Here is a 56,454-nt window from a genome sequence, read left to right on the forward strand (position 1 = left end):
AGCACGGGCGGAAGGGTGGCCAATGAGCTATAATCTGAGCTTCGAAATTGCGCCGGAGCTTTACCGCCGCGCTGTGACAACGCCGATAGAGGGTGTGCCTTCGAAAAACAGAGTGGCGCTGCGCAATCTGGCAGCGGCGGTACTGTTTCCGACGTCGATTTTCATGTTTAACCGCGCGCTGTTTGACCCCGAGAGCCTTGTGCCGATGCTGTTTGCGGCGGCTCTTGGAGGCGGGCTTGTGCTTGCCGTTTGGTGGCGGCAGCACCGCAAACTTGTGGGTGTGCACGGGCGCTACAACGAGACGGGTGGCGCGCAGGCAATGAAGCTTGCGCCCGAGGGGATTGTGGCGGCACGGCCCAATATAGAGAGTCATGTGGGCTGGGCTTTTGTGCGCGAGATACGGCGGATTGAGGGCGCGACGTTGATCGAGTTGCCGACCGCGCGGCTGATTGTGCCTGATGCGGCTCTGCCTGAGGGGGTAACGCCTGAGGCATTTGCGGCGGATCTGGAAGAGTGGAGAGTGACATGAAGCAGCCGGCTGGAGTGATAGTGGCGGGCGGGTTGGCCACGCGGATGGGGGGCGGAGACAAGTGCCTTTTGCCGCTCGGTGGCGCGCCGATGCTGGAGCGTGTGATTGCGCGGCTGGAACCGCAGGTGGCAGAGCTTGCGCTGAATGCCAACGGCGATTCCGCGCGGTTTGCAGGCTTTGGTTTGCCTGTTGTGAGCGACAGTGTCGCGGGCTTTGCGGGGCCTTTGGCAGGGGTCTTGGCTGGGTTGGATTGGGCCGCTTCGCAGGGACATGAGAGTATTGTGACAGCGGCGGGGGACACGCCGTTTTTCCCTTGCGATCTTGTCCCGCGTTTGTTGTTGGCGGCAGAAGGCATGGCGCATCCGCTCGCGCTTGCCTGCACGCCTGACGGGCGGCAGCCAACCTTCGGGCTTTGGCCTGTCGCTTTGCGCGATGATTTGCGTGCCGCTCTTGAGGGGGGCTTGCGGAAGGTTGTGATGTGGACGGATAAGCACGGCGGGCAGATGGCCGAGTTCGACGGAGCGGGCGAGCCGTTTTTCAACATCAATACGCCAGAAGACCTGGTGAAGGCAGAGGCGATGATATGAGAGTTTACGGAGTTGTCGGCTGGAAGAACGCGGGCAAGACTGGGCTCATGGAGCGGCTTGTGGCCGAGATTACGGCGCGGGGGATTTCTGTTTCAACGGTGAAGCACGCGCATCATGCGTTTGATGTAGACCATGAGGGTAAAGACAGCTACCGCCACCGCGCGGCGGGGGCGAGCGAGGTGTTGCTTGCCTCGCGCAAGCGTGTGGCGATTATGCAGGAGATGCGCGGGGCAGAGGAACCTGATTTGGCGGCATTGCTGGCGCGGCTGAGCCCCGTCGATCTGGTGTTGATCGAGGGGTATAAGCGCGATGCGCACCCCAAGGTGGAGGCGTTTCGGGCCGAGACGGGAAATGCGCTGATTGCGAGTGATGACCTGACAGTGCGCGCTGTTGCTTCTGACACGCCGATGGAGCTTGACCGGCCGGTATTTGATTTGAACGACACGCGTGCGATTGCGGATTTTATCTTGATCGAGGTCGGGCTTTGACCCCTGTGGGGAGGCGCGGGTTGGTCTGGCAGGATGTGTGGCGGGCTTGTCTGACGCGGCTTTGAGGGCCATGTTGGATGTAAGGGAGCCGCGCGTCGCCGAGGAAGGCTGGATTTTGGGGCTTGGTCAGGAGGCGGAATTGACTGAAGAGAATGACACAGGATTGAAGCCACCTCCTTTACGCGATGATTGTTTTGCGCTGCCTGCCGGGGTGGATTGGACGCCTGTAGATGAAGCCCTGAAGGGCTTGCGAGGGCGATTGCGCGGAGTGGTGGCACGCGAGGAGTTGCCTTTGAGTGCGGTTTTGGGGCGGGTGCTGTCTGAGGATGTCGTGGCGAAGCGCTCGAACCCGCCTTTGCCGAACTCCGCTGTGGACGGTTACGGCTTTGCCTTTGAAGCGCTGGGGGCGGGCGATCAGACCTTGCCTCTCATTGAGGGGCGCTCGGCGGCGGGTGTGCCGCTTGGCCATGCGGTTCCGTATGGTTCTGCTGTGCGTATTCTGACGGGTGCGGCATTGCCGGAGGGCGTGGATACGGTGATTCTGGAAGAGGACGTAAACGCCGGCGCGCGCGAGATTGCCTTTCGGGCGGGTGTGAAGCCAAAGGCGAATACGCGAAAGGCCGGTGAGGATGTCATCGCTGGCGATGTGATCTTGCGGCAGGGTCTGCGGCTGGGCGCGCCCGAGCTTGCGCTTGCAGCGGCAACGGGGCTGGGCGCTTTGCCCGTGTTCGAGCGTCTCAAGGTCGGTGTGCTTTCGACGGGCGACGAGCTTGTTGAACCTGGAGAAGTGGCGGGCGAGGGGCAGATATTTGATGCCAACCGTGTGATGCTTTTGGGGCTGGTCGCCGAGATGGGCTTTGAACCGGTAGATTTGGGCCGCGTGGGAGATGACCGCGCGGCGCTGCGGGTGCGGCTGAATGAGGCAGCGGGCAAGGCAGATGTTATTCTGACATCGGGTGGGGCCTCGAACGGTGATGAAGATCATATGTCAGCTCTGCTGCGCGAGGCTGGCGCGATGCAGGAGTGGCGGATTGCGATCAAACCCGGGCGCCCCTTGGCTCTTGGAATGTGGGCGGGGACGCCTGTCTTCGGCTTGCCGGGCAATCCCGTGGCGGCGCTTGTTTGCACCTTGATTTTTGCGCGCCCTGCGATGGGTGTTCTGGCGGGGCGCGGCTGGGATGAACCGCTTGGGTATGCGCTGCCAGCGGCGTTTGAGAAACGCAAAAAGGCCGGGCGGCGCGAGTATTTGCGCGCGCGGATGCGCGGCGGCTCTGTTGAGGTGTTTGCCTCGGAGGGCTCAGGAAGGATCAGCGGGCTGAGTTGGGCGGACGGATTGGTTGAACTGCCTGATGGAGAGCTTGAAATCGCGCAGGGTGATCCGGTGCGCTTTATCCCTTATGCGAGCTTTCTGTGACGCTCGGGTCAACTTCATGCCCCGGCGGAATGCGACGCGGCTCATAAAGCGGGAGATACCATTTCCAGAGTGCACGGCGGAACCATTCGGGCGCACCGGCTTCACGGCGGCGGGCAGATTTGGGGAAGAATTCCATGATATTCCAGATCGGGGCGAGCAGGCCGTTGCGATGGGAATCGTGCAGCGGCGCGTTTGCATCGGGCGGGGCGTAGGGCAGGCCACCCGGCGTGCGAGCTTCGGGGACGACGCCTTCAAAATAGCGTTTGCGCGCGCCTGATTTGAGGGCGAGACCGTATCTGCGCGGCTTCATGAGCGGGCTGCGGCGGGATTTCTTGCGCGCGGCGTTGTCCTCGGCATCGGCTTGCTTTTCGGCGTCGGCCAAAGCGTCAATCATCCAGAGCAGGGCTATTTTTCCGAGGCCGCTTTCATCTTCGGGCGGGGAGCCGCCGACATCGGAGTGAAAGCCTGAAAACCAGCGCTGACGGATGATTTGTGCGCGTTTGGCAGCGGGCAGACGGAAATTGTTGCCAAAGTAGAGGGGTACACCATTGGGGCTGCCCCCCTCACGGTCACCTGCTGTGGGCGCCCAAAGTTGCGGGCGAAAGAGCGAGCGGCGCTCGTGTTTGGCAAGAGCGTGCAGGACGATGCGCACCGAGACGTTGGAATTGACGCTGGCATGTGTACCGAATTCGGCGAGGCTGCCGTATTTCTTGAAGTTGTGCCATGGGCGACGGAAGCGAACGAGCGAGTTGACCGTATCAAACAGCAAGAGTGCGCGGATGGATGCAGGGGTTGGTTTGAGCACGTCTTCATACTCGCGCAGGGCCTGGAACACGCGGTCATCAGATGCAGATTGGTCAAAGTCACTGACGCGACGGTAGGCGCGGAAGACGGGGGCAATAAGGTGGAGCTTTGCAGGCGCGATGAGGCCGAAGTTGTGCACAAACCCTGCGAGAATGCGCGCGGCGTATGCGCCACGCGAGAAGCCGGCGATATAGACATGATCGCTTTCGGCGGCGTCTTCTGAAAGGCCGCCATCGGCGGCGCGCTTGTCGGCTTTGGAGCGGTAAGTGCGGCAGAGGAAGCGGTAGGCTTGCAGCACATCATCCTCAAGGCCGTAGCCGAAAGCCTGACCCAGCAGTTGATTGATTGCGTGTCGGGTGCGGCCCATAAGCTTGGTTCCGTCAAAGGTTCCGACACCGAGGACATAATGGGAGATTTGCGCCTCATCTCTTGGTTTGAGCGCTTTGTAGAGTTTCAGGACATTGCTTTCGCGGTCACCGATTTCGTTGCCGGTTCCGTCGATGCAGATGATGATTTTGCGGGCCTTGGCTGTCATGCTCCGTTCCCCCTGTCATCTTAGGGTAGAGCATGGCCGCGCTTCTGGCTAGTCGAACACGCCTGCGACGCGGCCAAGGAGCATGAAGGCGCGGGCAGTGCGGGTGCCTGCGAGCTCTGATATCTCGGAATCGCTTGCTTCGGCTTCGAACTGGACGAAGCTTTTGTCAAAGCGGCGCAGGAAGTGATGCACCGCGTCCCGGAAGATCGGATCTTCGCGCATACGGCCTGATGTGAGTGCCAGAGACGAGCGGTCACGCACACCGCCAAGGGAGGCGATTTGGCGGCCGCGTGTGCCTTGGGCGAACTGGCGCCAGATTTCGGGACGGGCCATGTCGGGGTTGAGATCGTCCATGTAGATGCCATCCTGGCTGAGCAGGGTGAGCACGTCTTGTGCAGCTTGCACGAGGCCAGCGACAGCGCGGTCTTTGAGCGCGCGGCGGAGGGCGTTGAAGCCTACGGTGTCATCGGCCGTTTCGGGGAAGTTTATGGCGCGGATGAACTCTTCGCGGCTGATCGAAGGGGCCATATCTTGTGCGGTTGTGCCGAGGGGAAGGGCTGTTTGTGCCTCGGATTGGGCCTCTGGTGCGGCAGCCGCAGGGCGCTGGCTGCGATTGTCGCGGCTGGAGGTGAAGGTCGCCAGGGCCGTTTCGGTCTTGCGCTGGGCAGCGGCAATTTCATCGAGCTTGCGGGCGACCGAGGGTTCGGCGCTTATTTTGCCACTCTGACTTTGCACAATGTAGGCGTGGCGGATGGCATCAATTGCGCTTTGCAGGCGCTGGCTTTCCTCGCGCATGATTTTTGACGAGCGCGCGGCTGTGGCGGCGACCCAGATCATGCCGACGGGCATGAAGACGGCCATCATTGTCATCATGAAGCGCAGCGAGCCGGAGGCGGTTTCATCGGCAGGCGCATCGGAGGGCAGCAAGAGAAAGAAAATGGCCGCGCCAAAGAGCCAGACGGCCGAAAGACTCAGCGCGATGATCTCGATCGCGGTGATTTTCTCGGCGGCTTGGCGATCATAGATCCCCAGCGGTGTCGGGCGTGTCTCGTTTGGCTCTGACATGGCGCTCTCTTTCGGTTAAACGAACGCGATTTTCAGGATTTCGTAGCTTCTCTCGCCGCCCGGCGTGCGGACTTCGACGCTGTCGCCTTCTTCTTTTCCGATGAGGGCACGGGCGATGGGGGAACTCATGTTGAGCAGGCCTTTTTCGATATTGGCCTCGTGCTGGCCGACGATCTGCCAGGTTTTCTCTTCATCGGTGTCTTCATCAACCACAGTCACAGTCGCGCCGAACTTGATTGTGCCGGAAAGTTTTTTGGGATCAATCACTTCGGCGAGGCTGAGCACAGCCTCAAGCTCCTGGATGCGGCCTTCGATGAAGCCCTGCTTCTCGCGGGCGGAGTGGTATTCGGCGTTTTCCTTCAAATCGCCGAGCTCGCGCGCTTCCGCGATGGCCGAGATCACGGCGGGACGCTCAACGGATTTGAGGTTTTTCAATTCTGCTTCGAGCGCGGCATGGCCAGCGCGTGTCATTGGAAATTTGTCCATTAGACTTGCCTTTATAGTCATTGCGGCGCGGCGCGCTCGCTTTCGTATTCGTTAAATCACTCTGTCCCACAGATGGGCTGTCTTGCAATAGGGTAAAGGGCGCGGCGCTTCAATGGGCGGAATTTGCCGAGGCGCTTCCCGGGCGTGCTTCAGCTTTCGGGGCAGCCAGTGCCGCCGATGCCATCCCCATCGCAAACCTCAAGGCCGGGCGAGGTGTGCATGGGGGCTTCTTCTACCATGACGGGCGCTGCATCAAGCGGGGCCGATGCGGGTGCTGGCGCTGTAGCGCCTTTGAGAAATTCGCCTTCGGGCGCCGCGCAGGCGGCCAGGGCGAGCAGGGAAAAGAGGGTGAGGGCTGTGCGCTTAATCATCGGATGTCTCGCCTGTTGCAGAGTAGAAATACCCTCCTGCCCGAAAGCGTGCGGATGCGCCAGTGGGAGCTTTCAACTTGAGGGCTTCTGCCTGGCTGGCGATGTCTTCCAGCAGAGCCATTTGGGCGGCATCATAGCTGGCGGTAAGGATTTTCACCTGTGCGGGTGTGAGGCCTGTGTAATGCGCCGCGCGCTCGAAGTGCAGCGGGTAGGGGCCAAGCACATTTTCGGCGGCAGCGGCAAGGTGATCGCCGACGTTTTCGGCGAGGTAATCAAGCTGCTCTTCGGAGCCTGCGAGGGGAACATAAGCGTTTTGGGTGAGTTCGACTGTGTCTTTGCAGAGTTTGACCGTGCCTGCCGCGAAGAGTGTATCGAGCATGGCGCGGGGGTGCACATCCTGACGGACCTCGCGGGCGAGGCTTTCAAAGCTGGGCGCATCGCCTGTGCGGGGCAGGGGCAGAGGCTTGCCGCTCCGGCTGTAATCAGGGTGCGCTTGCCAGAGCGCGACCAGTCGTGTGAGCGGGTTGGGTTTGGGCGCCTTATGCTCGAACGCGCGCAGGCGGGCGATGTCGCGTCGTTGCAGGCCTGTCATGACCGAGAGGCGGCTATCGGTGATTTTGCCATCGGATTGCGCGGCTGATTGCTCGGAGGCGGCCTGCACATAATGGCCTTTCATCCGCTCCATCAGATCACCAAAGGGAACGCCGCGTGCGACAAGGAGGCGGGCAAGGGGGGCGAGGATATGATCAAGTGTTGGCAGCATAATGGATAAATTGCACATTTATATTGACGAAAGCAAGCGGTGCTTTTATCAGTGTGTAAATTGCACATTATTTAGAGTGGAGACGTAAGATGACCCTGTTTCGAAACAAGATCTGGCTTTCGGGCCTTGCGGCTTTTGCCTTGACGGCTTGTGAAAGCGGGGTGAACCCCGAGGCAATGAGCTTGGAAAGCGCGCCTGTTGCCTCGGAAACGCGAGGGAGCAGCAGCGCCAGGGGTGCGCCGATGGCGGATGCGATTGTGATGGCGGCGCCTGAGCCGATGTCTGCGCGCATGAGTCCGAGGGGCAAGCGCGGCGTTGTGACGGCGGGCGATATCGACGACACGCTCAACCTTGCGGCGTTTTCTCGCTATCAGGCGGGGGCGGCGAAGGAGCTGAAGCTGCCACGGGTGAACCTTGGCGGGATGGTGGCCGCAAGGCTGGTGAGCGGCGATGGCGCGCCTGTTGCGGGGATGGCTTATACGCTGACCAAAATGGGGGCGAGCCAGCCGTTTCATACGGGGTATAGCGGTGTTGACGGTGTGATCACCGCGTTTCCTGCTGCTCTGGGGGCGAGCGCGCCGCGCGAAGTGATGCTGAAAGTGTTTGACAGGGGCGTGCAGGTGTCGGGCGATGATTTGCGCACGGGGAGCACCACTATGCCACGCTTGGTTGTGCCTAAAACGGAGGGTTGGACCCCCGATTTTATGGACCTGACCTTTGTTTTTGATACGACAGGCAGCATGGGCGACGAACTGGCTTGGCTGACCCGCGAATTTAAGGGGATTGTGCGCGAGGCCAAGCGGGCGGCGCCGGGCGTCGATATTCGCTTCGGGCTGATTGCTTATCGTGATGATGGCGACCTGTATAAAGTGAAGAACTTTGGCTTCACGAAGAGCCAGCCCGAGATGCAGAACTGGCTGCGCAGTCTGGATGCCAGTGGCGGTGGGGATTATCCCGAAGCGGCGGCGGAAGCGCTGGAAGCGGCCGTTGCGATGCAATGGCGGCGCGGCAAGGGCGAGCGGATTGTGTTTCATATTGCCGACGCGCCCGCGCATGACAGCAAGGCCAAGCGCTTTTTGGCGGCGGCTTCCAAAGCAGCGGCACAGAATGTGCAGATCTTCGGACTTGGCGCGAGCGGTGTTGGAAAGGAAAGCGAGTTTCTGATGCGTCAGGCGGCGCTGGTGAGTGGTGGGCGCTATATGTTTCTGACCGATGACAGCGGCGTAGGCCACGCGCATGCGGAGCCGACGATCTCTTGCTACCGTGTGACCAAGTTGAAGGATTTGCTGGTGCGGGTGCTGGCAAGCGAGCTTTCCGGCCAACGGCGCGAAGCCTCGGGCGGGCAGGTGATCCGCGAAGTGGGAAACTATAACAGGGGTATTTGCGCAGAGTAACCTGCCCGAAACCTTCCAAGAGGCGGCCATGCTCGTGCCACATTGTGTTGGTTTTTATAGCCAAACAAGAACAACCAGGGCATGGGCATGGCCGACCATCAGACATTTTTTCTGCGCTATTGTTTGCGCTTTACCCTTTTTGCGCTGGCATTTGGCTTTATTGTTCGTGGCTTTTCGTTTGCCTATCTGCCTGCCTTTCTGGCCGGGAACCTCTCGGTAGCCCAGATGATGGTGACAGGGAAGACGGGGCTTTTTGTCGTGCCGATCTGCTTTGGATATCTGATCTATAATCGTTTTAAGAGCATTGAGATTGTAGGTGCTCTTTTTGGGGCGGCGCTGTTGTGTAGCTCGTTTATCATTATCAAGACAACCATCCCGTTGATGATGCCGTATTGGGCCGACCCGATGCTGGCCGCTTGGGACAAGGCGCTTTTTGGCGGTGTGCATGCTTATGAATGGAGCCATGGGTTTACGCCTTATATGAGCGCAAATTGGGCTATGATGTTTTATATGCCTGTCTGGGCGATCTCGATGCTTTTGTTTCCTGCCTTTGTTGTGCTGGTCGAGACAGACGCGGTGCGCAAGCAGACCTATCTGAAGATCTATTTTTACATGTGGCTTGTATTGGGGCTGGGGGTCGCGACGCTGATGAGTTCGGCGGGGCCGATCTATCATGACAGGCTGATCGGAGCCGAGGCCTTTGCCGGTATGCAAGCGAGCCTTGCCAGTGTGGGCTTTGAGAACACCTCTGTGCGGATGCTTCAGGAAGGGCTTTGGGGAGCCTATGAGGCGGATGGCGGACAACAATTGCAGGGCAGCGGAATTTCGGCATTCCCCTCGATGCATGTGGCCATGGCGACGCTTTGGGCCTGTTACCTGACCGAGCGCAGCAAGTGGCTGGCTCCTCTCGGCATTGGATATGCGGCGCTGATCCTGTTTTTGTCTGTCTTTACAGGGTGGCATTATGCTGTGGACGGGATTTTCTCGATTGCGGCGGTTGCTCTGGCTTGTGCCGCTCCTTGGCTTTTTCGGCTGCTGCGCGGGGCCAAGTTTTCCCCGGAGGGGAGAAAACTTCGGGAATCTGCCATCTGACGTGTGGAAACTCTCTGCAAATGCGAAGAATCCGCCTAGCTGCGATTGACGCCGTGGCTTGAAGGCATGTAATTCTGCGTGAAATATTATTACCCAGATGCGCAAGAGGGAAACAGAACATGTCCGACACAGCACGCGAGACTATGGAATACGATGTCGTAATCGTTGGTGCGGGGCCTGCCGGGCTTTCGGCTGCGATCCGCCTTAAACAGCTGGATGCGGACTTGCAGGTTGTGGTTCTGGAAAAGGGCTCGGAAGTGGGCGCGCATATTCTTTCGGGGGCTGTACTTGACCCATGCGGGCTGGACAAGCTGATCCCTGACTGGAAGAAAAAAGGCGCTCCGCTGAATGTGCCTGTGAAAGACGATAACTTCTATATGCTCGGCGAAGCGGGCGGTGTGCGTATTCCCAACTTTCCGATGCCGCCATTGATGAACAACCATGGCAATTACATTGTTTCCATGGGCAATGTCTGCCGCTGGATGGCGGAGCAGGCGGAGGAACTGGGTGTCGAGATATTCCCCGGGATGGCGTGTAGCGAGCTTGTCTATGAGGGCGACCGTATCAAAGGTGTTGTCGCCGGTGTTTTCGGGCTTGAGGCCGATGGCAGCATCGGGCCGAACAGCGAACCGGGTATGGAGCTGCACGGCAAGTATGTGTTCCTCTCCGAGGGTGTGCGCGGGAGCCTGTCGAAAGAGGTGATTGCGAAATACAATCTCTCGGACGGGCATGAACCGCAGAAATTCGGCCTTGGTATGAAAGAGATCTGGGAGATCGACCCCGCCAAGCACAAAGAAGGCAGCGTGACTCATACGATGGGCTGGCCGCTTAATGGCAATGCAGGCGGTGGTTCGTTTATTTACCACCTTGATAAAAATCAGGTTTATGTCGGGTTTGTGGTTCACTTGAATTACAAGAACCCCTATCTTTATCCCTACATGGAATTCCAGCGTTTCAAGCACCATCCGATGGTGGCGGAGCTTCTGGAAGGCGGCAAGCGTGTGGCTTATGGCGCGCGCGCGATCAGCGAGGGCGGCTATCAGTCTATGCCCAAGATGGTTGCGCCCGGTGTGGCGATGCTGGGTTGCTCTGTGGGCATGGTCAACGTGCCGCGCATCAAGGGCAACCATAATGCGATGCTTTCGGGTATGGCGGCGGCCGAGGCGGCGCATGAGGCTATCAAGGCAGGCCGCGAGGGTGACGAGTTGACAGCTTACGAGACCGAAGTGCGCACGGGTGCAATTGGTAAAGACCTCAAGAAAGTGCGCAACGTGAAACCGATGTGGTCGAAGTGGGGCCTCTTGCCTTCTCTGGTTGCGGGTGGCTTGGACATGTGGACCAACACCTTCGGCTTTTCGCTGTTCGGCACGATGAAGCACGGCAAGAACGACGCGGACAGCACCGAGCCCGCTGCGGCGCATAAAGAGATTGCTTACCCCAAGCCGGACGGCAAACTGAGCTTTGACCGCCTCACCAACGTGAGCTTCTCGATGACCAACCACGAGGAGAGCCAGCCTGCGCATCTCAAGCTCAAGGATGCGAGCATTCCTGTTTCGGTGAACCTGCCGAAGTTTGCAGGGCCCTCGGCGCGTTATTGCCCTGCGGGTGTCTATGAGTTTGTCGAGAAGGATGGCGAGCAGCAGTTTGTGATCAACTTCCAGAACTGCGTGCATTGCAAGACATGTGATATCAAAGACCCGAGCCAGAACATCAACTGGACCACGCCGCAAGGCGGGGACGGGCCGAACTATCCGAATATGTAAGCGGCGAACGGGCGGGGGATGACCCCGCCCTTTTTGTTTGTGAGGTGGGCCTAAACCGGAGGTATAGGCGGCTATGTCGCGGGGTTTAGAGACGCAGATTAGGCTTTTGGGTCAATAGGATTTGTGCACAGGATAGGCATGTTGAGGCGCAAGGGCGAGATGCTTCTTGCCTGAAACTCAAACCTGAAAGGGACAATGCAATGATCCGTAAATTTATCCTCCCCGCCGTTCTGATGAGCGCTTTGGCTGCCCCTGCTTTTGCGAGCGACACAGTCCAGCTCAATGATGAGAACACCACGAAAATCCGCGCGATGCTGACCGAGCAGGGCTACGAGGTTGCCAAGATCAAGCTCGAAGATGGTATGTATGAAGCCTATGCACGCAAAGATGGGCAGCGCTACGAGGTCTATCTTGATGCGGCTTTCAATATTGTAAAAACAGACCTTGATGATTGATCTGGGCGAGGGGTGCGGGATGACCGCGCCCCTTTCGAATGAGGGGGACGGGATATGAAACATATCTATGTTTGGGACATTTTTGTACGCTGCTTTCATTGGTTGCTTGTGCTCGGCTTTGCTGCCAACGCGCTGATTATTGATGATGACAGCAAGTTACACATCTGGGTGGGGTATTGCGTACTGGCGCTTGTGCTGGCGCGGATTGTTTGGGGCTTTGTTGGCCGTGGATATGCACGATTTGCGAGTTTTCCACCAAGCGTTCGTGGTGCTGCCGCGCAGTTGACCGACATAGCCACACAGCGAAATCATGCCCATGTCGGGCATTCACCGCTTGGCGCGCTCATGATTTATAATCTCATCGCTTCTCTTCTGGTGCTAGGCCTGTCGGGCTATCTTATGACGACCGATATGTTCTGGGGCACAGAATGGACTGAGGAATTGCACGAGCTGGCGGCGATCTGGACAGAAGCTTCGGTGATTGTTCATATTCTTGCGGCTCTCTTCGAGAGCAAGCGCACCAGAGTAAACCTGCCAAAGGCTATGGTGACTGGCTTTAAGGACATGCCCGAAGAATAGGGGGGAAGATGCCGATCAACAAGATGTCTCGTTTCCCGCTCGGGCTTTTTCTTTTGATGGTCGTGCAGTTCTTCTGCGCGGTGTTCTTCATCGGTGATGTTGTGGCTGATTACCGCGCGATGGGCGGGCTTACGGGGGGCATTCACTTCTGGGTTGAAGTTTTTGCGACCGTTAGCCTGTTTGTAACGATTGCCTTTGAGGCGAAGTTCCTGCTGCGCTTGTTGCGGCGAGAGGCGCATTTACAAGACAGATTGCGGCTTGCGAGCGCGGCTGTTTATGATGTGATCGAGGCCCAGTTTGACGAGTGGGCGCTCTCGCCCGCGGAAGTGGATGTGGCGACCTTTCTTGTGAAGGGGCTTGATATTGCCGAGATTGCACATGTGCGCGGATGTGCGGAAGGCACGGTGAAAGCGCATCTGAACGCGATTTACCGCAAGTCAGGCACGCACAGCCGCGGCGAGCTTCTGAGCGTGGTGATTGATGTGCTTCTGGGGCAGGAGGCCGCGGGGAGCGGCACAGCTGGTTAGGGGCCGCTTTTCTGCTCATTCAGCGATGCTGGCGCGCCTTCAACTTGCTTTTACGTTTCCCATGTTTAGATTGGAAACAGCAGATATAAAAAGAGGGCCGCAGGTATGATGACAGGTTTGAAACGGGCGGCGCTTGTTGCGGTGCTTGGCTGTGCGGTGAGCGCACCGCTGCCGGCGGTGGCAGAGAGCTTCTCGGGAGCCTATCTGGCGGCACGTCAGGCACAGTATCTGAACGACTATGAAGCAGCGGCGCGCTATTTCACGGTTGCGTTGACACGTGACCCTTCAAATATCGAGATCATGGACGAGCTGATTTTGGCGCAGATCGCGCTGGGGCAGTTTGACCGGGCTGGCGCTGTCGCACGCAAGCTTGAGGCTGACGGGCACAGAAGCCAGGTCGGTCAAATGGCGCTTGCGGCGATTGAGGGTGCTGAAGAGAATTATGATGCGCTGATTGCACGCGTCGAAGACGAGCGCTTGATGGGCGAGTTGGTTGACGGGCTGGTGAAGGCCTGGGCGCTTGTCGGAAAGGGCGATATGAGCGCGGCACTGGCCGAGTTTGATGTTATTTCCGAAGAAAACGGCACGCGGGCTTTCGGGCATTATCACAAGGCACTCGCTCTGGCGCTTGTGGGCGACCTTGAGGGCGCGGAGGCGCTGTTTGGCGGAGCGCAGCCCGGCTCGATTATGCAATCGCGGCGCGGTTTGCTGACGCATGTGCAGATCCTGAGCCAGCTCGGGCGTAGCGAAGTGGCGCTTGAACAGCTCAAGGCGCGGTTTGGCGACACGCAAGACCCCGAGATTACGCAGATGAGTGACGTGCTGGAGGCGGGGGGCGATCTGAGATTTGATGTACTGCAAAGCCCGCGTGACGGGGTGGCCGAGGTTTTCTTTACAATAGCAGGCGCATTGGCTGTAGAGCCGCGTGGCACGGATACCTTGCTTTTTGCCCGCGTGGCACAGCACATGCGCCCCGATCTGGTTGATGCGAGCCTGCTTCTGGCGCAGCTCCTGGAAGATCAGGGGCAATATGAGGCCGCCGTGGCGGCTTACCGCTCTGTGCCCAACACGCACCCCGCTTTTTATGTGGCCGAGATGGGCCGCGCGGAAACGCTGCGTGAGGCAGGCAAGACGGATGCGGCCATCGAGGTGATGACAACGCTTGCCAAGACCTATGGAACCTTGCCTGTTGTGCAGAGTGCCATGGGAGATTTGCTGCGCGGGGAAGAGCGCTTTGAAGAAGCTATTGCGGCCTATGACCGCTCGCTTGCGCTTTGGGACGGGCGAGAAAATACCGATTGGCGCACCTATTACGCGCGCGGGATTGTGCACGAACGTCTCGACAAATGGGAGCAGGCGGAAGCCGATTTTCGTGCGGCCCTGGCGATCAGTCCGGGGGAGCCGAATGTGCTGAACTATCTCGGCTACTCGCTTGTCGAACATCATACGAAGCTTGATGAAGCGCTTGAAATGATCGAACAGGCTGTCGCTGCGCGGCCACAGAGCGGTTATATTATCGACAGTTTGGGTTGGGCGCTGTTCCGCCTTGGACGCTATGAAGAGGCTGTGCCGCATATGGAGCGGGCCGCCGAGCTTATGTCGATTGATCCTGTGGTGAATGACCATCTGGGCGATGTTTACTGGGCTGTCGGGCGCAAGCTTGAGGCCGAGTTTCAGTGGAAGCGTGCGCTTTCGTTTATCGACCATGGTGAAGTGAGCCAGGATGCAGACCCTGAGCGCATTCGCCGCAAGCTTGAGGTCGGACTGGACAAGGTTCTGGAAGACGAGGGCGCAAAGGCACTTGAGCTTGTGAATGACGAGAGTTGAAGAGGCTTTTGCGCCGGCCAAAGTAAACCTTGCGCTGCATGTCACAGGGCAGCGGGCTGATGGCTATCATCTGCTGGAAAGCCTCGTGGTTTTTGCAAACATAGGTGATTGCGTGACTGCGCGACTGGCTGATGAGCCAAGCCTGCATGTCCATGGCCCGCTGGCGGCGGGTGTGCCAACCGGCCCCGGGAATCTTGTGCTGAAGGCGGCCGCATGGGCGGGGCATGACGCTGCGTTTGAGCTTGAGAAAAACTTGCCTGCGGCGGCAGGGATTGGCGGCGGCTCTTCGGATGCGGCGGCGGCTTTACGCGCGCTTGAGGCTCTGACGGGGCGGGCCGTGGATGTGACCCGACTGGCCGAGTTGGGCGCGGATCTGCCTGTTTGCTATTTTGGCCGATCCTGCCTGATGCGCGGCGTCGGAGAGCAGGTTGAGGGCGTTGCGCTTCCAAGGGTGCCCGCTGTTTTGGCCAATCCGCGCGTCGAGGTGGCGACACCGAAAGTGTTTGCTGCGCTGGCGCTTAAAGACAATCCGCCGATGCCCGTGTTGCCTGTGCTTGACGATGTCTCCGCGTTGGTTGCTTTTCTGGCCAATGAAACCCGAAACGACCTTGAAGCCCCTGCGCTTGCACTTGCGCCTGTCATTGGCGAGGTGATTGACCGTCTTTGGGCTTTGGAGGGCGCACGGCTTGCGCGCATGTCGGGTTCGGGGGCCACCTGCTTTGCGCTGTTTGACGAGATCGGCGCAGCAGAGAAGGCCGCCGCTGACCTGAAAGCGCAAAAGCCCGACTGGTGGATAAGCGCGGTTTGGCTCAGTTGAAAGAAATCTGGCGCAGAACTTGCAACCGAGCGGTGAAAGGTTACGTTTAGATTGAATAGAGGATTCGCGCTATGCCAAAGCTCATCAAGCTCTACATCGTCAATGTTGCCATCGGGTTCGCGCTCGCCGGGCTGTTTGTCGGGATGCTGCTGTGGTTCAATATCGCAAACCTCTGGCACCTTGTGAGCCATTCGGACAAAGGCCTGTTGGCCGTGATCATTTTGTGGATTTCAAACGGGATTATCTTTGCGGGCGTTCAGTTTGGAATTGCTGTGATGCGCATGAAGGACGATGATGACGACGAGCCGCGCGGAGGCAATAAAGCCCCGAGCCTTGTGCATCTTGCCGAGCCTGTGCTTGTGCGCGTGAAGGCCAAGCCAAACATGCAGGAACAGTCGCGCCGCTACTGAGCCGAATTTTCATCCCTGAAGAGTAGTAAAGTGACGGAACCACCGCAACCGTTGGGTTATCTCATTCCCGAGGACCTGTATGTACAGGTGGGCGTCAGGTAACATGGCCAGGGCCATGACAGAGCCAACTCCCTCGGAATGCTTAAGGCCACCGGAATGCAACCGTAAAACGAGAAGGGCAGAAGCCGTCTTCTCATAGGTAGGGCTTGCGGAGGCTGCGCGCAAGTGGGCGAATGTGGCATTTTGGGGTTGATTGGTGTTCTCTTTTTGTTCAAGCTTGAGTCCATGGATGAACTCCCCCCTTTTATGCAGGCAGGCCAGCTTCTGGCGCGTGGTGTGTGCCGACATTTACTAAGCCACAATTTCACGTCACTGGAAGAGTTTGTGCCCGAACGCGGCAAGCGCGTGGATGTTATGGCGCTGGGCCCCAAGGGCGAGATCTGGGTGATTGAATGCAAATCATGCCGTGAGGACTACATGGCCGATCACAAGTGGCGGGGCTATCTGGAGTGGTGCGACCGCTTTTTCTGGGCGGTCGATGCACAGTTCCCGCTTGAGCTTTTGCCAGACGAAACGGGGCTGATCATGGCGGATGCGTATGGCGCGGAAGTCGTGCGGATGGGCCCCGAGAGCAAGCTTGCCGCCGCGCGGCGCAAGAAAATCACGCTGAAGTTTGCCCGCGACGTGGCGCTGCGCCACCAAAGGCTGCGGGATCCGAGGGCTTAGCCGGATATGGCTTTTGCTGCGGCAAGAATCTCTTCGGCGATTTCCTCCGCCTCTTCAGGCGTGAAGTCCATCGGGATTTCGACGCCGCCAGCTTCGACGAAAATACGCACCATGCCCTGATCTGTTGGGCCGATCTGCATATTGGCTTCGATGTCGCGTTCGGTGTTGATGCCCATGGTGGCTCTCCTTCGTTGCGTATTGGAGCTAGCGAGTTTTTAGTTGTGATGCAAGCGGACTAGAGGCAGGCTTAGGCTATGAGCGAGATCACTTTGAGAGAGTTTCATCCGGATGATGCAGGCTGGCTGGCCACGCAGCATGGTATACTTTACACGCGCGATGAGGGGTTTGATGCGAGTTTCGAGATTTTGGTGGCCGAGATTCTTGCGGACTTTATTCGCAACCACGACCCGGTCTGCGAGCGCGGTTGGATCGCGGAGCAGGATGGTGTGCGCCTCGGCTCGATCTTTTGTGTGAGGCTGGATGGGCAAACCGCTAAGCTTCGATTGTTTTTGCTGATGCCTGAGGCACGCGGCAAAGGGTTGGGGCGGCGACTTTTGAGCGAATGTATGAGTTATGCTAAATCCAAGGGCTACACGCGGATGCAGCTTTGGACCCATGAGAGCCACAAGGCGGCCTGCGCGCTCTATGCCAAAACGGGGTGGAGCCTTGTTTCTTCAAAAGCGGTACACAGTTTCGGAGCCGACAGGATAGAACAAAGCTGGGAAATTGGTCTTTAAGGCTCTTGCATTCGTGCGAATGGAAAGTTAAATCACCCCCAATGCCGCCTTAGCTCAGTTGGTTAGAGCACTGGTTTGTGGAACCAGGGGTCCCCCGTTCGAGCCGGGGAGGCGGTACCATCACTCCCCCGTTGATAGCTTGATCTCTTGAAGAAGCGTCGCACCGTCGCGCGCGAAGATCAGGATTCGCTCGTCTTCCGTGACCACGGCAAACCAGCTTTCACCTTGGGTGAAGGCTTGGGCTTTTGTGCCTTCGGGCAGGGTGATGCGCGAGGGCAGCGGCGGAACATCGGCTTGCAAGCGGATGACAAGCAGGGCAATGACCGCTACAAGCCCGACAATCATCACCCCTGCGAGGGCCGTTACCAAAAGTTTGAGGTAGCGCACGAGGCTCGGGTCGACTTCAACTTGCTCAAAGCCTTCGGGGGTTTCACTCATGGCCGATGCCTCGCTAGAATTCAGGATCCTGGAAGATCCGCCTGCCCGCCTTGATAAGGCGCTTTCGCGCGATGTGCCAGAGGCCGCTTCGCTCAGCCGCACGCGGCTGGCGCGGCTGATGGAGCAAGGCGCAGTGAAGGTGAACGGCGCCGTGGCGAGCAACCCCAAGGCCAAGGTTGCCGAGGGCGACTTGGTGCAGATCGTGCTGGAAGCAGCGGAAGAGAGCCACATCCAGCCGCAAGAGATTGCGCTTGAAGTGGTCTATGAAGACGAGGCTTTGGTGGTGGTCAACAAGCCTGCGGGTATGGTTGTGCACCCTGCGCCCGGCACACCGGACGGTACATTGGTGAATGCTTTGATGCATCATTGCGGCACTTCTCTGAGTGGGGTGGGCGGTGTGGCACGCCCCGGGATTGTGCACAGGATTGACAAGGATACGAGCGGACTTCTGGTTGTGGCCAAGTCTGATGTGGCCCACCACGGGCTTGCAGCACAGTTTGAGAAGCACACTGTCGAGCGGCACTACCGTGCGCTTGTTTATGGCGTGCCTGATGCGTCAGACCCTCGTTTGCGTGGCACAAAGGGTGTGAGCTTTGAGCAGGGTGGGGTTATGAAAATCCAGACCCAGCTTGCGCGCCACAAGCACGACAGGCAGCGTCAGGCCGTATTTTTTGAAGGTGGGCGCCATGCGGTGACGCGGGCGCGCGTTGTTGAAAGCTTTGGCTCCCCTGAAAGTCTATCGCTTGTTGATTGCTGGCTTGAAACGGGACGCACCCATCAGATCAGGGTGCATATGGCCCACGCTGGCCACGGGCTTGTGGGCGATCCTGTTTATGGCGGTAAGCGGAAGTTGAGCGAAAAGGCTTTTGGCGCGGGGGCCGCGGCGGCTGTGAAAGGGTTTGACCGTCAGGCGCTTCATGCCGCGAGCCTTGGATTTGAGCATCCTGTCAGTGGCGAGATGCTGCGGTTCGAGGCGGAGTTGCCCGAAGATATGGCAGCTTTGATAGCTGTGCTCGCGAGTGAGCGCGCAAACTGAGCCGAAATATGCCCATCGCGGGCGGAGCACCTGTCATATTGATCCCAAATGCGTGAAGCTGCGTAACAAATCTGGGAATTTTCCGCCGAGTGCTTAGGTTGACCTTCAAGAATGCTGATCTTGAAACCACGCTTCAGCGAACCTAAATTAATGTTAAGCCCTGTTACATAATGGGAGGGGACAGAACATGAGTAACTACAAGAATTTACCGGCGCCAACGCCAGAAGGCGGGTTGAACCGCTATATGCAGGAGATCCGCAAGTTTCCACTGTTGGAGCCAGAAGAAGAATATATGCTCGCCAAACGCTGGGTTGAGCAGGAAGACCCTGAAGCGGCGCACCGTATGGTGACATCGCATTTGCGTCTCGCTGCCAAGATTGCCATGGGCTATCGCGGCTATGGCCTGCCACAGGCCGAAGTGATTTCGGAGGCCAACGTGGGCCTCATGCAGGCTGTGAAACGGTTCGATCCTGAAAAGGGCTTCCGCCTTGCGACCTATGCGATGTGGTGGATTCGGGCGAGCATTCAGGAATATGTCCTGCGCTCGTGGAGCCTTGTGAAGCTCGGGACGACATCGGCGCAAAAGAAGCTGTTTTTCAACCTGCGCAAAGCAAAATCCCGGATTGGTGCGCTTGAAGAAGGGGATATGCGCCCCGAAAATGTGCAGCGGATTGCGACAGATCTTGGTGTAACCGAGGATGAAGTGATCTCGATGAACCGCCGCCTTTCGGGCGGGGATGCTTCGCTCAACGCTACGGTCGGGTCCGAGGGTGAAGGAACGATGCAGTGGCAGGACTGGCTTGAGGATGAAGACGCAGACCAGGCTGGCGACTATGAAGCGCGCGACGAGTTGACAGCGCGCCGCGAGCTTCTGGCCGAGGCGATGGATGTGCTTAACGAGCGTGAGAAAGATATTCTAACGCAGCGCCGTTTGTCCGAGGAAACTATCACGCTAGAAGATCTTTCAAGCCAGTATGATGTGAGCCGTGAGCGTATTCGCCAAATTGAAGTTCGCGCGTTTGAGAAACTTCAAAAGCGTATGCGTGATTTGGCAAAAGATCGTGGGATGCTCGCCAACGCCTGAAACTTGAACTGTTTTGGCTTCTTCTGTTTGAAAATACCTCGGGGTTGCGGGGGCTGGCCCCCGCAACGGTCGGGTTTTCGCGAAGCGAAAATTCGAAATCAGCTTAGAGCACGCCAGCCGATATCCGTGCGGAAGAACCCTTCGGGCCAGTCAATCTCTGCTATCATGGCGTAGGCCAGCTTATGCGCTGCATCAAGCGTATCCGCCCGCGCGGTGACAGCGAGGACACGCCCACCAACGGCTGTGATTTCATTACCTGACATTGCGGTTCCGGCATGAAAGACCATTTGCGAGCTGGATTGCGGGAGGGTCTCCAGGCCTTTGATCAGGGTGCCTTTTTCATAAGAAGAAGGATAGCCCTTCGCGGCCATGACTACTGTAAGCGCGTGGTCGTCTGCCCAATGCACCTTTGCCTCTGACAAACGCCCTTCGGCGGCGGCTTGGATGTGGTCAAAAGCCTGCGCGCCGAGGCGCATCATCAGAACCTGACACTCGGGGTCGCCAAAGCGGGCGTTGTATTCGACAAGACGGGGCTGGCCATCTTTGATCATCAGGCCAACGAACAACACGCCTTGGTAGGGTGTGCCGCGCTTGGCCATTTCACGCAGGGTGGGGCGCACGATCTCGTCCATGGTTTTGGCGATGATATCGTTGGTCATCACGGGAGCGGGGGAGTAAGCGCCCATGCCGCCAGTGTTCGGGCCCGTATCACCTTCGCCGACGCGTTTGTGGTCTTGGGCCGTGCCGAGCGGGAGTGCTTCCTCGCCATCGCAGAGCACAAAGAAGCTGGCTTCTTCGCCGTCCATGAACTCCTCAATCACAACTTCCGCACCCGCGTCGCCAAGGCTTCCGCCGAACATGTCGTCGACAGCTTCAAGGGCTTCTTCAAGCGTCATCGCCACGACAACGCCTTTGCCTGCAGCAAGACCGTCGGCTTTGATCACGATGGGCGCGCCTTGGGCCTCGACATAGGCCCGCGCGGGAGCGGCTTCTTTGAAATGGGCATACCCTGCTGTGGGCGCGCCCGATGCGTCGCAAATTTCTTTGGTGAAGGCTTTGGAGGCTTCAAGCTGTGCGGCGGCGGCGCTTGGGCCGAAGGTGAGGATACCTGCGGCGCGCAGAGTGTCAGACACACCAGCGGCCAGCGGTGCTTCTGGGCCGATAATGACAAAGTCGATGGCTTCGTTCCGGGCAAACTCGACAACTGCTGCGCCATCGTTGATGTCGAGCGGAATGCAGGTGGCCAGCTCGGCGATGCCTGCGTTTCCGGGGGCGACGAAGAGTTTGTCACACTTGGGGTTTTGCGCGGTGGCCCATGCTAGGGCATGTTCGCGACCTCCGCTTCCAAGAATAAGGATGTTCATGGGCGCAACTCCTGCTTGGCCTTCGTTGGCCAGCGTTCTAAGCTGGCGGGCAACGAGATACAAGCGAGGCGAAATGTCCGATCTGATCGACGATGGCAATAATGTAGGCAATGCGCCCGAATTTTCGGTTACGGATATTTCCAACGCCATCAAGCGGGTGATTGAGGGTGAGTTTTCGCACGTTCGCATTCGGGGCGAGGTGGGCCGCGTATCGCGGCCGCGCTCGGGGCATATTTACCTTGATCTGAAAGACGACAAATCCGTGATCAACGGGGTGATCTGGAAGGGGGTTGCGAGCCGCCTTCAAGTGCAGCCTGAAGAGGGTATGGAAGTGATCGCCGTGGGGCGAATGACCACTTTCGGGGGCCAGTCGCGTTACCAGATTATCATTGAAGAGATACGGCCTGCGGGCGTGGGCGCGCTTATGGCAATGCTGGAAAAACGCAAGAAAATGCTGGCGGCCGAGGGGCTGTTCGCGCCCGAGCGCAAGCGCGCTTTGCCTTATTTGCCTGAGGTTATAGGGGTTGTTACCTCGCCTTCCGGTGCGGTGATCCGTGATATTTTGCACCGCTTGCGCGACAGGTTCCCCCGCAAGGTTCTGGTTTGGCCTGTGGCTGTGCAGGGCGAGAAATGCGCCAGTGAAGTGGCCCGTGCGATTTCCGGGTTTAATGGGTTCAGCGCGGGAGGAGCTTTGCCGCGGCCTGATCTGATTATTGTGGCGCGTGGCGGAGGCTCGGTTGAAGACCTTTGGGGGTTCAATGAGGAAGTGGTCGCGCGAGCGGTTGCGGCCTCACAGATTCCGCTTATTTCGGCTGTGGGCCATGAGACAGACACAACCTTGATTGACTTTGTCTCCGACAAGCGTGCGCCCACGCCTACGGCGGCAGCGGAGCTTGCTGTGCCCGTGCGATTGGAGCTTCTGGCTTGGGTAGGCGAGCAAGGCTCGCGAATGTCTTATGCGCTCTCGAATGGGGTGAGTCAGCGGGGCCAGCGCTTGCGCGATCTGTCGCGCGCGATGCCGCGGATCGAGAGCCTTGTGGAAGCGCCTCGCCAGCGGCTTGATCGGGCTTCAGACAGGTTGCCAGCGGCGCTGCAACGTGGTGTGCAGATCAGGCGTGTGGCGCTTTCGGATGCAGCGGGGAGTTTACGTCCTTCGCTTTTGGCGCGCTCGGTTCGCGGCGAGGCGCAACGGCTTTCAGGGCTTGTTGCAAGACTGAATGTCGAGGCGATTGGCCGTGATCTGGCGCGCAAGCGAGTTGACCTTGAGCGTGTTGCACGGCGGATGAGTGACACAGGTGAGCGCCAGATTAAAGTGCTGTCCGAGCGGCTTGAGGCAACCGACCGCCTGCGCGAAACGCTGAGTTATAAGGCCACTTTGGAACGCGGATATGCTGTAGTGCGCAGTGAGGACGGGGTTGTGACAACCAAGGCTGAGGCGCAAAAAGCGGGCGCGCTTGAGGTCGAATTTGCCGACGGTCGCATGAGCCTGAACGCCAGACCCAAGCGAGCGGGCGGGGCGAGCAAGCCGTCAGATCAAGGATCACTTTTTTAACTTCGTTTCGTGTTCTGAATCCGACTCATATCGTCGCTCACAGGCAGGCTTGATGAAGCACTGAGCTGTTTGATCAGGGGTGTCATACCAGAGGAGATACGCATGGCACGGTCAGGACGTAAAGGGCGCGGTGGCGGGCGGGCAGGGGCCGCAGAGCGGCGCGGTGCGGCTGTGATCGAGCAGATGCCATGGCGGCTTCCCAAGAACCTCGACAAGCCGACCGAGCCTCTGAACGAAGAGGGAGTGCAGGCGATCCACGAAGGCGCAATGCGCATTCTCGAAGAGATCGGGATCGAGATTCTCAATGCCGAGGCGCTGGAGATTTTCCGCGAGGCGGGGGCGACGATCAAGGACACCAATGTGCGCGTCGGGCGCGACTGGCTGATGGAAATGATTGGCAAGGCGCCCGGACGCTGGACTATGACCCCGCGCAACCCTGACCATGAACTGGTGATGGGCGACGGGCATATCCTGTTTGGCAACGTCTCCTCGCCCCCCTCATACTGGACACTTGAGACAGGCCGAAAAATGACCGGCACACGCGAGATGTGCAAAGATTTTATCAAGCTGAGCCAATACTTTAACTGTATCCATTTTTGCGGCGGCTACCCTGTTGAACCGCAGGACATTCACGCCAGTATCCGGCATCTGGATGTTCTGTATGACAAGCTTACGCTGACGGATAAGGTGGTGCATACCTACTCGCTCGGCAAGGAGCGGGTGGAAGACGCGATGGAGATGGTGCGGATTGCGGGGGGGCTCAGCCACGAAGAATTCGAGGCCAAGCCGAGGATGTATACCAACATCAACTCGACCTCGCCACTCAAGCATGACGAACCGATGCTGGACGGCTGGATGAGACTTGCGAGGCGCAATCAGGGGCTGGTGGTGACGCCCTTTACGCTGGCGGGGGCGATGGCTCCTGTTACGATGGCGGGAGCCGTGGCGCAGAGCCTTGCGGAAGGGCTGATTGCGGTGGCTTTGGCGCAGTATATCAGGCCCGGAGCGGCCTGTGCGATCGGGACTTTTACCAGCAATGTGGACATGAAATCAGGCGCGCCGGCTTTTGGGACACCTGAATATATGCGCGCCACGCAAATGACGGGGCAGCTTGCGCGGTTTTACAATTTGCCGCTGCGCTCTTCGGGGGTTTGTGCGGCGAATGTGCCTGACGGGCAGTCTATCTGGGAGACCTCCAACAGCCTTTGGGCGGCCGTGCAATCAGGCACAAACATGGTCTACCACGCGGCGGGGTGGCTTGAGGGAGGGCTGATTGCCAGCCCCGAAAAGTTTATCATGGATTGCGAAATTCTACAGCAAATCCAGAGATATATGGAACCCCAGACTTTTGCTACAACGGCAGATGATATTGCTCTCGAAGCGATTGCCGAAGTCGGTGGACAGGGGCATTTCTTCGGGCTTCAGCACACGCAGGACCGCTATGAAACCGCGTTCTACCAGCCCTTCCTGAGCGACTGGCGCAACTTTGAGGCCTGGGAGGCGGCGGGCGGTATCTGGACGCCGGAGCGGGCGCATCATTTATACAAAGACATCATTACGAGCTTTGAGGCACCGCATATGGACGAGGGCATCCGCGAGGAGCTTGAAGCCTTTGTGGCGCGGCGCAAGGAAGAGGGTGGCGCACCGACGGATTATTAAGGTGCCATGGTCTGAAAAGTATATACCTTTCAAGGCTCTAACGGACACGGGTGTGAGAGTATCATACCCGTGTTCTGTTTTGGTAATTAGGCCGTTCCGAAAGGTTAACGACGGTTTTGCTTCTTAAAACAGGGGGGTGAAACCCGTGCACAAAGCGTGCACCCTGCGTGCACCGTCTGATAGGGGATGTGTTAACGGGAATTAAGTTAATACGGCGTTCGGGGGATCGGCCCGGAGCTGACATTCGTGAGCATCTCGACGAATGTCAGCTTTGGTGTTGCGGGGCACGATTTTGAAAACAGACAAGTGGCGATTTGAGGATTTGCGCTGAAAGTGAAAGTGCAGCTATTGCGGTCGAACCACCAGAACCGAACAGTTTGAATGACGCACCACGCGCGCGGCGTTGGGGCCCAGCAAATAGTCTTTGAAGTCGGGCTTGTGAGCGCCGATAACAATCAGGTTCGCGGCGTCTGCAGCTGCCACTTTCAGGATTTCTTCATAAGCGCTACCGGTGCCGACGATGTGGCGAACGTTCTTGTTCGCCGTCTCGCCAAGTGCTTCGGTGACCGCGTCTTCAAGATGCCGTTTGGCTTCCGCCATCGCCTTTTTATGGTGGTCGGCGCTAAAGAAACCTCCGACAACACTCATGCCGTAGTTAGGCACAACGGTGATAACATCAAGCTGTGCCCCGTCCATTTCAGCGAGCTTTGCAGCTTGCTTGATCACCGGAATGTCACGGCTTTCGTTGCTGATATCGACAGCGCAAAGTACGACTGGCTTACTCATGCTGTTACTCCTTCTTTTCTAACCCGTCCGAGCTGCAACACGGTGATGAGGCCAAGCAACAAAAGAGCCGGGATAAAGACGAGTTCTTTTGGCATTTGGACTTTCGGTGCTTTGACTTCGGTAATGCGCACGGCTTCGTCTGCATAAAAATCAAAGCTACCCATCTGGTTGGCAATCGGAGCGCCAAACATAGGTTCTTCCATTTTCATCAACCCGTCTTCTTCAAGCGTCATGAACCCCATAGCTTCGAGTTTCGCAGCGCTGTCAGCTCCTTCCGGGACAGGCACGACAAGAGACATGTCTTTCATTTCGCCCGTGTCAAAGTCCGGGCCTGAAACCACAAAGCGCAGTTCCTGCCCTACTTCGGCCGTATCAACCGCCGACACGAGTTCTGTCGGTTCAATCATCGAGAACGGTGGCTGGATACGGTCCATGAAGAAGTCGGGCCGGAAGAGAACGAAGGCAACAAGCACCAGTGCAACACTTTCATAAATGCGCGAACGGGTCATGAAGTAACCCATCGTGCCAGCCGTGAACACAAGGATTGCTATGGTCGCGGCAATGAAGACAATTATGCCTTGCCACCAAGTCACGTCAATCAACAGTAAGTCTGTGTTGAAGATGAACACAAAGGGCAATGCGACAGTGCGAAGGCTGTAAAAGAACGCGACAAACCCCGTCTTGATCGCATCGCCACCGGAAACAGCCGCGGCTGCGAAACTTGCAAGGCCGACAGGCGGCGTCACATCGGCCATGATGCCGAAGTAGAACACGAAAAGGTGCACCGCGATCAGCGGCACAATGAGGCCGCTCTGCGCGCCCAGCTCGACGACAACAGCTGCCATGAGCGAGGAAACCACGATGTAGTTCGCTGTGGTCGGCAGGCCCATACCAAGGATGAGGCTGAGCAAGCCAACCATGATCAGCATCAGGATCAGGTTACCACCAGAGAGGAACTCGACCAGATCGGCCATAACCTGGCCTACGCCCGTGAGGGTGACAGTGCCCACGATCACGCCGGCTGTTGCCGTGGCAAGGCCGATACCGATCATGTTGCGCGAACCGTCGATGAGGCCGTTCCAAAGATCGGTCACACCAGTGCGGAACGCGCCGGCAATGTCACTTTGAGCGCGAAACATCGCTTTGAGCGGGTTCTGTGTGAGCAAGATCACGAAGAGCAGCATTGTCGCCCAGAAGGCCGAGAGGCCGGGAGATTTCTGCTCGATCATCAGGAAGTAGACCAGTACGATAATCGGCAGCAGATAGTAGAGGCCGCTCTTGTAGATTTCGCCAACAACGGGAAGTTCGACTTCTTCTGCGTTGGGGTCGTCCGGCTCCAGATCGTCTACTCCGGCTGCGAGGTAAAGCAGGGCCGCGTAGACAACGAAGATCAGGGCCGACAGGACAAGCGCCGAGTTTGGCAGAGCCGAAGTTATCCAGCCAACGGGGTATTGAACGCCGTAACACAGCGCCGCAAAGCCGATGAAAAAGACCGCCATGCCGCCGATTGTTTTACCCATGGAAACCACGCGGTTGCCCAGTGTCGGCATGTTGTTTTTCACGGCTTCAAGGTGAACGATATAGATCAACGCGATATAAGAGATCGTCGCAGGGAGGAAGGCGTGTGTGATGACCTCGACATAAGAAATGCCGACGTATTCCACCATCAGGAAGGCCGCAGCCCCCATGACCGGCGGCATGATCTGCCCGTTGACCGAACTGGCCACTTCGACAGCGCCCGCCTTTTCAGAGCTAAACCCGACTCGCTTCATCAGCGGGATCGTGAATGTGCCGGTTGTCACCACGTTGGCAATCGAGGAACCCGAGATCAGGCCTGTAGCCGCGGAGCCGACAACAGCGGCTTTGGCCGGGCCACCCCGCAGGTGGCCGAGCGCGCCAAAGGCCATTTTGATGAAGTAGTTGCCAGCACCTGCCTTATCCAGAAGGGCACCGAACAAAACGAAAAGGAAGACAAACTTGGTAGACACGCCCAGTGCGATGCCAAACACCCCTTCCGAGGTGATCCACATGTGGCTCATCGCTTTCTTCAGCGAGGCCCCTTTCCAGCGGATGACATCGGGAACCAGATCGGACGAGCCGAAAAAGACATAGGCCAGAAAGATTGTCGCGATGATCGCCATGGCAGGGCCAAGCGCGCGGCGGGCACCTTCAAACAGGATCAGCAGGCCGACGAGTGCGAACCACTTGTCCACATCATCGGCGAGCCCACCTGCGTTGACGACTTTTTCATAGAAGATAAAGCCGTACATCGCGATAAACGTGCCGAGGAGCGCCAGAAACCAGTCCGTGATCGGGATGTAATTTCGCGGGCTCGACTTGAACGCCGGATAGGCCATGAAGGCGAGGAAAATGGCAAAGGCAAGGTGCACTTGCCGCGAGTTGTTGATGACGTCACCCGGCAGTAGATAATTTGCCAGAGGAGAAGCTAAAACCACCTGAAACAAGGCCCAGACGACAGCAACGATGGCGAGGAACTTGCCGACACCACCAGAGGGGTTACGAGCGCCGGCGTCGGAAGAGGCTACGAGATCCTGTAGCTCTTCTTCGCTCAAGGCGCGGTTCTGAGTTTGATTGTCTGTCATGTGTCCCCCGGTTCGGATTCCTGAATTGTTTCAGAGTTATTATTTTCTTCGCGGCGTTTTTATTATTTTTAGTGGTGCGGGAGGGGCGTTGCCGCCCGCTCCCTTGTGTTCGAGCTTACTCGATCCAGCCTTTTTCTTTGTAATATTTCGCAGCACCGGGGTGCAGCGGAGCCGAAAGACCAGCGGTTGCCATTTCCTCGGGCTTGAGGTGGGCAAACGCAGGGTGCAGCTTTTTGAAGTCTTCGAAGTTGTCAAAGACCGCGCTGACGACGGCATAGACGGCGTCTTCAGATACAGTATCAGAAGTCACGAAAGTTGCGCCGACACCGAATGTCGAAACGTCTTGGTCATTGCCACGATACATGCCACCAGGGACAACTGCTGTACGGTAAAACGAGTTTTCCGAGATCAGCTTGTCAACGGCTTCGCCATCAACCGTCACCAGTACGGAATCACACGCTGTTGTTGCTTCCTGAATGGTGCCGGACGGGTGGCCAACAGTGAACACCATTGCGTCGATCTGGTTGTCGCAGAGCGCGGCTGACTGTTCTGCCGGCTTCAGCTCGGAGGCCAGTGTGAAGTCGTCTGTTGTCAGGCCTTTGGCCTCCATCAGCACTTCCATGGTGCCACGCGCGCCTGAACCCGGGTTGCCGATGTTGACGCGTTTGCCTTTCAGGTCATCAAAGTTGGTGATACCTGCATCGGCGCGTGCCACGACTGTGAATGGCTCGGGGTGAATCGAGAAAACAGCGCGCAGGCCTTCAAACTTGCCGACATCTTCAAATTTCGATGTGCCATTGTAGGCGTGATACTGCCAGTCAGACTGGGCCACACCAAACTCAAGCTCGCCTTCGCGGATCGTGTTGATGTTGTAGACGGAGCCGCCTGTTGACTCGACAGAGCAGCGAATGCCGTGCTCTTTGCGGCCTTTGTTGACGAGACGGCAAATCGCGCCACCTGTCGGATAGTAGACGCCTGTTACACCCCCTGTACCGATCGTAATAAACTCCTCGGCATAAGCCGCAGGTGCCATCACGGCCGCCGCAGCGACACCGACGAACACTGATTTGAATTTGGTCAACATAGTAATCTCCTATGGTTAGTTGAACTCAATTGGACGTTGCATGGCTGCTTGACCCGACGCGTAGGCGAAGGTTGCTCTCTTCGATCATGGTCCGGGCCCCACAAACGGCGGAAACGCGAGCGGAGAAGTAGCCGGAGGTGACAAGACTGCAATAAAGTCCTATCGGGTCGCGAGCCATATCGTCTGCTGTAAAACGGCATGCGCCGAAAGCATCGCGACTGTCGGCCAAACGCATGTCTTTAGTTTCAAGCAAAATTTTGACACCCTACAAACAAGGCTTCAACTGTTCCACGAGTTTGAAATGTTGTCAACTTTGGTTGCTTCTGCTTCACAGTTCCTCGAAGACTGGAGGCACCATGAGCCATATCTTTCCGCGACATACCAAAGGCAGCTTGCCCATCGCCCAGCGGTGTGACGGGCCTTACATCGTTGACGAAAACGGCAAGCGCTATCTTGATGCTTCCGGCGGGGCCGCGGTGTCATGCCTTGGCCACTCGGATGCTGAAGTGATCGCCGCCATTCAAGAGAAGGCAGGCCAGCTCAGCTTTGCGCACACCGGATTTGTCTCCTCAAAACCGGCAGAATCTCTCGCTGACAGGCTGATCGCCCCTGCCCAAGACGGCACAAAGTTCCCCGCGTAGCGGATCACAGCGTCCGCCGCCGAAATAGGGTTGTAAGCCGTCTCGATCGGCGGCTCGATTTCCAGCACCGCATCCGCTGCGTTTTTCAATAACCTGCTGCGCAGGTCGAGCGCATATCAACAGGCCCCGCTGCCACGGTAAGCTCGCGCATCCGCGCAAGGATCCTGTTGCCGTCTCCAAAGGCTTCGTCAATCAACGGTTGCTGTTTGGCAATCCGGTCTTCAAGGTTCTCCAGCTCTTCCGACTTTTGCTTCAAGACCCGAAAGACAGGACCCCGCCCGGCCGCGCCGGAAAGATCGCCCGATTGCTCAAGCTCTGCCAGCGCGTCAAAGCTCTGCCGTGCGCGCTCGATTTCCCGCTCGAGCGATTGGCCGCTCAGTGCAATGTCATGCGCCTGCTCAAGCGCGCTCTGATATTCCCTGACTGTGTTTTCCAAATGCTGCTCGACATCGCAATAATCGCAAGCGAGCCAACCATCGTGTCGACAGTAAGCCCGATAAAACCGCCCGCAGTCCACATGGCAGGCAGCCGCCGCAGCATATCGCTCCAGAGAACAACGCCCCCTCCCTGCGCATAGCTGACCTTTATGCTTAAGGTAGCATGAGGTCGGCACTGCGGCTCCCTGAATGTCTGCTTTCTTAGTGTTGGGGCAAAACTCATGCAGTTGCTGCTAAAGTCAGCAATCCCCCCCCCGACCTGTCTGAGCGGCACCGGCGGTATGTGCTTGGTTGACTGTCTTTTGTGGGGCTGACAGCGGTCATCGGGTAACTTCAGGGGGCACTGATGATTCAAAATCGAATGTTGCACTGCCGCAGGGCTGGTTTGTGCCCAGTTTGACCGTGATCCTGCACGCGATACAAGGGATACATGAAACTACATTTGGCTGACGGCAGGGGCTTGCATGTCGAGAGGGGGCGGAATGGACGACAATATGACAAACGGGCAATGCCTGTGTGGCGCAGTGAAGTTTTGCATATCGGGAGAGTTCGAGAGCTTCTTCCTTTGCCACTGCAGCCGTTGCCGCAAGGACAGTGGTTCGGCCCATTCGGCCAACCTGTTTTCAACCGTTGCAAAGGTCGACTGGGTGTCGGGAGAGGATAATATGAAGACATTCCAGCTCTCCGGATCACGGCACATCAGGAGTTTTTGCAAAGACTGTGGTTCCGCGCTGCCTGTTTTTCAAGTGGACCTTGGTTTACTTGTCGTGCCTGCGGGATCACTTGATAGCCGGATCAACATACGGCCCAACGCGCATATCTGCTTTTCCAGTCGCGCGGACTGGGACACCGATCTGGCCTCCATCGAAAAGATTGACGGGCTTCCGGGTTAACGTCTGGTCCGGTGGTCGGACCGTGGAAAGCCGTTATACGACACTGACGCAGTAGCCCGCTTCGCTCGGCAGGGCGGCACTTGCTTTTTGAGTGTCTGGACGGATGGTGAGGGACGGCGGCGTGAAGCGCCTATTACTTTGCGGGGGTTCCGGCTGCTTGGCGGGCCAGCCAGCGCTCGTTGATGAAGCCGCCAAAGGGGATCAGGGAGCCGATGAAAAGGCGCAGGGCACCCGAGCGGGTGACCAGCCCTTCGCCCAAGGCATACATGGTGACCACAAGAAAGCCGATGAAGGCCGCGCCGTGAACCGGCCCCAGAGCCGAGACGAAGCCGGGCAGCCCAAGGCCGTATTTGAGCGGCACGGCGACACAGACGAGCAAAATGAGTGTGACGGCTTCGGCGAAGGCAGTGATGCGCAGGGCTTTCATGGGCGAGAGTCTTTCAGGTTTGAGGCAGACATGCAGGTTGGTTTGCTGGTGGCTCTATTTAAACACTTGCCTGCAGGACACAATGCGCAAACCGAAAGCGCTGCCGCCCTGTTTGCGAGGGGGCAACGCGGCCTTACTGAGCAAAAGCTGCGCAAGCCTTGCACAGAATTTGCCTTTTCGCCGCGTCAGGAAGGGCTTAGCATAGGTGCAAAAGGAGACACTTCATGGACGCAATGAAAGACAGGCTCGAGCTTGCGGGGATTGGTGCTGTCGCGGGGTATTGTCTCTGGGGGCTGTTTGAAAATCTGCCGCACGTCGTTGGCGAGGGGTTTTTGCTTCTGGCGCTGACGGTCGGGGCAAGTGTTTTCTTTGCCGTATTGATGGCGCTTGTTGGCCCCGAGCGGCCATTGCGGGCGGTTTTGCCTTCGCTTGCGCTTGGGGGTGTGACCGGCGCTTTGGCGCTTTGGGCGGGCCTGCGCTTTGAGAGTGTGAGCGCATTTTATGATGCGGGGCATCCGTTAATGGCGCTGTTTGTGATTGCGCTTATTGGCGCGCCTTTTGCTGCCGCAGCGCTTGAGGAAAAGGACGGCTGGCGCGATTATGCGCGGTTGTTTGACTGCGCTTGGGGGATATTCATTCGCTATGTTGCCGGCTGGCTTTTTGCGGGGCTGATTTTTCTGGTTCTGCTTTTGTCGGACGAGCTTCTGAAGCTTGTGGGCATTCGGGCCATTGGCGATTTGCTTGATGTCGACTGGCTTCGCTACACGATTGTGGGCGCGGTGTTTGGTCTTGGTGTGGCCACTGTGCACGAGTTGCGCGACTATGTTTCGCCTGTTTTGGTGCACCGTCTGCTCCGGATGCTTTTGCCGCTGGTGCTTGTTGTGGTGATTGTCTTTATCGGCGCGCTTCCGTTTCGCGGGCTGTCGGATTTGTTTGGCAAGCTTTCAACCGGCGGTGTCTTGATGGCGGTGGCGTTTGCCGGAATCACGCTTATCACCACGGCGATTGATCGCGATGACGAGAGCGCCGCGCAGATGAAGCTGATGACGGTATCGGCGCGGCTTATGGCGCTGCTGCTACCTGTGCTTGTGGGGCTGGCGGTCTATGCGATCTGGCTGAGGGTTGCTGCCTATGGCTGGACGCCCCAGCGGGTGATTGCGGCTTATATTGCGCTGTTTTTGCTGGGGTATGTGGTGAGCTATCTTTGGGCGGTTGTCAGCCGCTGGGACTGGCAGGAGCGCCTCAGGCAGAGCAACCTGTATATGGCGCTTGGCGTATGCGTGGGCGGGCTTTTCTGGCTGACGCCTGTGATGAATGCCGAGGCGATTTCTGCAAACAACCAACTTGCGCGATTTCAGAGCGGGAAAACCAAGCTGGACGATGTGCCTGCTTACGAAATGGCGCATGATTGGGGCGTTGCAGGGCGGGTTGCTTTGGAGGCGCTTGCCGCAGGCGGGGATGAGCAGGTTCTGGCGCGGGTGAAGGCGGCGAAAGAGGCCGGATCGCGCTGGGCCTTTGAGCGCGACGAAAAAGGCGAGTCTCTGGCCGATATGCGGCTTGAAATGAGCGACAGGGTTGCGACTGTTGCGGGGGGCGGTGATTTTGCGCCTGTGCTTGAGGTTATGGAGCGGAATGTGCTGGAACAGATTGGCCGGGAGTGCCCTGCCGGGTCTATGCCGAGCTGTGTGTTTCTCGATGTTTCAGCGGGCGCGGACCCTCTGTGGCGCTCCATGGGGGCTTTGGTGACGCGTGAGGACAATCAGGTGTATGAAATCAAGACGCAGAGTTCACGGGCCTATATATATAGAAGTGATAGTTATAACAGTGACGGGCTGAAGCAGAGGGCTCCTGATGACTTGTTCGAGCGGATCATGGCAGGAGACTTCGAGCTGACGCCGATCACCCGCAATGTGCTGAAAGTTGGCGACGCTGTGTTTATTCCTTACAATTAGGAACATTGAGGGCGTGTTAACTTTGCTGGTGCATTCTTTTGGCAAAAAGGAATGCGAGGCATATGCACGGGCTGATAAACAGAACGATCCAGAGTTTTGTGCGCGACACGCGCAGCGAGGCGCTTTGGTTGGAAATTGCCAAGGCAGCAGAGCTTGGCTTTGACGATTTTGAGGCAATGTTGAGTTATGATCCGGCCTTGACCAAGCGGGCCCTGGGCGCTGTGGCGTGTAAGCTTGGGCTGCCACAGGACGCGCTACTGGAGGATATGGGAACCTATCTTGTGAGCCACAAGAACACCGAAGCTGTGCGCAGACTGTTGCGCTTTGGTGGGGTGGATTTTGTGGAGTTTCTGCATTCACTTGATGATTTGCCTGACCGCGCACGGCTGGCTGTGGATGACCTGATTTTGCCGCAGTTGGAGCTGCGGGAGCGTTCTGCCGAGCGTTTCACCCTGCAGGTGAGTGCGCGCCAACGCGGCTTTGGCGCGGTGATGATGGGCGTGTTACGCGCGATGGCGGATGACTACGGGGCGCTTGTTTTGCTTGAGTATGTGCCCGAGGCGGAGGGCGTGGAGAGCATTGATATCCAGCTGATCGAGGCGGCTTTTGCCGAAGGTCGGGGATTTGATCTGGGGGGCGCGCGGGATGAATGACATGAAGCCCATGGGCGCTGTGCCGCATGATTTGGCCGAGCTGGGAAGGTTGATGGATGCCTTTTGCCCGATGCATGTGATGCTGGATGCGGCAGGGCAAATGGTGCATGTCGGGGCTACTTTGCAGAAGCTGCGCCCCGATGCACCGATGGTTGGGAAGACGTTTCTTGAGGTGTTCGAGTTGCGCCGCCCGCAGGGGGTGAGCTCGATGAGCGAGCTTATGAGAAGCGCTGGTGTGAAGCTTCATCTGCGCTTTTACGATACGCCCGAGACGGCGTTGAAAGGCGTGCTTGCGCCGCTTGAAGGCGGACGCGGCGCGGTTCTGAATATCGGGTTCGGGATATCGCTGATTGAAGGCGTACGGGATTATGCCTTGGTCAGTTCTGATTTTGCAGCCACGGACCTGGCGATCGAGATGCTCTATCTGGTCGAGGCAAAATCAGCCGCGATGGAGGCCTCGCGCAAGCTCAACCTGCGGCTGCAGGGGGCGATGATTGCCGCCGAGGAGCAGGCCTATACCGACACGCTCACGGGGCTGAAGAACCGCCGCGCCATGGACCACGTGCTGACACGGTTGATCGAGCGCAAGCGCGGGTTTGCGCTGATGCAGATTGATCTGGATTTCTTCAAGGCGGTCAATGACACGCTGGGCCATGCGGCGGGGGACCATGTATTGCAGAACGTGGCGCGCTTTATGGTGGAGGAAACCCGCGATGAAGACACTGTTGCGCGGGTAGGGGGCGACGAATTCGTCATTCTGTTTGATGGGCTCACCGACCGCGAGGCACTGAGCCGCGTGGCGGCGCGGATCATTGAGCGGCTTGAAGTGCCGATGCCTTTTGGAGAGCATTTCTGCCGGATTTCTGCAAGTTGCGGCACTGTGCTTTCGCAAAGCTACGGGCAGCCCGATGCGGGCGTGATGCTCGCGGATGCGGATATGGCGCTTTACGCTTCAAAGAAGGCCGGGCGCGCGCAACACTCTTTTTTTAGCGAGGCGATGCGGGATGTGGGCGGTGACGGCGGGCCTATTCCCGCAGCGATTGCCCCGAAGCACAAGGGCGCGCGCCCGAGAGAGGAGCGCCGGGGGGAAGAGTAGGGCTGTGCGCGGCGCGGCAAGGCGGGCCGGTTAAGACGGAGCCAGTTCCGTGAGGACGTCATCGAGTGTCTCAAACAGCATGTCGGCGTGATCTTCCTGAAAGGGCAGGGGCGGACGGATTTTCAGGGTATTTCTAGCACGCCCCAGACTTGAGAGCAGAAAGCCGCGCCGGCGCATTTCGTTGAAGACGGCGGTTGCGAGGGCGGTGGCCGGTTCTTTTGTGTCGCGGTCCGTCACCAGCTCCGCGCCAAAGAGCATACCTTCGCCGCGCACATCACCGATGGCCTCGTGTTTGGACATAAGGTCTGTCAGCCGCTCTTGGGCATAAGCGCCGACGCGGGCGGCTTGAGCGGGCAGATCCCGCTCTTCCAACTCATCCAACACGGCAAGGGCGGCAGCGCAGGAGACAGGGTTGCCGCCGAAGGTGTTGAAGTAACGAAAGGCCTCGCGGAAGCGCGCCATGATCTCGGGGCGGGTGACCACGCCGCCGACGGGGTGGCCGTTGGCCATGGGTTTGCCGAGGGTCACGATATCGGGGGTGATGCCGGCGCGCTCAAAGCCCCAGAAGTGCGAGCCAATGCGCCCGAAACCGGGCTGGACCTCATCGGCGATGAGAACACCGCCTGCTGCGCGCACAATGCGCTCGGCCTCGGAGAGCCAGCCTTTGGGCAGATCGGGGAAGCCCTCGTTGACGAAGAAGGGGCAGATGATGAGCGCGGCAAAGCCATGACCTGCGGCTTCAAGATTATCAATCGCGGCTTGCAGGTGCGCGGCGAAAGCGGCGCCCCCGGTATCAGGGTTGCGGTAGCTGTCGGGTGCGGGGATGTGGCGGATATAGTCGCCAAGGCCGAAGCCGACTTCGGGGATATTGCTGCGCGAGAGCTGGCTCACGAGGGCCGTGTTGCCATGATAGGTGGCATCTGTTGCGACAATACCGCGCTTGCCTGTCATGCCTTCGGCCATGCGCATTGCCACATCATTGGCCTCGGAGCCTGTGCAGGTGAGCAACAGTGTTGAGAGGCTTTCATGAAGGGTGGCCGTGAGACGTTCGGCGTAATTCAGGATGCCATCGTGCAGGTAGCGTGTGTGGGTGTTGAGCGTGCGGGCTTGCTGGCAGATCGCGTCGACAACGCGCGGGTTGCAGTGGCCGACGTGCGGCACGTTGTTGTAGCAGTCGAGATAGCGCTTGCCCTCTGCGTCCCAGAGCCAAACCCCTTCACCGCGCACAATATGAACGGGGTCTTCATAGAACAGCGGCACATTTGGCCCCAGAAGGGCGCGGCGGCGGGCAAGCATATCAGCCATGATGTTACTCCTCTTGTGGGTAGAATAGCTTGAAATGTTCACATGTGAAAGAGTTTGAGCTGAGCTATCTCTGGCCGCTAATATTATATTTTTCCGTGAGATTGCCGCAATTCGGCCGTTTTGGAGACAGCATCCTGCGTTAGCTGAACCCTTGTATGACAAAGGTGGATGATGGTTATGGCACTTGGCAAACTTTCCGAGGAAGGGATTACGGCGCCAAGTTCTGTCGATGATGATGCGACACTCGATATTGTGCGACTCCTGATTGAAGCGGAGACGCGCCATTCGGTAGCGCATCCTGAGCGGCAGGCCGGAGCAACGGTCGGTGCGGGTGTTGCGCCTGCAGCGGCCCCTGTTGCGCCGCGACGTGTGACTTTGCGCGGGCAGCCCAAGCTGCGCGGAGAGAGCTTTTCTTGCGCAGCTCATGATGAAGTCGAGATTGTCGGGGTGCGCCCTGAGCGCAATGTTGAGGATTTGCGCCCGCGGCGGCTTGGTTTGCGATGGCCGCGATTTACGCCTTTGGCGAAGCTTTCGGGGCTGTTTGGCAGGCCGCAACAGGGGGAGCGCAAAGCGAAGCTCGATATTGGCACGATCAGGAAATATGGCAAGCTGGCAATGCTGATGGTGCTTGGCCTGATCGTTTTGTTCAAGCCATGGCTCATCCCTGTGGTGTTGTTCATTTCTGCCTGGCTGTCGCTTATTGTTTTCTTGCTGCTCGGCTCTTCGCGCATCAGCGAGCTTATTGAGGGCGCTTGGGAAATGTATCAGGCGCGGCGACCCGGGAGTGCGGCGCGGATTATGGGCAGGCTCCAGAATGCGGCTGACAGGCTGGACGGGATTTTGGCGCGTTTACCTGCGCGGTTCGCGGACGGGGTGTTTACGCCCGATCTTGGCCGTTCGGAACGGGATATGGCGCGTGAAAACGTGCAACTTCCGCAAAATGACCCCTTTGAACGTCTCGTGATCCGGCAGGATCCGGCAGAATAGGCGCGAATGTCCCTTGAATTTGGGGGGGCTTATGCGTAAGTGAGCGCGAGACAGATAGAAAGACGAGACCGACATGGCCCGCACCAACCCGCTTCAGTTTATCCAGCAGACCCGCGCAGAGGTTTCCAAAATCGTATGGCCGACGCGCCGCGAGGTGCTGCTCACGACTGTGATGGTGTTTATCATGGCCACGCTCACGGCGATCTTTTTTGCGCTGGTCGACATCCTGATCCGCAACGGCCTGCAAGCCGTGCTGAACATCTTCAGCTGAAGCCTCTTTTCACTGCCAAGTCTTGCTGACATAGTCCGCTCATGAGATTGAGCTGGCAAGAAGTGCGCGCCCGCGCGGGTGCGTTTTCAAGGTTACCAACTGATATCTATCCTAAGATCAAGGCAGGGCCAAAAGTGACATGGTACCAGGCGCATTCTCCCTACTTGTTTCTTGTTCTCGCTTTACGAGCAGATGGTGAAGCCGCTTCTGGCGGGGAAGCCGAAGCGGAAAAGGCGCGCCAAGGCGACCTGAGGGCTTGAATCTGCGCCATTTGGCGTGTAACCCCGCGCTCAACCCCCGACATGGTGAGCGACGATTCGAGTTGCTCGCCGCTTTTTGCTGTCGGGCGAGCGGAATTGGCCTGCGTTGCGGGCAGAGTAAGGAACGGGCACAGGACAATGGCGAAACGGTGGTATTCGGTAAGCGTTCTCTCCAACTTCGAGAAGAAGATTGCAGAGCAGATCAGGCAGCAGGCCGAAGAACAGAATCTGTCTGACCAGATTGACGAAGTGCTGGTTCCGACGGAAGAAGTGATTGAAGTGCGCCGCGGCAAGAAAGTGACCGCCGAGCGCCGCTTTATGCCCGGTTATGTGCTGGTGCATATGGAGATGAGTGACCGCGGGTATCATTTGATCAGCTCGATCAACCGCGTGACAGGGTTTTTGGGCCCGCAAGGCCGCCCGATGCCGATGCGCGATGCAGAGGTGAACCAGATCCTCAACCGCGTGCAGGAAGGCGAAGACGCGCCCAAGCTGATGATCAGCTTTGACATCGGTGAGAAGGTCAAGGTGAACGACGGGCCGTTTGAAGACTTTGACGGCATGGTCGAGGAAGTCGACGACGAGAACCAGCGCCTCAAGGTTATGGTGAGCATCTTCGGGCGGGAAACGCCTGTGGAACTGGAATTTACGCAGGTATCCAAACAAGGGTAAGTGCGACGGAATCATCGGGGCGACCCGATGTGAGAGCGTGGGAGGCGAGGCAGCCGCGGCTGACGGACCGGACCACACAACATTGAGCCTCCGGGGACGCGTCCTTTGGAGGGTTGGAAAAGGAGAAGGCCAATGGCCAAGAAGCTAGTCGGCAAGATGAAGCTGCAAGTCCCAGCGGGACAAGCAAACCCAAGCCCGCCCGTCGGGCCTGCGCTGGGTCAGCGCGGCATCAACATCATGGAATTCTGTAAAGCGTTCAACGCGAAGACACAGGATATGGAGCCAGGTGCGCCTTGCCCCACCGTGATCACGTATTACCAGGACAAGTCCTTCACGATGGACATCAAGACGCCACCTGCGTCTTACTATCTGCGCAAAGCTGCCGGCCTCAAATCCGGTGCGAAACTGCCAGGTCGTGAGACTGTTGGCACGGTCAGCACAAAGCAGCTGCGCGAAATCGCGGAAGCCAAGTGGAAAGACCTGAACGCAAACGACGTGGAAGCCGCGATGAAGATCATCATGGGCTCGGCACGCTCTATGGGCATCGAGGTGAAGTAAGATGGGTAAACTTGGAAAACGCACAGTTGCCGCACGCGAAGCCTTTGCCGGCAAAGAAAACCTGACAGTTGAAGAAGCTGTGAGCCTGATCAAGGCAAGCGCAAACGCGAAATTCGACGAGACACTCGAAATCGCCATGAACCTCGGTGTTGACCCGCGTCACGCCGACCAGATGGTTCGCGGTGTTGTCGGCCTGCCAAACGGCACAGGCAAAGACGTGCGCGTTGCTGTTTTTGCACGCGGCCCGAAAGCCGACGAAGCGACAGCCGCAGGTGCGGATGTTGTGGGTGCGGAAGACCTCATGGAAATCGTGCAGGGCGGCAAGATCGACTTTGACCGTTGCATCGCGACACCTGACATGATGCCGGTTGTTGGCCGTTTGGGCAAAGTGCTCGGCCCCCGCAACCTTATGCCAAACCCTAAAGTTGGCACAGTGACCATGGATGTGGCTGAAGCTGTGAAAGCGGCCAAGGGCGGTGAAGTGCAGTTCAAAGTCGAAAAAGCCGGCGTGATTCACGCGGGTATCGGCAAGATCTCGTTTGACGACAAGAAGCTGGTTGAAAACGTGCGTGCCTTTGTGAACGCGGTTTCAAAAGCCCGTCCGTCAGGCAGCAAAGGTGCGTATCTGAAGAAGATCTCGCTGAGCTCGACAATGGGCCCGGGCGTGAGCATCAATGTGGACAACGCCGTCGCCGAGTGATTGATCACTCCTGCAAGATTTGAAAGAGCGCTCTTCGGGGCGCTCTTTTTATTTGGGGTTGTGGATGCGCCGGCTTTGAGGTGATGTGCACCGGTAAATTCGGGAGGCCTCCAATGCGCGATGCGACTTATGATATTCTTTTCGAGCCGGTGCAAATTGGTCCGGTAAAGACACGCAACCGCTTTTATCAGGTTCCGCATTGCACGGGGATGGGCCACCGCTACCCCCGTTCGGAAGCCGCGCATCGGGGCGTGAAGGCCGAGGGCGGCTGGGGTGTTGTCTCAACGCAGGAGACGGAAATTCACCCGAGCTCTGACCTTACCCCCGCCAATGAAGCGCGGTTGTGGGATGCCAAGGATATTCCCGCGTTGAAGCTGATGACGGAGGCGGTGCATGCCCATGGCAGCCTTGCCGCGATCCAGCTTGCGCATAACGGTTTGCACGTGGCCAACCGCTACACGCGGCACACGCCATTTGCGCCCAGTGCCGCGGTTGTTGACAGCGACGACCCTGTGCAAGCGCGTGCGATGGATAAGGCCGATATCAAAACCTTCCGCCGCTGGCATGTGGATGCGGCCAAGCGCGCGCGCGATGCGGGCTTTGACATTATCTATGTTTACGCAGGCCACGACATGACGCTGCTCCAGCATTTTTTGCTGGAGCGGCACAACCGGCGCTCGGATGAATACGGCGGCAGCTTTGAAAACCGGTTGCGGCTGTTTCGGGAAGTCTTGGCAGATACGAAAGAGGCCGTGGGCGACACATGTGCTGTTGCTGTGCGGTTGGCGGTTGACGAGTTGCTCGGTGCCGAGGGCCTGCGCCATGATGTCGAGGCGCGTGATATCATCACGGCTTTGGCAGACGAACCTGACATGTGGGACGTGAACTTGTCTGACTGGTCAAACGACAGCCAGACCTCGCGGTTTGCCAAAGAGGGTTATCAGGAAGATTATACGCGCTTTGTGAAGAGAGTTACCAGCAAGCCTGTGGTTGGGGTGGGGCGCTATACCTCGCCTGATACGATGGTGCGGTTGGTAAGGCAGGGGCATCTGGATTTGATTGGTGCTGCAAGGCCTTCGATTGCTGACCCGTTCTTGCCCAAAAAGATCGAAGAGGGGCGGCTGGAGGACATTCGCGAGTGTATCGGGTGTAATATATGTGTGTCGGGTGACAATACCTGTGTGCCGATGCGCTGCACGCAGAACCCGACTACGGCAGAGGAGTGGCGGCGCGGGTGGCACCCCGAGATAACCACCAAGGCCAGCATGGCGGAAAAGCACCTGATTGTTGGTGGCGGCCCCGCAGGGCTTGAGGCGGCGCACGTTCTGGCGAAGGCTGGGCATGAGGTGATTGTGGCGGAGGCAGGCCGCGAGTGGGGTGGCCGCGTGAGCCTTGAGAGCCGTTTGCCCGGTTTGGCCGAGTGGGCGCGGGTGCGCGACTGGCGTATGGGGCAGTTGCAGACCATGCCCAATGTCGAGATGTATCTGGAAAGCCCGCTGAGCGAGGAGGATATTCTGGAGTATGGTATTGCCAATGTTGCGCTGGCCACGGGGGCGACATGGCGTTCGGATGGCACTGGACGTGCGCACCGCAAGCCGCTGGCGTTTATGGCGGATGCGCCTGTTCTGACACCTGATGACGTGATGCGCGGCGGGCTTGTCGACCGAAAAGGACCTGTTGTGGTATTTGATGACGACCGCTTCTACATGGCCAGCGTGTTGGCGGAAGTGGCCGCAGCGCAAGGAAATGAGGTGACGTTTGTGACGCCGTCGGCTGTTGTTGCGCCTTGGGCGGACCATACGCTCGAGCAGGGGCGTATTCAGAAGCGGTTGCTTGAACTGGGTGTTAACATCGTTCCGCTGCATGGCCTTGCGGGCTATAATGATGGCCAGTTGAGTCTGGCGTGTAGCTATACGGGTGCTGCGCGGGAGCTGTCCTGCGAAACGCTGGTTTCGGTGACCTCGCGTAATCCGAATGATGGGCTTTGGCTGGCTTTGAAGGCGCGCGAAGGCGAATGGGCTGCTGCGGGGCTTGCTCGCGTTGCCAGCATTGGTGATTGTCATGCACCCGGCTTGATTGCAGCGGCTGTTTATGCGGGTCACAAATATGCGCGCGAAATGGCTGGGGAAGAAGCTGCGCTGCGCGAAGACAGAATGCTGGCCGATTGACCCACTAATCCGGGCATCGGCCCTTGTGTTTACCTTTAATCCGCACTAAATCGACACTTGCAAATCAGCGTGCGATTCGTCGTGCGCTGTTTTGCATTCGTCCAAGACGGTGGGTGATGGGTGATTTGACCTATCTTAATCTCCTGCCTGAGACGGGAAATCTGAGATTAAACGGGGGCTGGTTCCTCGGGTGATTTTGGCTCTGCCCCGTAATTCGGACATGAGTGCTGGCCCCTTATAGGGCTGGCGAACTGAGCCGGGGGGCAACCCCCAAATTTGGAGTGAAACTGTGGATAGAGCCCAGAAAGAGAAAGTGGTCGAGGAACTCGGCCAGATCTTTGAAAGCTCTGGCGTTGTTGTGGTAGCCCACTACGTCGGCCTTACAGTTGCTGAGATGCAGGACCTACGTGCGCGCGCAAGCGAAGCAGGTGGGGCCGTACGTGTCGCCAAGAACAGGCTCGCCAAAATCGCTCTGGAAGGAACGCCTATCTCTGAGATGGGTGAGTACCTGACAGGCATGACCGTTCTGACCTATTCTGAGGATCCTGTGGCTGCGGCCAAGGTTGCCGAGGATTATGCCAAGGATAACTCGAAGTTCGAGATTCTTGGTGGGGCCATGGGCGGTGACATCCTGGACCGTGCTGGTGTTACAGCTGTGTCGAAACTGCCTTCGCGCGAGGAGCTTCTTGCTACTATCGCGGGCATGATCGGTGCACCTGCAAGCAACATCGCCGGTGCAATTGGCGCACCTGCTTCAAATATCGCTTCCATCCTTTCGACTATCGAAGAGAAGGCGGCGTAAGCAACCAATCGGCTGGCGTGGGGCGAGACCTCATCGTTGGAACACAAATTTAGAAACGGAAAGCAAGTAAAATGGCTGATCTGAAAAAACTCGCAGAAGAAATCGTCGCCCTGACGCTTTTGGAAGCACAAGAACTGAAGACGATCCTTAAAGACGAATACGGCATCGAGCCTGCAGCCGGTGGCGCAGTCATGATGGCCGGCCCTGCGGACGCTGGTGGCGGTGCTGCTGCGGACGAGCAAACAGAATTCAACGTAATTCTCGTTTCTGCAGGCGCATCCAAGATCAACGTGATCAAGGAAGTTCGCGGCATCACAGGCCTCGGTCTGAAAGAAGCCAAAGACCTCGTCGACGCTGGCGGCAAAGCTGTCAAAGAAGGCGTAGACAAAGCCGAAGCAGACGACATCAAAGCCAAGCTCGAAGCAGCTGGCGCGGAAGTCGAAATCAAGTAAGCGGTTTGCAGCAAGGCTTCGGCTTTGCGCAAATTCAGGCTGGGCGGGGAGAAATCCGTGCCCAGCCGAACCTGTCTTAGCAAGTGCCTCACGGGAGGCGTTTTCTTAGGCGCGGTTCATGGTCGGGAGGCTCCAATGGGAATGGAGCCGGGAATTGACCGAAACGTGCTGTCTCGTATGGAGGCAAGGCCGGGACCCGACGGTGCTTGTTTTCGGTGAGAAATGAAAAGGTGAACTCGAGCATGGCGCAATCTTTCCTTGGCCAGAAACGTCTTCGTAAATATTTTGGTAAAATCCGTGAAGTTCTGGAGATGCCGAACCTGATTGAGGTTCAGAAATCATCCTATGATCTTTTCCTGAATTCCGGCGATGCGCCGCAGCCGCTTGACGGCGAAGGCATCAAAGGTGTGTTCCAGTCGGTTTTCCCGATTAAGGACTTCCACGAAACATCCGTGCTTGAGTTTGTTGATTACGAACTCGAAGAGCCGAAATATGACGTTGAAGAATGTCAGCAACGCGACATGACCTATGCCGCGCCTCTGAAGGTGAAGCTGCGCTTGATCGTGTTTGATGTCGATGAGGACACAGGCGCGAAATCGGTTAAGGACATCAAGGAACAAGACGTGTTCATGGGCGATATGCCTTTGATGACACCGAACGGCACATTTGTTGTGAACGGCACGGAGCGTGTTATCGTTTCCCAGATGCACCGCTCACCCGGTGTGTTCTTTGACCACGACAAAGGCAAAACGCATTCTTCGGGTAAGTTGCTGTTTGCCTGCCGCATTATTCCCTATCGTGGCTCATGGCTCGACTTTGAATTTGATGCGAAAGACATCGTGTTTGCGCGGATCGACCGCCGCCGCAAGCTTCCTGTGACCACGCTGCTTTATGCGCTTGGCCTTGATCAGGAAGCGATCATGGATGCGTATTATGACACCGTCACATACAAGCTGAAGGCGAAAAAGGGTTGGGTCACCAAGTTCTTCCCCGAGCGCGTGCGCGGCACACGCCCGACATTTGACCTTGTTGATGCCAAAACAGGTGAAGTGATTGCCGAAGCGGGCAAGAAAGTTACACCTCGCGCAGTGAAACAACTGATCGACGAAGGCAATGTGACCGACCTTCTGGTTCCGTTCGAACAGATCGAAGGCAAGTTTGTTGCCAAAGATATCATCAACGAAGAAACCGGCGCGATTTATGTGGAAGCCGGTGACGAGCTGACATTCGAGCGTGACAAAGACGGCGAGATCATTGGTGGCGCGTTGAAAGAGCTGATGGATGCGGGCTTTACCGATATCCCTGTGCTCGACATCGACAACATCAATGTCGGCCCCTACATGCGCAACACAATGGCCACAGATAAGAACATGAACCGCGAAACCGCGCTCATGGATATCTACCGTGTGATGCGCCCCGGCGAGCCGCCCACCGTTGAAGCCGCGTCAAACCTGTTTGACACGCTGTTCTTTGATAGCGAGCGCTATGACCTCTCGGCTGTTGGCCGCGTGAAAATGAACATGCGCCTTGATCTTGATGCGCCTGACACGCTGCGCACGCTGCGCCGCGAAGATATCGTATCTTGCATCAAAGCGCTGGTTATGCTGCGCGACGGCAAGGGCGACATTGACGACATCGACCACCTCGGCAACCGCCGTGTGCGCTCGGTCGGCGAACTCATGGAAAACCAGTACCGCGTTGGCCTGCTCCGTATGGAGCGCGCGATCAAGGAGCGTATGTCATCTGTCGAGATCGACACAGTGATGCCGCAAGACCTGATCAACGCCAAGCCGGCTGCGGCGGCTGTTCGTGAATTCTTCGGCTCAAGCCAGCTCTCGCAGTTTATGGACCAAACCAACCCGCTTTCGGAAGTGACGCACAAGCGCCGCCTCTCGGCGCTTGGACCAGGTGGTCTGACGCGTGAGCGCGCGGGCTTTGAGGTGCGCGACGTTCACCCGACACACTACGGCCGTATGTGCCCGATTGAGACGCCGGAAGGCCCGAACATCGGCTTGATCAACTCACTTGCGACATTTGCGCGTGTGAACAAATACGGCTTCATCGAAACGCCTTATCGCAAGGTTGTGGACGGTAAGGTGACGGACGATGTGCAATACATGTCGGCCACCGAAGAGATGCGCCACGTGGTAGCGCAGGCCAACGCCAACCTCGATGAGGAAGGCAAGTTTGTGAACGATCTGGTGAGCACGCGTCAATCGGGCGAATATACACTCGCGCCGAACGAGCACGTGGACCTTATTGACGTTAGCCCGAAACAGCTTGTGTCTGTTGCGGCCTCGCTCATTCCGTTCCTTGAAAACGATGACGCCAACCGCGCCTTGATGGGTTCGAACATGCAACGTCAGGCTGTGCCTTTGCTCCAAGCTGAAGCGCCGCTGATCGGGACGGGCATTGAAGGCAAAGTTGCGATTGACTCGGGTGCTGCCATTCAGGCCAAGCGCGCAGGCATCATCGACCAGGTCGATGCGCAGCGTATCGTTATTCGCGCCACGCATGACCTCGGACTTGGGGATGCGGGTGTTGATATTTACCGTATGCGCAAATTCCAGCGCTCCAACCAGAATACTTGTATCAACCAGCGCCCCTTGGTGAAGGTTGGTGACACGGTTCAGAAGGGTGAGATTATTGCGGACGGTCCGTCAACGGACATCGGCGAACTCGCACTCGGCAAGAACGTGGTTGTCGCGTTTATGCCTTGGAACGGTTACAACTACGAAGATAGTATCCTGATCTCCGAGCGTATTTCGCAAGATGACGTGTTCACTTCGATCCACATCGAAGAGTTCGAAGTTGCCGCGCGTGACACGAAGCTTGGGCCAGAGGAAATCACACGCGATATTCCGAACGTCGGTGAAGAAGCGCTGCGCAACCTCGATGAGGCGGGCATTGTTTACATCGGTGCGGATGTTGAACCAGGTGACATTCTTGTCGGCAAGATCACACCGAAGGGCGAAAGCCCGATGACGCCGGAAGAAAAGCTTCTGCGCGCTATCTTTGGTGAGAAAGCTTCTGACGTGCGTGATACTTCGCTTCGCGTGAAGCCGGGTGACTTTGGCACGGTTGTGGAAGTGCGCGTCTTTAACCGCCATGGTGTGGAAAAAGACGAACGTGCGCTTCAGATCGAGCGTGAAGAAGTTGAACGCCTTGCGCGCGACCGTGACGATGAGCTCGCGATCCTTGATCGCAACATCTACGCACGTTTGGGTGACATGCTGCTTGGCAAAGAAGTGGCCAAGGGCCCCAAAGGTGTGAAAGCCGGCTCGAAGGTTGATGCAGAAATGCTGGAAACCTATCCGCGTTCGGCTTGGTGGATGATCGCCCTTAAGGACGAGCAGAACGCCCAGGTCGTTGAAGCGCTGCACGAGCAATATGAGGCGCAGAAGCGCACTCTGGATGCGCGCTTTGAAGACAAGGTCGAAAAAGTTCGCCGCGGCGATGACCTGCCACCCGGTGTGATGAAGATGGTTAAAGTCTTCGTGGCCGTGAAGCGCAAGCTTCAGCCAGGGGATAAAATGGCCGGTCGTCACGGGAACAAAGGTGTTATTTCAAAGGTTGTACCTATGGAAGACATGCCGTTCCTTGCCGATGGCACGCCCGTTGACTTCTGTTTGAACCCGCTTGGTGTTCCGTCGCGTATGAACGTTGGTCAGATCCTTGAAACCCACATGGGTTGGGCGTCACGCGGTCTTGGCCTCAAGATTGACGATGCGCTTGGCGAATATCGCCGCTCGGGTGATCTGACTCCTGTGCGCGATGCAATGAAGCACGCTTATGGCGATGATGTTTACGAAGAAGGCATTGTCGGCATGGAAGAGGCGCAGCTCATTGAAGCCGCTGGCAACGTTACACGCGGTGTTCCGATTGCGACGCCTGTTTTTGACGGGGCGAAAGAGGCCGATGTGAACGATGCGTTGACACGCGCGGGCTTTGATACTTCGGGCCAGTCGATCTTGTTTGACGGCCGCACAGGCGAGCAATTTGCCCGCCCTGTGACTGTCGGCATCAAGTATCTGCTGAAGCTTCACCACCTTGTGGACGACAAAATCCACGCGCGCTCGACAGGCCCATACAGCCTTGTCACGCAACAGCCGCTGGGTGGTAAAGCCCAGTTCGGCGGGCAGCGCTTTGGTGAGATGGAAGTCTGGGCGCTTGAAGCTTATGGCGCGGCATACACACTGCAAGAGATGCTGACTGTGAAGTCGGATGACGTTGCGGGCCGAACCAAAGTTTATGAGAGCATCGTGAAGGGTGAAGACAACTTTGAGGCCGGTGTGCCAGAGAGCTTTAACGTTCTCGTCAAAGAAGTCCGCGGCCTTGGCCTGAACATGGAACTCCTGGATGCGGAGGATGAGGAATAAGGGCGCAGGCTCTTCTTCCCTTCTCCCTTCCGCAACCAATTTGAGGACATCAAAATGAACCAGGAACTTACAAACAACCCGTTTAACCCGCTGACGCCAACGAAGGTTTTTGACGAGATCAAAGTCTCGCTTGCTTCGCCAGAGCGTATCCTGTCGTGGTCATTCGGGGAGATCAAGAAACCCGAAACCATCAACTACCGGACGTTCAAGCCAGAGCGTGACGGCCTTTTCTGTGCGCGTATCTTCGGGCCAGTAAAAGACTACGAATGCCTCTGCGGCAAATACAAACGTATGAAGTATCGCGGCGTTGTCTGCGAGAAATGCGGTGTTGAAGTCACGCTCCAGAAAGTGCGCCGCGAGCGTATGGGCCACATCGAGCTGGCCTCGCCTGTTGCACACATCTGGTTCCTCAAGTCGCTTCCATCGCGGATCGGCCTGATGCTGGATATGACACTGCGTGACCTTGAGCGCGTGCTGTATTTTGAAAACTACGTTGTGATCGAGCCCGGCCTGACGGACCTGACGTATGGCCAGATGCTCACCGAAGAAGAGTATATGGACGCGCAAGACCACTACGGTATGGATGCGTTTACCGCGAACATCGGTGCGGAAGCGATCCGTGAGATGCTGGCCCAGATCGACCTTGAGAGCGAGGCAGAAACCCTGCGCGCAGACCTTAAGGAAGCGACAGGCGAGTTGAAGCCGAAGAAGATCATCAAGCGCTTGAAAGTGGTTGAGAGCTTCCTTGAGAGTGGCAACCGCCCCGAGTGGATGGTTATGACGGTTATTCCCGTGATCCCGCCAGAGCTTCGCCCGCTGGTTCCGCTGGATGGTGGCCGCTTTGCGACGTCGGATCTCAACGATCTTTACCGCCGTGTCATCAACCGTAACAACCGCCTGAAGCGGCTCATCGAGCTGCGTGCGCCTGATATCATTGTGCGCAACGAAAAGCGGATGTTGCAGGAATCTGTGGATGCGTTGTTTGACAACGGCCGCCGTGGCCGCGTGATCACGGGGGCCAACAAGCGCCCGCTGAAATCACTTTCAGACATGCTGAAAGGTAAGCAAGGCCGCTTCCGTCAGAACCTTTTGGGTAAGCGCGTCGACTTCTCAGGCCGGTCTGTCATTGTGACGGGTCCGGAGCTGAAGTTGCACCAGTGCGGTCTGCCCAAGAAGATGGCTTTGGAGCTGTTCAAACCGTTTATTTACAGCCGTTTGGAGGCCAAAGGCCTTTCGGCAACTGTAAAGCAGGCCAAGAAGCTTGTGGAGAAAGAGCGCCCCGAAGTCTGGGATATTCTGGATGAAGTTATCCGCGAACATCCTGTCATGCTCAACCGCGCGCCGACGCTTCACCGCCTTGGTATCCAGGCGTTTGAACCTGTGCTGATCGAAGGGAAAGCGATCCAGCTTCACCCGCTGGTTTGCTCGGCTTTCAACGCTGACTTTGACGGTGACCAAATGGCCGTTCACGTGCCGCTCTCGCTGGAAGCCCAGCTTGAAGCGCGTGTTCTCATGATGTCGACAAACAACGTGCTTTCGCCTGCGAACGGTGCGCCGATTATCGTTCCGTCACAGGATATGATTTTGGGCCTCTATTACACGACCATCGAGCGTGAAGGCATGAAGGGCGAAGGCATGACCTTTGCTTCGATTGAAGAGGTTCAGCACGCACTTGATGCGGGCGCTGTTCACTTGCACTCGAAAATCACCGCGCGGGTTCCGCAGGTGGACGACGAAGGCAACACCGTGATGCAGCGTTTTGAAACGACACCGGGCCGTGTGCGCCTTGGTGCGCTTCTGCCGCAGAACAACAAAGCGCCATTCGAACTGGTCAACCGTTTGCTTCGCAAGCGTGAAGTTCAGCAGGTGATTGATACGGTCTACCGTTATTGCGGGCAGAAAGAGTCTGTTATTTTCTGTGACCAGATCATGACCATGGGCTTCCGCGAAGCTTTCAAGGCGGGCATTTCGTTTGGTAAGGATGATATGGTAATCCCTGACACCAAATGGACGATCGTTGACGAAACACGCGGCTTTGTGAAGGACTTCGAACAGCAGTATCTCGACGGCCTCATCACACAGGGCGAGAAATACAACAAAGTTGTCGATGCTTGGTCAAAGTGTAACGACAAAGTCACCGAAGCGATGATGAGCACCATTTCGGCAGATAAACGCGATGAAGACGGGTCCGTCTCAGAGCCGAACTCTGTTTACATGATGGCTCACTCGGGCGCGCGTGGTTCTGTTACGCAGATGAAGCAGCTCGGCGGGATGCGCGGATTGATGGCGAAGCCGAATGGCGACATCATCGAAACGCCGATTATCTCGAACTTCAAGGAAGGCCTCAACGTTCTCGAGTACTTCAACTCGACCCACGGTGCGCGGAAAGGTCTTTCGGATACCGCTCTGAAAACGGCGAACTCCGGTTACCTGACACGCCGTCTTGTTGACGTTGCCCAGGACTGCATTGTGCGTGAGCATGACTGTGGGACCGAGCGTGCAATCACGGCTGAAGCGGCTGTGAATGACGGTGAGGTTGTTTCCTCACTGGCCGAGCGCCTCTTGGGCCGTGTGGCCGCAGACGATATTCTGCGCCCCGGAACCGACGAGGTGATCATCACACAAGGCACGATGATTGACGAGCGTATGGCAGATGCGATTGATGCGGCTGGCGTTGTCAGCACACGCATCCGCAGCCCTCTGACATGTGAAGCCGAGGATGGTGTTTGCGCTATGTGCTACGGGCGTGACTTGGCGCGCGGCACGATGGTAAACCAAGGTGAGGCCGTAGGCATCATCGCGGCGCAATCCATCGGCGAGCCTGGCACACAGTTGACGATGCGGACCTTCCACATCGGCGGCGTTGCGCAGGGTGGTCAGCAGTCGTTCCTTGAAGCAAGCCAGCAAGGTAAGATCACCTTCGAGAACGCTTCATTGCTTGAGAACGAAGCAGGCGAAGCGCTTGTTGTCGGCCGTAACATGAAAATCGCGATTGTCGGTGACGATGGTGAGGAACGTGCAAGCCACAAACTCAGCTACGGTACAAAGCTCTTTGTCAAAGAAGGTGCCAAGGTTCTGCGTGGCGACAAGCTGTTTGAATGGGATCCTTACACGCTTCCGATCATTGCGGAGAAGGCCGGTACAGCCAAGTTTGTTGACCTCGTGAGCGGTATTGCCGTGCGCGACGAGACAGATGACGCGACAGGCATGACCCAGAAGATTGTGATCGACTGGCGTGCTGCTCCGAAAGGCAATGAACTCAAGCCAGAGATCATCCTGTCGGATAAAGACGGCGAGCCGGTGCGCAACGATGCGGGCAATCCTCTGACCTATCCGATGTCTGTTGATGCGATCCTCTCGGTTGAAGAAGGCCAAGAGATCAAAGCGGGTGATGTTGTTGCGCGTATTCCTCGTGAAGGTGCGAAAACAAAAGACATCACCGGTGGTCTGCCACGAGTGGCCGAGCTTTTCGAAGCCCGCCGCCCGAAAGACCACGCGATCATTGCAGAGATCGACGGATATGTCCGTTACGGGCGCGACTATAAAAACAAGCGCCGGATCTCGATCGAGCCGTCAGACGAGAGCATGGAGGCCGTTGAATATATGGTTCCGAAGGGCAAGCACATTCCAGTTATGGAAGGCGACTTTGTCCAGAAGGGCGATTACATCATGGACGGCAACCCTGCGCCGCATGACATCCTCTCTATTATGGGTGTTGAAGCGCTGGCCGACTACATGATCGACGAGGTGCAAGATGTTTACCGCCTGCAAGGCGTGAAGATCAACGATAAGCACATCGAGGTTATCGTGCGTCAGATGCTCCAGAAGTGGGAGATTCTGGACAGTGGCGACACAACGCTTCTCAAAGGCGAGAATGTCGACAAGGTCGAGTTTGACGAGGCCAATGCCAAGGCGGAAGCCCGTGGCGGACGCCCTGCACAAGGCGAGCCGATCCTTCTCGGGATCACCAAAGCGAGCTTGCAGACACGTTCGTTCATCTCGGCGGCGTCGTTCCAGGAGACAACCCGCGTTCTTACCGAAGCCTCTGTGCAAGGTAAGAAAGACAAGCTGGTTGGCCTCAAGGAAAACGTCATCGTGGGCCGTCTTATCCCTGCGGGGACAGGTGGTGCGACGAAGCAGATGCGCCGTGTTGCACAAGACCGCGACAACGTAGTGCTTGAAGCGCGCCGTGAAGAGGCCGAGGCGGCAGCAGCTCTTGCTGCTCCGACAGCTGACGACGATGTTTTCTCCGGCAACAAAGCCGCTGAAGAAAATACCGGTCAGATGCCTGAGAGCCGCGAAGAGTAAGCTCTTTCACATAACAGTTGGAAAACCCCGTCCTTTGAGGCGGGGTTTTTCTTTTGGGGGATGCGAAGGTGCGCTTGGCTCTTTTCTTTTGTGCCGATCAAGTGTTTTCTGAGTAAGAGGAGGCGCTTCATGGCAGAGCAGACAAAGACGCCGCAGGTGATCGGGCTGGTGCGGTTTTCCGTATTGGCGACGGATTACTATTCGGACACCCACGGCAGCCCCGAGGCCGTGGCCGCGCATTTGTATACGCCCGAGCGCATGGCGCTGCGGTTGCAGATGTTTGAAACGCTGTGTCTGCCGTCGCTTGTGCGCCAGAGTGATCAGGGGTTCCGGCTTGTTGTGCTGACATCAACCAAGCTGCCCGCCGATGTGCGCGCGAAGCTTGATGCATTGATTGCGCCGCATGAAAACATGAGCGTTTTTGCCGCCGAGCCGGGCGCGCATTACCAGATTATAAAGGCGGCCTATGCCTCCGCGCATGAAGACGGCCACACCCATCGTATTACCTTTCGGCTGGATGATGATGATGCTTTGGCGGGCGATTATATTGCGCGGCTCAAGGCGCTTGCGGGGCCGCTTCTGCAGATGAAGTCCGACGAGCCGACTGTTATTGCTTTCAACCGCGGATTTTATGTTGAGGTCACGGGGAAAGGGAACAACGCGGTGTTTGATACGGTCGAGCGCGCGCCTTTGTCTTGCGGAACGGCGCTGTTGCATCCGGTGAGCTACGGGCGCAACCCGTATCGCTACAATCACCGTGCTTTGGCGCAGCATTATACGGTTTACTCCGATATTTCCGCGCCCTGCTTTTTGCGCACAATCCACCGCGATAACAAATCAAGCCCAGCCAAGCTTGGGATCATCGACAAGGTGAAGCCCGAGAAGGTGGCCAAGCAGATAAAGAGCTTATTCGGTTTTGATATTGATATGCTGAAAGGCCTCAGATGATTTCGGCCCAAGACAATGTGCGCGGTGCGCTTTTGATGATGGCGTCTATGGCGGCGTTTACGTTTAACGACGCGTTTATGAAGATGATTTCGGAGCAGATTCCGCTCTTCCAGCTTCTGACGCTGCGGGGCGTTTTGACGACTGTTCTTGTGGCGCTTGTGATGCTGGCGATGGGGCGGTTGCGCTTCGGGATTCCGCGGCAGGACCGAATGCTTGTGCTCATTCGCGTCGTTGCGGAGGCGGGGTCGGCATATTTTTTCCTGACTGCTCTTTTCAACATGCCGATTGCCAATGTCAGCGCGATTATGCAGGCTTTGCCGTTGACGATCACATTAGCGGCGGCTGTTTTCTTTCGGGAGCCTGTGGGATGGCGGCGTTTGGCGGCTATTCTTGTGGGCTTTGTCGGGGTCATGCTGATCATTCGGCCAGGGGCGGACGATTTTACGATCTATTCGGTCTATACGCTGGCGGCGGTGGCTGTTGTGACAGTGCGAGACCTTGCCACACGGCGTCTGAGCGCTGAAACGCCTTCCATGGCGGTGACGCTTTATTCCTCAATCGGGGTGACGATTTTCTTTGCACTGGCCTCGCCTTCACAGGGCTGGGTTCCTGTTGACGGCTATGTCGCGATGATGATCGCGGGGGCGGCTTTGATGGTGATCGGCGGGTATGTCTGCTCGATTATGGTGATGCGGGTTGGAGAGATCAGCTTTGTGGCGACATTTCGCTATACCTCGCTCGTCTGGGCGCTTGTGCTGGGCTGGCTTGTCTTTGGGGATTGGCCCAAGCCTGTTACTCTGTTGGGTGCGGCGATTGTGATCGGCTCTGGTGTGTTTATGCTCTTGCGTGAACGCCAGTTGAACAAGCGTTTGGCAATGGCTGCTGCAGCGCGGCCTGCGGCGGGTGGGGGCGTATGAGGACTGCCAAGCTTCAGGTGCTCGGGCTTTGCCGCTGGTCTTATCCGAGCCAGACGGGGGCGTTTAACAACAAGGGCGAGAGCCTTGAAGCGCTGCGCGCTGAGCTTTACACGCCTGAACGGATGGCTGTCAGGCTGTTTTTTCTGGAACACCTTGTTCTGCCAAGCCTGCGGGGGCAAACGGACAAGGATTTTACCCTACTGTTGATGATGGGCGACAGCCTGCCCGAGCCATGGAGGGGGCAGGTGCTCGAGCTCATCAAGGATGTGGACCAGGTGAAGCCGGTGTTTTTGCCAGAAGGGCAAAACCACATGGAAGCTTGCCGCGTGCTGATGATGGAGCATCGCGACCAGACGGCTGATGTTGTTATCGAGTTTCGTCTTGATGATGACGATGCCGTGGCACGGAGTTTTGTTGAGAGGCTGCGGGCGCTCTACCGCCAGCTGAGACCGATCTACAAGGAGCACGGGCGCGCGGCTGTCGATTTTTGCCGCGGTTTTCTGTTTCGCTGCGAGCCGGACGGAAGTGTGAACTATTTGCCCGTAGAGGCGCGGCTTTGGACACCTGCGCTGGCGCTCTATTTGCCACCTGATCACAAGCGCAGCCTGATCAACTATCCGCATATGCGCACCTGGCGGAGTATGCCTGTGCTCAGCCTCAACAAGAGCCCGATGTTTGTGCGCGGCGCGCATGAGGGCAATGACAGCGCGATAAAAGAGCGTAAGGTGGATACCTTCCGCTTCAAGCTTGAGACATTGCCTGATCTCGCGCGTTCTGAATTTGGCGTTGACTTGGAGTGCTTCGAGGCCGGGTGGGGCCGTGTGACTGCGCGAAATGGCGCAGCCTGATGTGATCGTCCTGCGCGTGTTGACAAGTTGAGCGACTCCCCATAAAAGCCCCTCATCCGGCTAAGGGGACACCCCGATGCCGTTTGCAAAACTTGAGTGGTCAAGATCCGAGCTAATGCTGCGAAGATCCTCTGAGAACCCGCCGCGCCGTTTACCTCGGAATGGGAACGATGCGGCTTTTGTGTGTTGTGGACGCATAACGCGCAGCAAATTGAAACCGCGGGGGGACACCCTTGCACACATGTGTCGAACAAACGGGAAAAGAGCCCTATGCCAACGATCCAACAGCTTATCCGGAAGCCCCGGAAGCCGAAAGTCAAACGCTCCAAATCGCTTCACCTTGAGGGCAACCCTCAGAAGCGCGGCGTTTGCACACGCGTTTACACAACAACGCCCAAGAAACCGAACTCTGCTATGCGTAAAGTTGCCAAAGTGCGCCTTACAAACGGCTTTGAAGTTATCAGCTACATCGGTGGTGAAAGCCACAACCTTCAGGAGCACTCAGTTGTCCTGATCCGTGGCGGTCGTGTAAAAGACCTTCCGGGTGTCCGTTACCACATCCTGCGCGGTGTTCTGGATACCCAAGGTGTTAAAGACCGTAAGCAGCGCCGTTCGAAATATGGCGCTAAGCGTCCTAAGTAAGGAAGAGATCACATGTCACGTCGTCACGCCGCTGAAAAACGCGAAGTTCTACCTGACGCCAAGTTTGGTGATCGGGTTCTGACAAAATTCATGAACAATCTGATGATCGACGGCAAAAAAGCCGTTGCTGAGCGGATTGTCTACAACGCGTTTGACCGCGTTGAGAGCAAAATCAAGCGCGCACCTGTGGAAGTGTTCCACGAAGCGCTCGAAAACATCAAGCCTTCGGTTGAAGTGCGTTCGCGCCGCGTTGGTGGTGCAACCTATCAGGTGCCTGTTGAAGTCCGCCCCGAGCGCCGCGAAGCTCTGGCTATTCGCTGGTTGATCAATGCGAGCCGCGCTCGCAACGAGAACACCATGGAAGAGCGCCTTGCCGGCGAGCTGATGGATGCTGTGCAATCTCGCGGCTCTGCTGTGAAAAAGCGCGAAGACACCCACAAAATGGCCGATGCGAACAAAGCATTCAGCCACTACCGCTGGTAAGAGGAAGTATCTGATATGGCACGCGAGTATCCACTCGAACTATACCGGAACTTTGGTATCATTGCGCACATCGACGCAGGGAAAACCACGGTTTCGGAACGTATCCTGTTTTACACAGGCAAGAACCACACCATGGGCGAGACCCACGATGGCGCGGGCACGATGGACTGGATGGAACAAGAGCAGGAGCGGGGTATTACCATCACCTCTGCTGCGACCACCACGTTCTGGGAGCGGACCGAAACAGGCACAGAGCCTGACGGCCCAAAGCACCGCATGAACATCATCGACACACCCGGCCACGTTGACTTCACGATTGAAGTTGAGCGTTCGCTGGCTGTTCTCGATGGTGCTGTTGTTGTTCTCGACGGTAACGCCGGTGTTGAGCCACAGACAGAAACAGTGTGGCGCCAAGCTGACCGCTACAAAGTTCCGCGTATGGTTTTTGTCAACAAAATGGACAAGATCGGTGCTGACTTCTTTAATTGCGTTGCAATGATTGAAGACCGCACCGGCGCGCGCGCAATTCCGATTGCGCTTCCGATCGGGTCAGAAAACGATCTTGAAGGTCTTATTGATCTTGTGACCATGGAAGAATGGCTGTGGCAAGGTGAAGACCTTGGCGCCTCTTGGATCAAGGCTCCTATCCGTGAAGGTCTCGCTGGTCAGGCTGCTGAATG

General features: G+C 57.4%; 55 protein-coding genes, 1 tRNA gene and 1 pseudogene (2 of these 57 running past the window's edge). 43 read left to right on the forward strand and 14 right to left on the reverse strand.

The annotated features are described in order from the left end of the window. The 5 genes from OE750_RS07445 to glp all read left to right on the forward strand — a co-directional run. Nucleotides 1-26: the 3' portion of a formate dehydrogenase accessory sulfurtransferase FdhD gene (locus tag OE750_RS07445; RefSeq protein WP_263763096.1), read on the forward strand. It extends 856 nt beyond the left edge of the window; only the last 26 of its 882 coding nucleotides appear in the window; its start codon lies off the left edge, out of view; its stop codon occupies nt 24-26. Further along, entirely contained in the window at nt 23-529 is a 507-nt protein-coding gene (locus tag OE750_RS07450; protein WP_263763098.1) for a hypothetical protein, read from the forward strand. Before OE750_RS07445 ends, OE750_RS07450 begins: the two co-directional genes overlap by 4 nt. Further along, entirely contained in the window at nt 526-1,116 is a 591-nt protein-coding gene (gene mobA, locus OE750_RS07455) for a molybdenum cofactor guanylyltransferase MobA (protein ID WP_263763100.1), read from the forward strand. The genes OE750_RS07450 and mobA overlap by 4 nt, the downstream gene beginning before the upstream one ends. Further along, nucleotides 1,113-1,604: a molybdopterin-guanine dinucleotide biosynthesis protein B gene (mobB, locus tag OE750_RS07460; protein WP_263763101.1), complete on the forward strand. Its 492-nt coding sequence runs from the start codon at nt 1,113-1,115 to the stop codon at nt 1,602-1,604. The genes mobA and mobB overlap by 4 nt, the downstream gene beginning before the upstream one ends. A 70-nt stretch (nt 1,605-1,674) precedes the next feature. Beyond that, complete coding sequence (glp, locus tag OE750_RS07465; RefSeq protein WP_318527987.1) at nt 1,675-3,018, forward strand: gephyrin-like molybdotransferase Glp; 1,344 nt, start codon at nt 1,675-1,677, stop codon at nt 3,016-3,018. On the opposite strand, the gene OE750_RS07470 is transcribed toward glp, so the two are convergent. From OE750_RS07470 to OE750_RS07490, 5 genes are all read right to left on the reverse strand, one after another. Next, a complete protein-coding gene (locus OE750_RS07470) occupies nt 2,993-4,357 on the reverse strand; it encodes a T6SS phospholipase effector Tle1-like catalytic domain-containing protein (RefSeq protein WP_263763104.1) in 1,365 nt (454 codons plus the stop codon). The genes glp and OE750_RS07470 overlap by 26 nt on opposite strands. A 48-nt stretch (nt 4,358-4,405) precedes the next feature. Continuing rightward, nucleotides 4,406-5,422: a hypothetical protein gene (locus OE750_RS07475; protein ID WP_263763106.1), complete on the reverse strand. Its 1,017-nt coding sequence runs from the start codon at nt 5,420-5,422 to the stop codon at nt 4,406-4,408. A 15-nt stretch (nt 5,423-5,437) separates the two neighbouring features. Further along, entirely contained in the window at nt 5,438-5,908 is a 471-nt protein-coding gene (gene greA / locus OE750_RS07480; RefSeq protein WP_263763108.1) for a transcription elongation factor GreA, read from the reverse strand. 149 nt (nt 5,909-6,057) lie between these two features. Continuing rightward, nucleotides 6,058-6,279 (reverse strand): hypothetical protein, encoded by a 222-nt coding sequence (locus OE750_RS07485; protein ID WP_263763110.1) that lies wholly within the window; start codon nt 6,277-6,279, stop codon nt 6,058-6,060. Beyond that, a complete protein-coding gene (locus OE750_RS07490; RefSeq protein ID WP_263763112.1) occupies nt 6,272-7,060 on the reverse strand; it encodes a DUF6502 family protein in 789 nt (262 codons plus the stop codon). The genes OE750_RS07485 and OE750_RS07490 overlap by 8 nt, the downstream gene beginning before the upstream one ends. 71 nt (nt 7,061-7,131) lie before the next feature. Between OE750_RS07490 and OE750_RS07495 the strand changes: the two genes are divergently transcribed. The 10 genes from OE750_RS07495 to OE750_RS07540 all read left to right on the forward strand — a co-directional run bounded on the left by OE750_RS07495 (nt 7,132) and on the right by OE750_RS07540 (nt 16,632). Continuing rightward, on the forward strand, nt 7,132-8,436 hold the full coding sequence (locus tag OE750_RS07495; protein WP_263763114.1) for a vWA domain-containing protein: 1,305 nt from the start codon (nt 7,132-7,134) through the stop codon (nt 8,434-8,436). A gap of 87 nt (nt 8,437-8,523) precedes the next feature. Further along, nucleotides 8,524-9,528 carry a phosphatase PAP2 family protein gene (locus OE750_RS07500; protein ID WP_263763116.1) on the forward strand — a complete coding sequence of 335 codons (1,005 nt, stop codon included), beginning with the start codon at nt 8,524-8,526 and terminating at the stop codon, nt 9,526-9,528. Nucleotides 9,529-9,647: 119 nt separating this feature from the next. Next, nucleotides 9,648-11,291, forward strand: a complete 1,644-nt coding sequence (locus tag OE750_RS07505; protein WP_263763118.1) for an electron transfer flavoprotein-ubiquinone oxidoreductase — start codon at nt 9,648-9,650, stop codon at nt 11,289-11,291. Nucleotides 11,292-11,491: 200 nt separating this feature from the next. Further along, entirely contained in the window at nt 11,492-11,746 is a 255-nt protein-coding gene (locus OE750_RS07510; RefSeq protein ID WP_263763120.1) for a PepSY domain-containing protein, read from the forward strand. Between the two features lie 54 nt (nt 11,747-11,800). Next, nucleotides 11,801-12,325 carry a cytochrome b/b6 domain-containing protein gene (locus tag OE750_RS07515; protein ID WP_263763122.1) on the forward strand — a complete coding sequence of 175 codons (525 nt, stop codon included), beginning with the start codon at nt 11,801-11,803 and terminating at the stop codon, nt 12,323-12,325. Between the two features lie 8 nt (nt 12,326-12,333). Next, the gene (locus OE750_RS07520; protein ID WP_263763123.1) at nt 12,334-12,852 is read left to right on the forward strand and encodes a helix-turn-helix transcriptional regulator; all 519 of its coding nucleotides are present in this window, start codon (nt 12,334-12,336) and stop codon (nt 12,850-12,852) included. Between the two features lie 105 nt (nt 12,853-12,957). After that, nucleotides 12,958-14,679, forward strand: coding sequence for a tetratricopeptide repeat protein (locus OE750_RS07525; protein WP_263763125.1), 1,722 nt, complete (start codon nt 12,958-12,960; stop codon nt 14,677-14,679). Then, on the forward strand, nt 14,666-15,496 hold the full coding sequence (locus OE750_RS07530) for a 4-(cytidine 5'-diphospho)-2-C-methyl-D-erythritol kinase (protein ID WP_263763127.1): 831 nt from the start codon (nt 14,666-14,668) through the stop codon (nt 15,494-15,496). The genes OE750_RS07525 and OE750_RS07530 overlap by 14 nt, the downstream gene beginning before the upstream one ends. Before the next feature lie 71 nt (nt 15,497-15,567). Beyond that, nucleotides 15,568-15,906 carry a hypothetical protein gene (locus tag OE750_RS07535; RefSeq protein WP_263763129.1) on the forward strand — a complete coding sequence of 113 codons (339 nt, stop codon included), beginning with the start codon at nt 15,568-15,570 and terminating at the stop codon, nt 15,904-15,906. 285 nt (nt 15,907-16,191) lie between these two features. Next, complete coding sequence (locus tag OE750_RS07540; protein WP_263763131.1) at nt 16,192-16,632, forward strand: MmcB family DNA repair protein; 441 nt, start codon at nt 16,192-16,194, stop codon at nt 16,630-16,632. Here the strand turns inward: OE750_RS07540 and OE750_RS07545 are convergent. Further along, nucleotides 16,629-16,808, reverse strand: a complete 180-nt coding sequence (locus OE750_RS07545; RefSeq protein WP_263763133.1) for a DUF6324 family protein — start codon at nt 16,806-16,808, stop codon at nt 16,629-16,631. The two genes, OE750_RS07540 and OE750_RS07545, sit on opposite strands and share 4 nt — an antisense overlap. A gap of 78 nt (nt 16,809-16,886) precedes the next feature. Here OE750_RS07545 and OE750_RS07550 point away from each other — a divergent pair, with 78 nt between their 5' ends. Both OE750_RS07550 and OE750_RS07555 read left to right on the forward strand, forming a co-directional pair. Further along, complete coding sequence (locus OE750_RS07550; protein WP_263763135.1) at nt 16,887-17,369, forward strand: GNAT family N-acetyltransferase; 483 nt, start codon at nt 16,887-16,889, stop codon at nt 17,367-17,369. A gap of 43 nt (nt 17,370-17,412) precedes the next feature. Beyond that, nucleotides 17,413-17,489, forward strand: a tRNA-His gene (locus tag OE750_RS07555). Here OE750_RS07555 and OE750_RS07560 read toward each other — a convergent pair. Beyond that, on the reverse strand, nt 17,490-17,807 hold the full coding sequence (locus OE750_RS07560) for a DUF6476 family protein (RefSeq protein ID WP_263763137.1): 318 nt from the start codon (nt 17,805-17,807) through the stop codon (nt 17,490-17,492). On the opposite strand from OE750_RS07560, the gene OE750_RS07565 reads away from it, so the two are divergent. Both OE750_RS07565 and rpoH read left to right on the forward strand, forming a co-directional pair. Beyond that, the gene (locus tag OE750_RS07565; protein ID WP_263763139.1) at nt 17,806-18,843 is read left to right on the forward strand and encodes an RluA family pseudouridine synthase; all 1,038 of its coding nucleotides are present in this window, start codon (nt 17,806-17,808) and stop codon (nt 18,841-18,843) included. The genes OE750_RS07560 and OE750_RS07565 overlap by 2 nt on opposite strands. A gap of 187 nt (nt 18,844-19,030) precedes the next feature. Beyond that, entirely contained in the window at nt 19,031-19,927 is an 897-nt protein-coding gene (rpoH, locus tag OE750_RS07570) for an RNA polymerase sigma factor RpoH (protein ID WP_263763141.1), read from the forward strand. A 98-nt stretch (nt 19,928-20,025) separates the two neighbouring features. On the opposite strand, the gene purD is transcribed toward rpoH, so the two are convergent. Continuing rightward, on the reverse strand, nt 20,026-21,291 hold the full coding sequence (gene purD / locus OE750_RS07575; protein WP_263763143.1) for a phosphoribosylamine--glycine ligase: 1,266 nt from the start codon (nt 21,289-21,291) through the stop codon (nt 20,026-20,028). A gap of 73 nt (nt 21,292-21,364) precedes the next feature. Between purD and xseA the strand changes: the two genes are divergently transcribed. Together xseA and OE750_RS07585 are read left to right on the forward strand one after the other, a co-directional pair. Next, a complete protein-coding gene (xseA, locus tag OE750_RS07580; RefSeq protein ID WP_263763145.1) occupies nt 21,365-22,843 on the forward strand; it encodes an exodeoxyribonuclease VII large subunit in 1,479 nt (492 codons plus the stop codon). 102 nt (nt 22,844-22,945) lie between these two features. Further along, nucleotides 22,946-24,502 carry a trimethylamine methyltransferase family protein gene (locus tag OE750_RS07585; protein ID WP_263763148.1) on the forward strand — a complete coding sequence of 519 codons (1,557 nt, stop codon included), beginning with the start codon at nt 22,946-22,948 and terminating at the stop codon, nt 24,500-24,502. Between the two features lie 345 nt (nt 24,503-24,847). Here OE750_RS07585 and OE750_RS07590 read toward each other — a convergent pair whose 3' ends face one another. From OE750_RS07590 to OE750_RS07600, 3 genes are all read right to left on the reverse strand, one after another. Continuing rightward, nucleotides 24,848-25,288, reverse strand: coding sequence for a universal stress protein (locus OE750_RS07590; RefSeq protein WP_263763150.1), 441 nt, complete (start codon nt 25,286-25,288; stop codon nt 24,848-24,850). Continuing rightward, a complete protein-coding gene (locus tag OE750_RS07595; protein WP_263763152.1) occupies nt 25,285-27,891 on the reverse strand; it encodes a TRAP transporter permease in 2,607 nt (868 codons plus the stop codon). Before OE750_RS07595 ends, OE750_RS07590 begins: the two co-directional genes overlap by 4 nt. Nucleotides 27,892-28,006: 115 nt before the next feature. Beyond that, nucleotides 28,007-28,975 carry a TAXI family TRAP transporter solute-binding subunit gene (locus tag OE750_RS07600; RefSeq protein ID WP_263763154.1) on the reverse strand — a complete coding sequence of 323 codons (969 nt, stop codon included), beginning with the start codon at nt 28,973-28,975 and terminating at the stop codon, nt 28,007-28,009. Between the two features lie 356 nt (nt 28,976-29,331). On the opposite strand from OE750_RS07600, the pseudogene OE750_RS07605 reads away from it, so the two are divergent. Continuing rightward, nucleotides 29,332-29,589: pseudogene (locus OE750_RS07605) on the forward strand (aminotransferase class III-fold pyridoxal phosphate-dependent enzyme); the annotation flags it as partial. 112 nt (nt 29,590-29,701) lie between these two features. On the opposite strand, the gene OE750_RS07610 reads toward OE750_RS07605, so the two are convergent. Continuing rightward, nucleotides 29,702-30,052 carry a hypothetical protein gene (locus tag OE750_RS07610; protein ID WP_263763156.1) on the reverse strand — a complete coding sequence of 117 codons (351 nt, stop codon included), beginning with the start codon at nt 30,050-30,052 and terminating at the stop codon, nt 29,702-29,704. Nucleotides 30,053-30,535: 483 nt separating this feature from the next. Between OE750_RS07610 and OE750_RS07615 the strand changes: the two genes are divergently transcribed. Continuing rightward, nucleotides 30,536-30,946 carry a GFA family protein gene (locus tag OE750_RS07615; protein WP_263763158.1) on the forward strand — a complete coding sequence of 137 codons (411 nt, stop codon included), beginning with the start codon at nt 30,536-30,538 and terminating at the stop codon, nt 30,944-30,946. Between the two features lie 133 nt (nt 30,947-31,079). Here OE750_RS07615 and OE750_RS07620 read toward each other — a convergent pair whose 3' ends face one another. Continuing rightward, on the reverse strand, nt 31,080-31,373 hold the full coding sequence (locus tag OE750_RS07620; RefSeq protein ID WP_263763160.1) for a DUF3817 domain-containing protein: 294 nt from the start codon (nt 31,371-31,373) through the stop codon (nt 31,080-31,082). A gap of 224 nt (nt 31,374-31,597) precedes the next feature. On the opposite strand from OE750_RS07620, the gene OE750_RS07625 reads away from it, so the two are divergent. The 3 genes from OE750_RS07625 (at nt 31,598) to OE750_RS07635 (ending at nt 35,074) form a co-directional block, all read left to right on the forward strand. Next, complete coding sequence (locus OE750_RS07625) at nt 31,598-33,325, forward strand: DUF4153 domain-containing protein (RefSeq protein ID WP_263763162.1); 1,728 nt, start codon at nt 31,598-31,600, stop codon at nt 33,323-33,325. A 62-nt stretch (nt 33,326-33,387) separates the two neighbouring features. After that, nucleotides 33,388-33,978: a heme NO-binding domain-containing protein gene (locus OE750_RS07630; RefSeq protein ID WP_263763164.1), complete on the forward strand. Its 591-nt coding sequence runs from the start codon at nt 33,388-33,390 to the stop codon at nt 33,976-33,978. Beyond that, nucleotides 33,971-35,074 (forward strand): diguanylate cyclase domain-containing protein, encoded by a 1,104-nt coding sequence (locus tag OE750_RS07635; RefSeq protein ID WP_412176208.1) that lies wholly within the window; start codon nt 33,971-33,973, stop codon nt 35,072-35,074. The genes OE750_RS07630 and OE750_RS07635 overlap by 8 nt, the downstream gene beginning before the upstream one ends. A 30-nt stretch (nt 35,075-35,104) precedes the next feature. Here the strand turns inward: OE750_RS07635 and OE750_RS07640 are convergent, their stop codons facing one another. Continuing rightward, the gene (locus OE750_RS07640) at nt 35,105-36,379 is read right to left on the reverse strand and encodes an aspartate aminotransferase family protein (RefSeq protein WP_263763166.1); all 1,275 of its coding nucleotides are present in this window, start codon (nt 36,377-36,379) and stop codon (nt 35,105-35,107) included. A 177-nt stretch (nt 36,380-36,556) separates the two neighbouring features. Here OE750_RS07640 and OE750_RS07645 point away from each other — a divergent pair, with 177 nt between their 5' ends. The 17 genes from OE750_RS07645 to fusA form a co-directional block, all read left to right on the forward strand. Beyond that, nucleotides 36,557-37,366, forward strand: coding sequence for a hypothetical protein (locus OE750_RS07645; protein WP_263763168.1), 810 nt, complete (start codon nt 36,557-36,559; stop codon nt 37,364-37,366). A 73-nt stretch (nt 37,367-37,439) separates the two neighbouring features. Further along, nucleotides 37,440-37,637, forward strand: coding sequence for a preprotein translocase subunit SecE (gene secE, locus OE750_RS07650; RefSeq protein ID WP_263763170.1), 198 nt, complete (start codon nt 37,440-37,442; stop codon nt 37,635-37,637). 41 nt (nt 37,638-37,678) lie between these two features. After that, the gene (locus tag OE750_RS07655) at nt 37,679-37,897 is read left to right on the forward strand and encodes a hypothetical protein (RefSeq protein WP_263763172.1); all 219 of its coding nucleotides are present in this window, start codon (nt 37,679-37,681) and stop codon (nt 37,895-37,897) included. Between the two features lie 138 nt (nt 37,898-38,035). Next, nucleotides 38,036-38,569, forward strand: a complete 534-nt coding sequence (gene nusG, locus OE750_RS07660; RefSeq protein ID WP_263763174.1) for a transcription termination/antitermination protein NusG — start codon at nt 38,036-38,038, stop codon at nt 38,567-38,569. A gap of 132 nt (nt 38,570-38,701) precedes the next feature. Beyond that, nucleotides 38,702-39,127 (forward strand): 50S ribosomal protein L11, encoded by a 426-nt coding sequence (gene rplK, locus OE750_RS07665; RefSeq protein WP_263763176.1) that lies wholly within the window; start codon nt 38,702-38,704, stop codon nt 39,125-39,127. Nucleotide 39,128: 1 nt separating this feature from the next. After that, on the forward strand, nt 39,129-39,827 hold the full coding sequence (gene rplA / locus OE750_RS07670; RefSeq protein WP_263763178.1) for a 50S ribosomal protein L1: 699 nt from the start codon (nt 39,129-39,131) through the stop codon (nt 39,825-39,827). A 113-nt stretch (nt 39,828-39,940) separates the two neighbouring features. Then, nucleotides 39,941-41,995 carry an FAD-dependent oxidoreductase gene (locus OE750_RS07675; protein WP_263763180.1) on the forward strand — a complete coding sequence of 685 codons (2,055 nt, stop codon included), beginning with the start codon at nt 39,941-39,943 and terminating at the stop codon, nt 41,993-41,995. A gap of 289 nt (nt 41,996-42,284) precedes the next feature. Further along, on the forward strand, nt 42,285-42,797 hold the full coding sequence (rplJ, locus tag OE750_RS07680) for a 50S ribosomal protein L10 (RefSeq protein ID WP_263763182.1): 513 nt from the start codon (nt 42,285-42,287) through the stop codon (nt 42,795-42,797). A 71-nt stretch (nt 42,798-42,868) separates the two neighbouring features. Next, a complete protein-coding gene (gene rplL / locus OE750_RS07685; RefSeq protein ID WP_263763184.1) occupies nt 42,869-43,249 on the forward strand; it encodes a 50S ribosomal protein L7/L12 in 381 nt (126 codons plus the stop codon). Between the two features lie 242 nt (nt 43,250-43,491). Further along, a complete protein-coding gene (rpoB, locus tag OE750_RS07690) occupies nt 43,492-47,628 on the forward strand; it encodes a DNA-directed RNA polymerase subunit beta (protein ID WP_263763186.1) in 4,137 nt (1,378 codons plus the stop codon). Between the two features lie 54 nt (nt 47,629-47,682). Then, complete coding sequence (rpoC, locus tag OE750_RS07695; RefSeq protein WP_263763188.1) at nt 47,683-51,936, forward strand: DNA-directed RNA polymerase subunit beta'; 4,254 nt, start codon at nt 47,683-47,685, stop codon at nt 51,934-51,936. Nucleotides 51,937-52,065: 129 nt separating this feature from the next. Next, nucleotides 52,066-52,884 carry a putative rhamnosyl transferase gene (locus tag OE750_RS07700; protein ID WP_263763190.1) on the forward strand — a complete coding sequence of 273 codons (819 nt, stop codon included), beginning with the start codon at nt 52,066-52,068 and terminating at the stop codon, nt 52,882-52,884. After that, on the forward strand, nt 52,881-53,801 hold the full coding sequence (locus OE750_RS07705) for a DMT family transporter (RefSeq protein ID WP_263763192.1): 921 nt from the start codon (nt 52,881-52,883) through the stop codon (nt 53,799-53,801). Before OE750_RS07700 ends, OE750_RS07705 begins: the two co-directional genes overlap by 4 nt. Then, a complete protein-coding gene (locus tag OE750_RS07710) occupies nt 53,798-54,649 on the forward strand; it encodes a putative rhamnosyl transferase (RefSeq protein ID WP_263763194.1) in 852 nt (283 codons plus the stop codon). The genes OE750_RS07705 and OE750_RS07710 overlap by 4 nt, the downstream gene beginning before the upstream one ends. 270 nt (nt 54,650-54,919) lie before the next feature. Continuing rightward, on the forward strand, nt 54,920-55,291 hold the full coding sequence (rpsL, locus tag OE750_RS07715) for a 30S ribosomal protein S12 (protein WP_215959443.1): 372 nt from the start codon (nt 54,920-54,922) through the stop codon (nt 55,289-55,291). A 12-nt stretch (nt 55,292-55,303) separates the two neighbouring features. Then, on the forward strand, nt 55,304-55,774 hold the full coding sequence (gene rpsG, locus OE750_RS07720; protein ID WP_089887581.1) for a 30S ribosomal protein S7: 471 nt from the start codon (nt 55,304-55,306) through the stop codon (nt 55,772-55,774). A 15-nt stretch (nt 55,775-55,789) separates the two neighbouring features. After that, on the forward strand, nt 55,790-56,454 hold the 5' portion of the coding sequence (fusA, locus tag OE750_RS07725) for an elongation factor G (protein WP_263763202.1). 1,453 nt of this gene lie beyond the right edge of the window; the window shows 665 of its 2,118 coding nt (coding positions 1-665); it begins with the start codon at nt 55,790-55,792; its stop codon lies off the right edge, out of view.

Source organism: Lentibacter sp. XHP0401 (assembly GCF_025751535.1).
In the GTDB taxonomy this organism is placed as follows: domain Bacteria; phylum Pseudomonadota; class Alphaproteobacteria; order Rhodobacterales; family Rhodobacteraceae; genus Lentibacter.

Coding starts and splice junctions, on each gene's coding strand:
- OE750_RS07450 (WP_263763098.1), top strand. CDS start 23: ATGAGCTATAATCTGAGCTTCGAAATTGCGCCGGAGCTTTACCGCCGC.
- mobA (WP_263763100.1), top strand. CDS start 526: ATGAAGCAGCCGGCTGGAGTGATAGTGGCGGGCGGGTTGGCCACGCGG.
- mobB (WP_263763101.1), top strand. CDS start 1,113: ATGAGAGTTTACGGAGTTGTCGGCTGGAAGAACGCGGGCAAGACTGGG.
- glp (WP_318527987.1), top strand. CDS start 1,675: ATGTTGGATGTAAGGGAGCCGCGCGTCGCCGAGGAAGGCTGGATTTTG.
- OE750_RS07470 (WP_263763104.1), bottom strand. CDS start 4,357: ATGACAGCCAAGGCCCGCAAAATCATCATCTGCATCGACGGAACCGGC.
- OE750_RS07475 (WP_263763106.1), bottom strand. CDS start 5,422: ATGTCAGAGCCAAACGAGACACGCCCGACACCGCTGGGGATCTATGAT.
- greA (WP_263763108.1), bottom strand. CDS start 5,908: ATGGACAAATTTCCAATGACACGCGCTGGCCATGCCGCGCTCGAAGCA.
- OE750_RS07485 (WP_263763110.1), bottom strand. CDS start 6,279: ATGATTAAGCGCACAGCCCTCACCCTCTTTTCCCTGCTCGCCCTGGCC.
- OE750_RS07490 (WP_263763112.1), bottom strand. CDS start 7,060: ATGTGCAATTTATCCATTATGCTGCCAACACTTGATCATATCCTCGCC.
- OE750_RS07495 (WP_263763114.1), top strand. CDS start 7,132: ATGACCCTGTTTCGAAACAAGATCTGGCTTTCGGGCCTTGCGGCTTTT.
- OE750_RS07500 (WP_263763116.1), top strand. CDS start 8,524: ATGGCCGACCATCAGACATTTTTTCTGCGCTATTGTTTGCGCTTTACC.
- OE750_RS07505 (WP_263763118.1), top strand. CDS start 9,648: ATGTCCGACACAGCACGCGAGACTATGGAATACGATGTCGTAATCGTT.
- OE750_RS07510 (WP_263763120.1), top strand. CDS start 11,492: ATGATCCGTAAATTTATCCTCCCCGCCGTTCTGATGAGCGCTTTGGCT.
- OE750_RS07515 (WP_263763122.1), top strand. CDS start 11,801: ATGAAACATATCTATGTTTGGGACATTTTTGTACGCTGCTTTCATTGG.
- OE750_RS07520 (WP_263763123.1), top strand. CDS start 12,334: ATGCCGATCAACAAGATGTCTCGTTTCCCGCTCGGGCTTTTTCTTTTG.
- OE750_RS07525 (WP_263763125.1), top strand. CDS start 12,958: ATGATGACAGGTTTGAAACGGGCGGCGCTTGTTGCGGTGCTTGGCTGT.
- OE750_RS07530 (WP_263763127.1), top strand. CDS start 14,666: ATGACGAGAGTTGAAGAGGCTTTTGCGCCGGCCAAAGTAAACCTTGCG.
- OE750_RS07535 (WP_263763129.1), top strand. CDS start 15,568: ATGCCAAAGCTCATCAAGCTCTACATCGTCAATGTTGCCATCGGGTTC.
- OE750_RS07540 (WP_263763131.1), top strand. CDS start 16,192: ATGGATGAACTCCCCCCTTTTATGCAGGCAGGCCAGCTTCTGGCGCGT.
- OE750_RS07545 (WP_263763133.1), bottom strand. CDS start 16,808: ATGGGCATCAACACCGAACGCGACATCGAAGCCAATATGCAGATCGGC.
- OE750_RS07550 (WP_263763135.1), top strand. CDS start 16,887: ATGAGCGAGATCACTTTGAGAGAGTTTCATCCGGATGATGCAGGCTGG.
- OE750_RS07565 (WP_263763139.1), top strand. CDS start 17,806: ATGGCCGATGCCTCGCTAGAATTCAGGATCCTGGAAGATCCGCCTGCC.
- OE750_RS07560 (WP_263763137.1), bottom strand. CDS start 17,807: ATGAGTGAAACCCCCGAAGGCTTTGAGCAAGTTGAAGTCGACCCGAGC.
- rpoH (WP_263763141.1), top strand. CDS start 19,031: ATGAGTAACTACAAGAATTTACCGGCGCCAACGCCAGAAGGCGGGTTG.
- purD (WP_263763143.1), bottom strand. CDS start 21,291: ATGAACATCCTTATTCTTGGAAGCGGAGGTCGCGAACATGCCCTAGCA.
- xseA (WP_263763145.1), top strand. CDS start 21,365: ATGTCCGATCTGATCGACGATGGCAATAATGTAGGCAATGCGCCCGAA.
- OE750_RS07585 (WP_263763148.1), top strand. CDS start 22,946: ATGGCACGGTCAGGACGTAAAGGGCGCGGTGGCGGGCGGGCAGGGGCC.
- OE750_RS07590 (WP_263763150.1), bottom strand. CDS start 25,288: ATGAGTAAGCCAGTCGTACTTTGCGCTGTCGATATCAGCAACGAAAGC.
- OE750_RS07595 (WP_263763152.1), bottom strand. CDS start 27,891: ATGACAGACAATCAAACTCAGAACCGCGCCTTGAGCGAAGAAGAGCTA.
- OE750_RS07600 (WP_263763154.1), bottom strand. CDS start 28,975: ATGTTGACCAAATTCAAATCAGTGTTCGTCGGTGTCGCTGCGGCGGCC.
- OE750_RS07615 (WP_263763158.1), top strand. CDS start 30,536: ATGGACGACAATATGACAAACGGGCAATGCCTGTGTGGCGCAGTGAAG.
- OE750_RS07620 (WP_263763160.1), bottom strand. CDS start 31,373: ATGAAAGCCCTGCGCATCACTGCCTTCGCCGAAGCCGTCACACTCATT.
- OE750_RS07625 (WP_263763162.1), top strand. CDS start 31,598: ATGGACGCAATGAAAGACAGGCTCGAGCTTGCGGGGATTGGTGCTGTC.
- OE750_RS07630 (WP_263763164.1), top strand. CDS start 33,388: ATGCACGGGCTGATAAACAGAACGATCCAGAGTTTTGTGCGCGACACG.
- OE750_RS07635 (WP_412176208.1), top strand. CDS start 33,971: ATGAATGACATGAAGCCCATGGGCGCTGTGCCGCATGATTTGGCCGAG.
- OE750_RS07640 (WP_263763166.1), bottom strand. CDS start 36,379: ATGGCTGATATGCTTGCCCGCCGCCGCGCCCTTCTGGGGCCAAATGTG.
- OE750_RS07645 (WP_263763168.1), top strand. CDS start 36,557: ATGGCACTTGGCAAACTTTCCGAGGAAGGGATTACGGCGCCAAGTTCT.
- secE (WP_263763170.1), top strand. CDS start 37,440: ATGGCCCGCACCAACCCGCTTCAGTTTATCCAGCAGACCCGCGCAGAG.
- OE750_RS07655 (WP_263763172.1), top strand. CDS start 37,679: ATGAGATTGAGCTGGCAAGAAGTGCGCGCCCGCGCGGGTGCGTTTTCA.
- nusG (WP_263763174.1), top strand. CDS start 38,036: ATGGCGAAACGGTGGTATTCGGTAAGCGTTCTCTCCAACTTCGAGAAG.
- rplK (WP_263763176.1), top strand. CDS start 38,702: ATGGCCAAGAAGCTAGTCGGCAAGATGAAGCTGCAAGTCCCAGCGGGA.
- rplA (WP_263763178.1), top strand. CDS start 39,129: ATGGGTAAACTTGGAAAACGCACAGTTGCCGCACGCGAAGCCTTTGCC.
- OE750_RS07675 (WP_263763180.1), top strand. CDS start 39,941: ATGCGCGATGCGACTTATGATATTCTTTTCGAGCCGGTGCAAATTGGT.
- rplL (WP_263763184.1), top strand. CDS start 42,869: ATGGCTGATCTGAAAAAACTCGCAGAAGAAATCGTCGCCCTGACGCTT.
- rpoB (WP_263763186.1), top strand. CDS start 43,492: ATGGCGCAATCTTTCCTTGGCCAGAAACGTCTTCGTAAATATTTTGGT.
- rpoC (WP_263763188.1), top strand. CDS start 47,683: ATGAACCAGGAACTTACAAACAACCCGTTTAACCCGCTGACGCCAACG.
- OE750_RS07700 (WP_263763190.1), top strand. CDS start 52,066: ATGGCAGAGCAGACAAAGACGCCGCAGGTGATCGGGCTGGTGCGGTTT.
- OE750_RS07705 (WP_263763192.1), top strand. CDS start 52,881: ATGATTTCGGCCCAAGACAATGTGCGCGGTGCGCTTTTGATGATGGCG.
- OE750_RS07710 (WP_263763194.1), top strand. CDS start 53,798: ATGAGGACTGCCAAGCTTCAGGTGCTCGGGCTTTGCCGCTGGTCTTAT.
- rpsL (WP_215959443.1), top strand. CDS start 54,920: ATGCCAACGATCCAACAGCTTATCCGGAAGCCCCGGAAGCCGAAAGTC.
- rpsG (WP_089887581.1), top strand. CDS start 55,304: ATGTCACGTCGTCACGCCGCTGAAAAACGCGAAGTTCTACCTGACGCC.